At 67.7% G+C, this 41354-nt stretch carries 37 protein-coding genes and 1 pseudogene (1 of these 38 cut by a window edge); 19 read left to right on the top strand and 19 right to left on the bottom strand.

Going from position 1 to position 41354, the window contains the following annotated elements; all coding sequences use genetic code 11:
• Nucleotides 1-63: 63 nt before the first annotated feature.
• The 3 genes and pseudogenes from PYV00_RS20460 to PYV00_RS20450 form a co-directional block, all read right to left on the bottom strand.
• Nucleotides 64-1130: pseudogene (locus PYV00_RS20460) on the bottom strand (FAS1-like dehydratase domain-containing protein); the annotation flags it as partial.
• Nucleotides 1131-1185: 55 nt separating this feature from the next.
• Nucleotides 1186-1701, bottom strand: a complete 516-nt coding sequence (locus tag PYV00_RS20455) for a nitroreductase/quinone reductase family protein (protein ID WP_275230170.1) — start codon at nt 1699-1701, stop codon at nt 1186-1188.
• Nucleotides 1702-1752: 51 nt separating this feature from the next.
• Nucleotides 1753-2166 carry an EthD domain-containing protein gene (locus tag PYV00_RS20450; protein WP_275230169.1) on the bottom strand — a complete coding sequence of 138 codons (414 nt, stop codon included), beginning with the start codon at nt 2164-2166 and terminating at the stop codon, nt 1753-1755.
• 108 nt (nt 2167-2274) lie between these two features.
• On the opposite strand from PYV00_RS20450, the gene PYV00_RS20445 reads away from it, so the two are divergent.
• Complete coding sequence (locus PYV00_RS20445) at nt 2275-3162, top strand: LysR family transcriptional regulator (protein ID WP_275230168.1); 888 nt, start codon at nt 2275-2277, stop codon at nt 3160-3162.
• A gap of 34 nt (nt 3163-3196) precedes the next feature.
• On the opposite strand, the gene cydX is transcribed toward PYV00_RS20445, so the two are convergent.
• Genes cydX through PYV00_RS20430 form a run of 3 tightly spaced genes read right to left on the bottom strand, consistent with a single transcriptional unit; the run spans nt 3197 to nt 6076 of the window.
• Nucleotides 3197-3313 (bottom strand): cytochrome bd-I oxidase subunit CydX, encoded by a 117-nt coding sequence (gene cydX / locus PYV00_RS20440; RefSeq protein ID WP_275230167.1) that lies wholly within the window; start codon nt 3311-3313, stop codon nt 3197-3199.
• 11 nt (nt 3314-3324) lie between these two features.
• Nucleotides 3325-4473: a cytochrome d ubiquinol oxidase subunit II gene (gene cydB, locus PYV00_RS20435; protein ID WP_428981663.1), complete on the bottom strand. Its 1149-nt coding sequence runs from the start codon at nt 4471-4473 to the stop codon at nt 3325-3327.
• A gap of 22 nt (nt 4474-4495) precedes the next feature.
• Nucleotides 4496-6076, bottom strand: coding sequence for a cytochrome ubiquinol oxidase subunit I (locus PYV00_RS20430; protein WP_275230176.1), 1581 nt, complete (start codon nt 6074-6076; stop codon nt 4496-4498).
• Nucleotides 6077-6206: 130 nt separating this feature from the next.
• On the opposite strand from PYV00_RS20430, the gene PYV00_RS20425 reads away from it, so the two are divergent.
• Entirely contained in the window at nt 6207-7760 is a 1554-nt protein-coding gene (locus PYV00_RS20425) for an ATP-binding cassette domain-containing protein (RefSeq protein ID WP_275230165.1), read from the top strand.
• Entirely contained in the window at nt 7757-9349 is a 1593-nt protein-coding gene (locus tag PYV00_RS20420; protein WP_275230164.1) for an amino acid ABC transporter ATP-binding/permease protein, read from the top strand. The genes PYV00_RS20425 and PYV00_RS20420 overlap by 4 nt, the downstream gene beginning before the upstream one ends.
• A gap of 65 nt (nt 9350-9414) precedes the next feature.
• Here the strand turns inward: PYV00_RS20420 and PYV00_RS20415 are convergent, their stop codons facing one another.
• The 9 genes from PYV00_RS20415 to PYV00_RS20375 all read right to left on the bottom strand — a co-directional run bounded on the left by PYV00_RS20415 (nt 9415) and on the right by PYV00_RS20375 (nt 21097).
• A complete protein-coding gene (locus PYV00_RS20415) occupies nt 9415-10587 on the bottom strand; it encodes an alkaline phosphatase (protein ID WP_275230163.1) in 1173 nt (390 codons plus the stop codon).
• Nucleotides 10584-12068 carry a sensor histidine kinase gene (locus PYV00_RS20410; protein WP_275230162.1) on the bottom strand — a complete coding sequence of 495 codons (1485 nt, stop codon included), beginning with the start codon at nt 12066-12068 and terminating at the stop codon, nt 10584-10586. Before PYV00_RS20410 ends, PYV00_RS20415 begins: the two co-directional genes overlap by 4 nt.
• Nucleotides 12065-13024: a purple acid phosphatase family protein gene (locus PYV00_RS20405; RefSeq protein WP_275230161.1), complete on the bottom strand. Its 960-nt coding sequence runs from the start codon at nt 13022-13024 to the stop codon at nt 12065-12067. Before PYV00_RS20405 ends, PYV00_RS20410 begins: the two co-directional genes overlap by 4 nt.
• 215 nt (nt 13025-13239) lie before the next feature.
• Nucleotides 13240-13926 (bottom strand): response regulator transcription factor, encoded by a 687-nt coding sequence (locus PYV00_RS20400; protein ID WP_275230160.1) that lies wholly within the window; start codon nt 13924-13926, stop codon nt 13240-13242.
• A gap of 156 nt (nt 13927-14082) precedes the next feature.
• A complete protein-coding gene (locus PYV00_RS20395) occupies nt 14083-17058 on the bottom strand; it encodes a TonB-dependent receptor (protein ID WP_275230159.1) in 2976 nt (991 codons plus the stop codon).
• A 415-nt stretch (nt 17059-17473) separates the two neighbouring features.
• Nucleotides 17474-18304, bottom strand: coding sequence for a class I SAM-dependent methyltransferase (locus PYV00_RS20390; protein ID WP_275230158.1), 831 nt, complete (start codon nt 18302-18304; stop codon nt 17474-17476).
• A 20-nt stretch (nt 18305-18324) separates the two neighbouring features.
• Entirely contained in the window at nt 18325-19593 is a 1269-nt protein-coding gene (locus PYV00_RS20385; protein WP_275230157.1) for a TolC family protein, read from the bottom strand.
• 8 nt (nt 19594-19601) lie between these two features.
• Nucleotides 19602-19805 (bottom strand): YgaP family membrane protein, encoded by a 204-nt coding sequence (locus tag PYV00_RS20380; RefSeq protein ID WP_275230156.1) that lies wholly within the window; start codon nt 19803-19805, stop codon nt 19602-19604.
• A gap of 11 nt (nt 19806-19816) precedes the next feature.
• Entirely contained in the window at nt 19817-21097 is a 1281-nt protein-coding gene (locus tag PYV00_RS20375; RefSeq protein WP_275230155.1) for an NAD(P)/FAD-dependent oxidoreductase, read from the bottom strand.
• Nucleotides 21098-21180: 83 nt separating this feature from the next.
• Between PYV00_RS20375 and PYV00_RS20370 the strand changes: the two genes are divergently transcribed.
• The 4 genes from PYV00_RS20370 to trxC are packed head-to-tail and all read left to right on the top strand — an operon-like array spanning nt 21181 to nt 26285.
• A complete protein-coding gene (locus PYV00_RS20370; RefSeq protein ID WP_275230154.1) occupies nt 21181-21510 on the top strand; it encodes a rhodanese-like domain-containing protein in 330 nt (109 codons plus the stop codon).
• Between the two features lie 17 nt (nt 21511-21527).
• Nucleotides 21528-22562 carry an efflux RND transporter periplasmic adaptor subunit gene (locus PYV00_RS20365; RefSeq protein ID WP_275230153.1) on the top strand — a complete coding sequence of 345 codons (1035 nt, stop codon included), beginning with the start codon at nt 21528-21530 and terminating at the stop codon, nt 22560-22562.
• Entirely contained in the window at nt 22559-25792 is a 3234-nt protein-coding gene (locus PYV00_RS20360; RefSeq protein WP_275230152.1) for an efflux RND transporter permease subunit, read from the top strand. The genes PYV00_RS20365 and PYV00_RS20360 overlap by 4 nt, the downstream gene beginning before the upstream one ends.
• 52 nt (nt 25793-25844) lie before the next feature.
• Nucleotides 25845-26285: a thioredoxin TrxC gene (gene trxC / locus PYV00_RS20355; RefSeq protein ID WP_275230151.1), complete on the top strand. Its 441-nt coding sequence runs from the start codon at nt 25845-25847 to the stop codon at nt 26283-26285.
• Nucleotides 26286-26323: 38 nt separating this feature from the next.
• On the opposite strand, the gene PYV00_RS20350 is transcribed toward trxC, so the two are convergent.
• Nucleotides 26324-26704, bottom strand: a complete 381-nt coding sequence (locus tag PYV00_RS20350) for an ArsR/SmtB family transcription factor (RefSeq protein WP_275230150.1) — start codon at nt 26702-26704, stop codon at nt 26324-26326.
• Nucleotides 26697-27347, bottom strand: coding sequence for a peroxiredoxin (locus PYV00_RS20345; RefSeq protein WP_275230149.1), 651 nt, complete (start codon nt 27345-27347; stop codon nt 26697-26699). The genes PYV00_RS20350 and PYV00_RS20345 overlap by 8 nt, the downstream gene beginning before the upstream one ends.
• A gap of 140 nt (nt 27348-27487) precedes the next feature.
• Between PYV00_RS20345 and PYV00_RS20340 the strand changes: the two genes are divergently transcribed.
• Nucleotides 27488-28387: an MBL fold metallo-hydrolase gene (locus PYV00_RS20340; protein ID WP_275230175.1), complete on the top strand. Its 900-nt coding sequence runs from the start codon at nt 27488-27490 to the stop codon at nt 28385-28387.
• Between the two features lie 16 nt (nt 28388-28403).
• Here PYV00_RS20340 and PYV00_RS20335 read toward each other — a convergent pair whose 3' ends face one another.
• Nucleotides 28404-29270 carry a fumarylacetoacetate hydrolase family protein gene (locus PYV00_RS20335; RefSeq protein WP_275230148.1) on the bottom strand — a complete coding sequence of 289 codons (867 nt, stop codon included), beginning with the start codon at nt 29268-29270 and terminating at the stop codon, nt 28404-28406.
• 393 nt (nt 29271-29663) lie between these two features.
• On the opposite strand from PYV00_RS20335, the gene PYV00_RS20330 reads away from it, so the two are divergent.
• The 6 genes from PYV00_RS20330 (at nt 29664) to PYV00_RS20305 (ending at nt 34759) form a co-directional block, all read left to right on the top strand.
• Nucleotides 29664-30815 carry a sensor histidine kinase gene (locus PYV00_RS20330; protein WP_275230147.1) on the top strand — a complete coding sequence of 384 codons (1152 nt, stop codon included), beginning with the start codon at nt 29664-29666 and terminating at the stop codon, nt 30813-30815.
• Entirely contained in the window at nt 30808-31233 is a 426-nt protein-coding gene (locus PYV00_RS20325; RefSeq protein ID WP_275230146.1) for a response regulator, read from the top strand. The genes PYV00_RS20330 and PYV00_RS20325 overlap by 8 nt, the downstream gene beginning before the upstream one ends.
• Nucleotides 31234-31244: 11 nt before the next feature.
• The gene (locus PYV00_RS20320) at nt 31245-33311 is read left to right on the top strand and encodes a response regulator (RefSeq protein WP_275230145.1); all 2067 of its coding nucleotides are present in this window, start codon (nt 31245-31247) and stop codon (nt 33309-33311) included.
• Between the two features lie 154 nt (nt 33312-33465).
• Nucleotides 33466-33774: an Hpt domain-containing protein gene (locus PYV00_RS20315; RefSeq protein ID WP_275230144.1), complete on the top strand. Its 309-nt coding sequence runs from the start codon at nt 33466-33468 to the stop codon at nt 33772-33774.
• Nucleotides 33759-34163 carry a response regulator gene (locus PYV00_RS20310; protein WP_275230143.1) on the top strand — a complete coding sequence of 135 codons (405 nt, stop codon included), beginning with the start codon at nt 33759-33761 and terminating at the stop codon, nt 34161-34163. Before PYV00_RS20315 ends, PYV00_RS20310 begins: the two co-directional genes overlap by 16 nt.
• Nucleotides 34164-34306: 143 nt before the next feature.
• Nucleotides 34307-34759: a MaoC family dehydratase gene (locus tag PYV00_RS20305; RefSeq protein WP_275230142.1), complete on the top strand. Its 453-nt coding sequence runs from the start codon at nt 34307-34309 to the stop codon at nt 34757-34759.
• A gap of 12 nt (nt 34760-34771) precedes the next feature.
• On the opposite strand, the gene PYV00_RS20300 is transcribed toward PYV00_RS20305, so the two are convergent.
• Entirely contained in the window at nt 34772-35572 is an 801-nt protein-coding gene (locus PYV00_RS20300; RefSeq protein ID WP_275230141.1) for an IclR family transcriptional regulator, read from the bottom strand.
• Between the two features lie 118 nt (nt 35573-35690).
• On the opposite strand from PYV00_RS20300, the gene PYV00_RS20295 reads away from it, so the two are divergent.
• The 5 genes from PYV00_RS20295 to PYV00_RS20275 all read left to right on the top strand — a co-directional run.
• Nucleotides 35691-37283 carry an acyl-CoA synthetase gene (locus tag PYV00_RS20295; protein ID WP_275230140.1) on the top strand — a complete coding sequence of 531 codons (1593 nt, stop codon included), beginning with the start codon at nt 35691-35693 and terminating at the stop codon, nt 37281-37283.
• Between the two features lie 59 nt (nt 37284-37342).
• Entirely contained in the window at nt 37343-38488 is a 1146-nt protein-coding gene (locus PYV00_RS20290; RefSeq protein WP_275230139.1) for an FAS1-like dehydratase domain-containing protein, read from the top strand.
• A gap of 170 nt (nt 38489-38658) precedes the next feature.
• Complete coding sequence (locus tag PYV00_RS20285; RefSeq protein ID WP_275230138.1) at nt 38659-39873, top strand: CaiB/BaiF CoA transferase family protein; 1215 nt, start codon at nt 38659-38661, stop codon at nt 39871-39873.
• Nucleotides 39874-39935: 62 nt separating this feature from the next.
• Nucleotides 39936-40856, top strand: a complete 921-nt coding sequence (locus PYV00_RS20280) for an SDR family NAD(P)-dependent oxidoreductase (protein ID WP_275230137.1) — start codon at nt 39936-39938, stop codon at nt 40854-40856.
• Between the two features lie 467 nt (nt 40857-41323).
• Nucleotides 41324-41354 carry the start of a response regulator gene (locus PYV00_RS20275; protein WP_275230136.1) on the top strand. Its footprint extends 1490 nt past the window's final position, so the window shows 31 of its 1521 coding nt (coding positions 1-31); it begins with the start codon at nt 41324-41326; its stop codon lies off the right edge, out of view.

The following is a 41354-nucleotide window of genomic DNA, read 5'->3' as shown; positions in this document are numbered from 1 at the left end:
GCGCGGCCACCTATCGGCCATCAAAATTGACGCCGACCGGACTCCGTAATCGTCGCGCTACACTTCGGCATCCACCAGCTTGTCGACCACTTCGGCGGTCTGGATGGTGACGTCGCCCGAAAGCGCCGGCCCGCGATAGTTCGCGGTGGAATGGACGACCGCGCCGTGCTCGCCCGCCCAGCCCGAGAGGAAGTCCGTCACCCAGCTGCCCATCGAGGCGCCATAACCGTAAGCGCGCGGCATCCCGATGCGGCGCGCCCAGCGCGGGAACAGGTGCCCGCGCGAAGGGCCGAAATAGGCGCCGTCGGTCAGTTCCGGGTTGATCCTCATCATGTCCGGGTCGTTCTCGTAACCGGCCATCTCGCGCGTGAAGCCCAGCGCTTCCAGATCGTTCTTGCGCAAGTTCATCGTGCCCCAGGTGTTGACGATATAAGCGCGCCATTCGGTGGTGAAGCTGGCCACCGAATGGGGGCCGAACACGCGCTCGGGCAAGGCGTCGCCCACCGCCACGTCGTCCCACCAGCGTTCGCGGTGGCCCAGTTCGTGCAGCATCTGGATCCAGGTGAACTTGCGGTCTTCCAGCGCCTCGATCTCGTCGTCGGTCCAGACCGGCTCCTCGAACTCCTCGGTGTTGACCGTCTCGCCGCCGGCAGCCGCGCGATAGCGAATCGCGGTGGAACGCTGGCGGGCGATCAGTTCGCCCTTCTGGTTGTAGTAGTTGTTGTCGCCGCGCTGGAAGCAGGTGGGGCCAGCAAAGCCGGTGTTCTTGACCACATAGTCGAACACGGGATGCGCTCGTTCGAGATCACGTCGCCAGCCACCACGCGCGGGCCGAAGAACCACCATTCGTCGCCGCCGAACAGCAAGTGCGAATTGGGGATCAGGCCGACGCAGGCCGGGCCGGCGCCATGACCGTCATCGGTGGCGATCGGGAAGCTCTGCGGCGCGATCAGCCCGCCCCAGCGGCTGGCGGCGGCAAAGTCCGGGTCGTAATGCAGCAGGTTGGGATAGTGCATCGCGTGCACCCAGCGCCGGATGTCGTTGTTGCCGATCGGCTCGCGCAGCGGCGAGAAATCGAGCGGTTTGCCCAGGTACTGGTCGATGTCGGAAGTGTCGAGGGTGTCGGTCATGGCGAATGTCCAGTGCTGGTGCGGGGGCGATGGGGCGCGTTCAGGACGCGCGGGTTCAGTATTGCCGGGTTCCGGTCGCGTCGGATGCCTGGAAGACCGGGATGGCTTCCTGTGCGCGCATCATCACCAGCGGCAGCACGCGATCGGTCGATTCCTGGTAGCTGGCATAGAAGGGATGGCAATCGACCATGAAGGCCCACACCTTATCGCGCTCGGCGCCCGCAGGCTCGCGCCAGGTGCCGCGGAACGCCTGGGTGGCGACCTGGAATTCCACCGTCTCGCGTTCGCGCAAGTTGAGATACCAGTCCGGGTGATGGTCCGCGCCGCCCTTGGAGGCGCAGATCACCACTTCGCCGCCGATATCGGCATAGCACAGCGGCGTGATGAACACCCGGCCGCTGCGCCGGCCGATATACTTGACCAGGCAATGCGTCGCGAAGGCCCGCCCGCCCACGGCGGTGATGTCCATGATATGGCCCTTGGCGCCGCCCGAGTTCAGGTACATCTCGCGATGCTCGCCAACCCAGTCACGCCTGACGGCGCTGATCGCCGCCGCTGATTCGTTGCTCATCGGAAATCCCTCGTGGAGTTGCTCGGGGAGGAGTTGCTCGGGGCCGGCCGATCAATCGGCGTAGCGGACCTCGACATGGGTCGCCTCGCCGTTCGGCCCCATCGGCGAATCGTATTCGATCACCGAGCAGACCGGATTGGCGTGCGAGGCGAACAGGTTCTTCTCGTCCGCCATCGTCGCGGGCAGGCGTTCGGGATCGGCGATGATGCGCTGCGATCGCTCGAAATCCTCGCGGCTGTTCCACCAGATCTCCATGATGCAGTCATAGCCCGGATCATGCACCTCGCTCGTCACCGGGTTGGTTTCCGGCACCAGATAGCGGCGCACATAGCGCACCGCGTTGGGGATCGCAGGCGCGCGGCCGGTGCGCTTGGACAGCTGCGAATGCTGGTTCTCGTAATAATCGAGAAAAGCCTCGGCCGACATGTCCGGTCGCTTCTTGAAGAAGCAGATCTGCTTGAACATCGCGCGGCATCCTCTCTTTATCGGTTTCCGGGCTTATTGCGCCATGGCGGCCATGCGGTCTAATGCCGAGTTGGTTTAACTTCATGCAATTCGGTTATATCAGCGGCCATGGATCTTTCGCTCACCAAGCTGCGGCAACTGCTCACCGTCGCGCGCTGCGGCAGCTTCTCGCGCGCGGCGGTGGAACTCAACATCAGCCAGCCCGCGCTCAGCCGCAGCATCGCCGCGATCGAGCAGCGCTATGGCTTTCCCATCTTCAACCGGCTGGGCCACGGGATCGAGCCGACCTCGGCCGGCGCGCAAGTGATCGCCCAGGCGCAGCCGCTGCTTCAGAGCATGCATGTGTTCGACAACAACATGCGCCTGATGGGATCGGGCGAGGCCGGGCAACTGGCGCTGGGCATGACGCCTTTGCTCGCCAGCCAGCTCCTTGCCGCTTTCGCCGGCGATCTCTTCGGGCCGGCCAGCCAGGTGCAGCTACGCGTGCTGATCCGGCCCGGCGAGCACTTGCTGAGCGCGCTGAAGGACGATGCGATCGAGCTGTTCTTCTATCCCGAAAGCCACGTCACGGCGGCCGAGGAAGTGGATGTGGAGCCGGTGGGCCGGATCGTGCCGGCCTGCGTCGTCCGGGCCGGGCATCCGCTGGCCGCGCAGGTGCGCGTCACGCTGGCCGATCTGTCGCGCTTTCCCTGGGGCAGCTCGGTCGAGCCGCCGCACGAGCCCGAGCTGCCCGTTTCGGCGCGGCTGATCTGCGATAACTACCATGTCCTGCGCGAAGCGGTGCTGACCAGCGATCTGGTGTGCATCTGCTCGCGCGATTTCGTCGCGCCGCAACTGGCCGATGGCAGCTTGCGCGCGATCAGCGTAGAGGGAATGCCACTGCCGCCCGCGTCCATCCACATGGCGCGGCTGCGGGGCCGGATCCATTCGCCGCTGGCGCTGGTGGCGATCGGCTGGATCCGCCATGCGCTTGCGGCCGGGAAGCTGGCAAGCTGATCCGGCGAGGCCGGATCGGCACGGCGCCCCTCGCTCAATCCAGCACGGTCTTCCCGTTGGCCGGGTCCGAATGGAACTCGTGCCACACGCCGTTGATGATGCCGAAGCCGACCGCGAGGCCGACGCCGAGAATCCAGGTGAAATACCACATCGCGCGTCTCCTCAGTAAAAGTCGGGATTGAGGCGGACTTCCTCGCCCGTCACGCGCCCGAACATCACCTTGTAAGCCCAGGCGGTATAGATCAGCACGATCGGCAGCAGCACCACCGTGACCAGCAGCATGAGGAACAGCGTGCCCTGGCTGGACGAGGCGTTCCACGCGGTGAGGCTGGAGCCGGGGTCGATCGAGCTGGGCAGGATGAAGGGGAACATCGACAGGCCGACCGTGGCGATGATGCCCACGGTGGCCAGTGATGAGCCGGCGAAGACCAGCACGTCACGCCGCCCGCGAATGCCCAGGAAGGCGATGGCCGGCCCGATCAGGCCCAGCACCGGCGCCAGCAGCATCCACGGGTGGCGCCCATAGTTGTCCAGCCAAGCGCCAGGCGCGGCGACCGTTCCGGTGAGGTGCGGGTTCGACGGGCCCAAGGGATCGACCACGCCGGCGATGCGATAGCCGATGCCGCCCAGGGCCACGAACAGGCCGCCCGCCACGAACAGCACGATCGCCAGCAGGGCGGCGATCTGGCCCCACTTGCGCGCGCGGTCCAGCACCGGGCCGGGCTCCACCTTCAGGCTCAGCCAGCCCGCGCCGTGCAGCACCAGCATCGCCACCGAAAGCAGCCCGGTCAGCAGCGTGAAGGGGGTGAACAGGCCCAGCAAGCTGCCTTCGTAGAACGTGCGCAGATCGCTATCGAGGCGGAACGGCGCGCCGATCAAGACATTGCCCACCGCCACGCCGAACACCAGCGCCGGCACCAGCCCGCCGACGAACAGCGCCCAGTCCCAGCGCGCGCGCCACGCCGGATCGGGTTTCTTGGAACGGTACTTGAAGCCCACCGGCCGCAGGATCAGCGCCGCCAGCACGAGGAACATGGCGAGATAGAAGCCCGAAAAGCTGACCGCATAGACGAAAGGCCAGGCCGCGAAGATCGCGCCGCCGCCCAGGATGAACCACACCTGGTTGCCTTCCCAGGTGGCGCTGATGGCGTTGATCACCATGCGCCGCTCCTCGTCGGTGCGCGCGACGAAAGGCAGCAGCGCGGCGGTGCCGAGGTCGAACCCGTCGGTCAGCGCGAAGCCGATCAGCAGGACGCCGAGCAGCAGCCACCAGATGATGCGCAGGGTTTCGTAATCGAAGGGAACAGGCAGCATGATCCTTGTCCTTCCCGGGTCATTCGGCGGGGATTGCCATCGCGGCGGCGGGCGCGGCGGGCGTGTCGGGGGAGGGGCGCCACGGCGTGTAGGGTTCGGGCCCCTTGCGGATCGTCGCCAGCATCAGCCGCACCTCGATCACCGCCATCGCGCCGTAGATCATGGTGAAGCCGGCGATCGTCGTCCAGATCTGCGCCACGGTCAGGCTCGATGCGGCCAGGAACGTGGGCAGCACGCCATCGACCGCCCAGGGCTGGCGCCCCACTTCGGCGACGATCCAGCCCACTTCGGCCGCCAGCCAGGGCAGCGGGATGATCGCCACCGCCACGCGCAGGAACCAGCGCCGGTCGAACCGCCGGGCGGAAGAAAGGAAGAAGGCGAAGCCGAAGAAGGCGATGAAGAAGAAGCCCAGCCCCGCCATCACGCGAAACAGCCAGAACAGCGCGGGCACGTTGGGCACCGTGGTCCAGGCCGCGCGCTCGATCGTGGCGGCATCGGCGGTGCGCGGATCGGCGACGAAACGCTTGAGCAGCATGGCATAGCCCAGGTCGTCGCGGGAAAGCGCCCAGGCCTCGCGCGCGGCGATATCGTTGGGATCGGCCTTCAGCTTCTCGACCGCGTCGTATGCGACCAGGCCGTTGCGGATGCGCAGCTTGGCGTGCTCCACCAGCGGGACGATGCCGGTGACTTCGCCGGTCAGGCTGCGCGTGGCGATCAGGCCCAGCAGATAAGGCACCTTGATTTCCGCGCTGGTCTCCCGCCCCGAGTTGGACGGCAGCCCGAACAGCGCGAGGCCGGCGGGCGCGGGCTCGGTGTGCCACATGCCTTCCATCGCCGCGAGCTTCATCTGCTGCTGCTCGGTCAGGGTATAGCCGCTCTCGTCGCCCAGCACGACGACCGAGAGCGAGGAGGCAAGGCCGAAGGCGGCGGCGACGGTGAAGCTGCGCTTCGCCAGTTCGGTGAAGCGGCCGCGCAAGAGGTAGTACGAGGAGACGCCGAGCACGAAGACGCTGGCGGTGACATAGCCGGCGCTCACCGTATGGACGAACTTGGCCTGCGCCACCGGGTTGAACAGCACGTCCCAGAAGCTGGTCACTTCCATGCGCATCGTCTGCGGATTGAACGCCGCGCCCGCCGGATGCTGCATCCAGCCGTTGGCGATGAGGATCCACAGCGCCGAGAGGTTGGAGCCCAGCGCCACCATGAACGTGGTCAGCAAGTGCCCGCGTTTCGACAGGCGATCCCAGCCGAAGAACATCAGGCCCACGAACGTCGCTTCGAGGAAGAAGGCCATCAGCCCCTCGATCGCCAGCGGCGCGCCGAAGATGTCGCCGACATAGTGCGAATAGTACGACCAGTTGGTGCCGAACTCGAATTCCATGGTCAGGCCGGTGGCCACGCCCAGAACGAAGTTGATGCCGAACAGCTTGGCCCAGAACCGCGTGATGTCACGCCAGATCGGGCGATCGGTCATCACATAGACGCTTTCCATGATGACCAGCAGGAACGACAGGCCAAGCGTCAGCGGCACGAACAGGAAGTGATACAGCGCGGTCAGCGCAAACTGGAGCCGCGAAAGCTCCACCACGGCCATGTCGATCATCAATCACCTCCGGCGGGGGCAGTGCCCGACCATTCGACTCTTGCGTCGGGCCCGGTGAATTTCTAGCCCGCGCGCTACGCCTGTGCGAAACGGGTGTCAAGGACGACGATTACATGGTTTCCGAAAATTGAAATATAAGGCGGTCGGCCTGTTCTGGCTGCTCGATGTCGCGGGCGCGGCGCTGTTCGCCTGGGGCCTGGCCCTGGGCGTGGGCGGGCTGGTCTCGAGCGGGCGCGCCGGCGGGCTGGCGCTGGCCGCGCTGGTGGCGGGCGCGCTGTGCCGGGGCAGCGGGGTGGTGCTGGTGCATCGCCATGCCATCGCCGCCGCGCAGGCCGTGGCCGATGGCTGGCGCGCGCGCCTGCTGCGCCAGTTCCTCGGCGGTCGGATCGCGCGCCCGCTCACCGCTGGCGAGAGCGCGACTTACGCGATCGACCACGTCCGCGCGATCGAGGAGCATGGCGCGCGGTTCCAGCCGGCGCGGCTGCACGCCGCGCTGGGCCCGATCGCGGTGATCGGCCTTGTCGCGCCGGCAAGCTGGGTCTCGGCGCTGATCCTGCTGGCGACTTTCGTGCCGTTCCTGCTCGGCATGATCCTGGCCGGCAGCGCCGCGCGCCATGCCTCGGAACGACAGCTTGCGGCGCTTTCCGCGCTGTCCGGCCTGTTCGTCGATCGCATCCGTCACTTGCCGTTGATCCGCCACTTCGCCGCCGAGGAACGCGTCTCGCGGCAAGTGGCCGGTGCGACGCGCGAAGTCGCCGCGCGCACGGTGGCGGTGCTGCGCGCGGCATTCGTGTCCAACGCCGTGCTCGAATTCTTCGCGGCGATCGCGGTGGCGCTGGTCGCGGTCTATTGCGGCTTTTCGCTGCTGGGGCTGCTGCCCTTCGCTCCGCCCGAGACGCTGACGCTGGCGCCCGCCTTCTTTGCGCTGGCCATGGCGCCCGAATTCTACCTGCCGATGCGCCGGCTGGCCGCCGCCTATCACGAAAAGCAGATGGGGGAGGCGGCGCTGGGCGCCATTGCCGCAGTCCTGCCGCCGGAGGACGATGCGGCGGCCCCTGCCACGGCTGCGCGCTTCACCGGACTGGCGGTGCGCGATCTCGCGCTGGCATGGCCGGGGCTGGCGATCGGCCCGCTCACTTTCGCGATGTCAGAAAGCGATTTTGTCGTGCTGACCGGGCCCACCGGCAGTGGCAAGACCAGCACGCTGGCCGCCATCGCCGGGCAGATCGCGCTGGCGGGCGGCAGCGTGCGCGATGCGGCCGGCGGCCGGATCGCGCCCGAGTCGATCGCCTGGGCGGCCCAGCGCTGTCTGCTGCTGCCGGGCACGCTGGCGCACAACATCGCTATTGCCGCGCCAAAGGCCGCGCCGGAGGCGATTGCCGACGTGGCGCGCCGCGTCGGGCTCGGCCCGATGCTGGAACGGCGCGGCGGGCTGGACCTTGCCATCGACCATCGCGGTTCGGGCCTTTCGGGCGGTGAACGGCGGCGCATTGGCCTTGCCCGCGCCATCCTTTCGGGCCGGCCGCTGCTGCTGTGCGACGAGCCGACCGCCGATCTCGACGCCGTCAGCGCGGCCGGGATCGTGGCGCTGCTGCGCGATCTGGCGCGCGAGCGTTGCCTGCTGGTCGCCACGCACGATCCCCAGGTCATCGCCGCCGCCCGGCTGGAGATCGCGCTGTGACCGCGCCGCTCGACCTGCTGCGGCCCGGTGCCGCGATTCGCCGGCTGCTGCGGCTGGCGGCGCTCTCGGCCAGCACCGCCGCGCTCTCGGCGATCCTGCTGCTGGGCATCTCGGGCTGGTTCCTCACCGCCGCCGCGGCGGCCGGCACGGCCGGCGTGCTCGCGGTGCAGGCGTTCAACTACCTGATCCCCAGCGCGGCGATCCGGCTGCTGGCGATCCTGCGCACCGTTACGCGCTATGGCGAGCGCATCCTGTCGCACCGCGCCGCGCTCATGGCCATGGCCGATCTGCGCGGGCGGCTGTTCGCGCGGCTGGCGGCGCAGGACACGCGCGTGGCGCCCAACCTTTCGGCGGGCGATGCCAGCGGCCGGCTGATCGGCGATATCGACGCGCTGGAAGACCTCATCGTCCGCCAGCCGACGCGCCCGGCCAGCCTGATCGCCGCCCTGACCGGCGTGGGCCTGGCCGCGCTGGCCGGCTGGCTTGCCGCGCTGCTGCTGGCGGTGATGCTGGCCGCGCTGCCGTTCCTGCTGCGGGCACTGGCCGCGCGGCTGACGCGCGCGCCCGCGCATGAGGCGGCCGAGGCGCTGGGCGAACTGCGCCGCCGCTATATCGATTTCGCCGCCGCGCGTGCCGAGATCGCCGCTTATGGCCTGATCGACACGGTGCTCGCGGATCTGGCCGGGCCTGCCGCCCGGCTCGATCGCGCCCGCGCGCGCCTGTTCCGGGGCGAAGGGGCGATCGCCGGCTTCCTCGCCTGCTACGGCGCGCTGGCCGCCGCGGTGGTCATGGCGAGCGCGCGGGGCGAGCCGCCTTTCGTGGCGCTGGCGCTGCTCGCCGCGTCCTCGGCGGTCGAGGCGCTGGCGGCGATCTCACGCACCGCGTTCCGGCAGGCGAGTGTCGAGGAAGGCTTGCGCCGGCTCGCGGTGCTGCTCGACCTGCCGGGCGACCTGCGGACCGCGCCCGTGGTGGTGCCCGGTTCGGTGGCCTTGCGGTTCGGCCCGGTGGAGCTGGCGCCCGGCGGCCGCATCGCGCTGACCGGCGCTTCGGGATCGGGCAAGACCATGGTGCTCGAAGCGCTGGCCGGGCTGCGCGCGGGCGACTTGCCGATCGCGGTGGGCGGCACGCCGCTGGCGGGCTGCGACGCCGATGCCTTGCGCACGCGCTTCGCGCTGGCGCCGCAGGACGCGCCGATGCTCGCGGGCTCGATCGCCGACAACTTGCGGCTGGCGCGTCCGGGCGTGGATGAAGCGGCGATGTGGCACGCGCTGGAGACCGCCGCGCTGGCCGAGCGCGTCCGGCGCGCGCCGGCGGGGCTGGACACCGTGCTTGGCGAGGAAGGCGGCATCCTTTCGGGCGGCGAGCGCAAGCGCTTGTCGCTGGCCCGCGCGCTGCTGGCCGGGCGGCCCTGGCTGCTGCTCGACGAGCCGACCGAAGGGCTCGACGCCGCGACCGAGCGCGGCCTGGTCGCGAACCTGCGCGATTGGCTTGACCGGACCGGCACCGGGCTGGTGCTGGTCTCGCACCGCCCGCATCCCATGGTCCTGGCGCGCGAGAGGCTCGACGTGGCCGAACTGGTCCGGCTTTAGCGAGGTATACGACCGGCGGGAGGCTGTGACCACCCACCGGTCGCGGTCTTGGTTTTGGCCCTCGCCTAGTTGTCGCGCTGCCAGCCCAGCGCGGCCATCATGATGTCGAACAGGTGGGTGTTGGCGAAGAACCCGCGCACTTGCCCGGCACCGGGGCCCGATGCCGCGGCGATCACTTCCTCGCCGGTGTGGTTGTCCTCGACGCTGATCACCGCGTTGCTCGCGGTCGTCACGCCGGGCTTTGCCGTTTCGGCGGCGAACTGGTCGGCCAGCGGAGTGCCGCGCGTGCCCCCGCCCATGCGCAGCGCGAAGCTGTGATCGGCGGTGAACAGGATCAGCGTGTCCTTGCCGGCGATGGCGCTGACGCGGCGGATCATGTCGTCCATTTCCACCACATGGCGCAGCCCCTTGCGCGGATCGGGGGTGTGCATGTCCCATTCGACCATCAGGAAATAGCCCTTGGGGTTGCGGGCAAGCTGGCCGATGGCCGCTTCCACCGCCGGCATGGGCGCGAAATCCTCGTCGCGCAGCACGGCCGCGCGGCCGGCCTCGCGCACCAGCGCCGGATCGTCGCCAAAGCGATAGCCCGCGCGGGTGAAGGCCTGCTCGGCTGTGGTCTGCAGCTTGGCGAAAGACGCGGCGGCATCGGCGCGGCCCTTGCCGATCAGGATATCGACACCGTCGCCGAAGCGCGGGGCCAGCATCTGGCGGAAGATCTCATCGGTTTCCTTGCGCGAGGCGACATGGGCGTAGCACGCGGCCGGGGTGGCATCCCAGATCTTCATGTTGGTGATGACGCCGGTGGAAAGCCCGCGCTGCTCGGCATATTCGAGCAGGGTCTTGACTGGCGCGGTCGCGCCGCCATCGCCCGAAGGCACGACCGAGACCATCGCGTTGTTGGTCTTGTGGCCAGTCATGATCGCGGTCATCCCCGCGGCCGAATCGGTGACCCAGCGATTGAGCGCCGAGGTATCGGACAGCCCGACGTCGGGCAGCGACTGGATATACAGCGACTGGGGCCGGTCATTCGCGAGGATGCCGGCGGCACTGATCGTCGGCAGGCCGCCGGCATCGCCCAGGAACAGGATCACGTTGCGCGCCTGCGGCTCTTTCGCGCCGGCGCCCCCGGCGGCCAGCAGGATGCCGGCGACGATGCCGGCGAGCGCCAGCCCCTTGCGCGGGCGTTGGTGGCGGCGCGACGCGGCCGGGAAGGGCGGATTGCGGCGGAACATGCTCATGGGGTGGCTCCTTGGGCTTGGGAAGATGCGGTGAGTTGACGGGACAGGACCAGCCTGGCGCGCAGGCCGGGGCGATTGTCCTCAAGCTCGAACCGGCCGTCGTGCAGCGATGCGACCGCGCTCACCAGCGTGAGGCCCAGCCCGCTGCCCGGCGTGCTGCGCGCGCCATCGAGCCGGCCGAACTTGCGGATCGCCTCGGTCCGGCGCTCGGCGGGAATCCCGGCGGCCCGGTCGGCGACGCACAAGTGCGCCTGCGTCTCGGTCGCCGATGCCTCCAGCGCGATCTCGCCGCCCTGGGCGCCGTACTTGAGGGCATTGTCGATAAGGTTGGCCAGCGCCCGCGCGACCAGCGCGCGATTGCCATAAAAATCGAGATCGGGCGGGCACGAGACGGTGATCGTCACGCCGCTGGCGGCGGCAAGCGGCTGGTAGATCTCGTGCAGGTCGCGCAGCATGGCGCCCAGGTCGAAGCGTTCGAAAGTGCCGCGCCCGATGCCCGCTTCGGCGCGGCTGATCTCCAGCGCGCTTTCCAGCATGTGCAGCACGCGCGCCACTTCCTGCGCGATGGCTTCGAAACGGGGCTGCTGGTCGCGGCCGGGCGCTTCGGCAAGCCCTTGCGTGACCTGGATGTGGATGCGCGTGAGCGGTGAGCGCAAGTCATGCGCCAGCGCATCGGTGAGCACGCGATGCTCCTCGACCAGCGCCTCGATCCGGTCGAGCATGGCGTTGAGCGAGACCTTCAGGCGGTCCACCGGATCACCGCTGCCGTCGGTTTCGGCGCGGCGGCGCAAGTCTCCGGCGCCGACGTGCTGGCCGATGCTGGCGATCGCGGCGACCATCCGGTTCATCTCGTGCACGATCGTCAGGCTGCCGAGCAGCCCGATCGGAATGGCCAGCGCGAAGGCGGCGAGCAGCGCGAGCAGCAGCGCCGCGCGCATGTCCGCGCGATTGTCGAGCAGGCCGCCGAGCAGCAGGCGATAGCCGGGGCCGAACAGCGCGGTCCGCACCAGGAACTCGTCGGGATGCGCGGTGCCATCGCGCTGCAGCGTCACGGGAGTCCAGTCCTGCGGCGCGGCAAGATCGCCAGGCCAGGCCGAGAGGTTTCCGGCGAGCTTGCGGCCTTGCGCGTCCACCAGCAGGATCGCCGTCTGGTCGCGATGCGCCCGTTCCGCGCGGCTTGCCACCGAGGTGGTCAATTCCGCGATGCCGCCGGACTTGTAGTGATTTTCCAGATTGCTCTGGCGATATTCGAGCGGCCGGGCGAAATCGGCCAGCAGCACGCGGTCGATCTGGAAATAGAGGTAAAGCAGGATCGGGACGACGCAGGCCAGGCTGAGCACCAGATGGAGCAGCAGGAAGCGCCCGCTCGTGGAACGCCAGGGCAGGAGCGGGGCGCGCCGCCGCCGGGGCGCAGGCACGCCGTTCGGCGGGGAAGCCGCGCTGGCCATCGCCGCCGCCGCCTGCCCGCCCGGCCGCCTCACGCCGCGCGCGTGACGGTTGCCGCGTAGAGGCGCGCGCCGGCCCAGTCATGGAATGCCAGGTCCAGCGCGTCCGGCGTCACCCGGTAAAGCGACAGGCCCGAACAGGCCACCGCGAAGCGGGTGCCATCGACGTTGCCGACCGGGCGCACGGTCGATCCGCAGCCGGTGGCGATGAAATGGATGCCCTCGCGCTCGATGTGCTGCATGTCGTGATCGTGGCCGCAGACATAGGCCTGGACGCCGTGGCGCTTGAGGATCGGCAGGAGATTGCGCACCAGATCCTCGCTGTCGCCGTGCTGGCCGCCGGAGAAGATCGGGTGATGCCCGAACACCAGCTTCCAGCCCGCGCGCGATCTGCCCAGCGCCGCGTCGAGCCAGGCGTATTGCGTCTGCGGGTCCTGATCGTGGACATGGTGCTTCGCGTCCGGCGTGGGCGCCTTGCGATAGCTGGCGACAAGCGGCGTGGTGTCGATCAGGAAGAAGTCCGCGTGCGGCGCGCCGAACGTGGCGCCTTCGACGGCATAATAGCGCGCCGGCATCATCCAGCGCCGGCTGTGGCGGGAATAGTCGATCTGCGCCTGCGGATTGCCGCGATAATCGTGATTGCCCAGCACCGCGTACCAGCGGTTCTGCAACGCGGGCGCGGTGTAGACATCCTCGAACGATTCCCGCCAGTGCGTGTCCGTCACCGAATCGACGCCCGTGCCGTAGAAGTTGTCACCCAGCGCCAGCGTGAAAGCGCAGCCCTGCTCCTCGGCGACGCGCCCCATCTGCGCCGCCACGGTGCGCTGGTGCGGCTCGCCGCGCCGGCCCCAGTCGCCGATGGCGAGGAAGGCGAGCCCTTCGCCGCGCCCGGCCTGCGCGGCGGCGAAGGCGGGCGCGGCGGGAAGCTCGCCCAGCGCCGCCGTGGCCGCCATGGTGCCGATGAGCCCTCTGCGGGTAAGGCCGGTGTTCATGCGTGTGTCCTCCCAGTATTTTTCCTCACGCGTCGCGTGATGCAGGCAAGGAAAGCGGAATTTCTTTCGATGGATTGATATCAATATCGCGCGCGATGAGCGGCACGTCAGAGAATATTATTCATATATTTCAGATGTATATTACATATATTGGTCATGCCGACGGTTTGCCGACCTATAGGAATTTTTAATGTTCCGTGCCGGTGGCGCGGGTTTCATTCGCGTGGCCCCAGCCGATAGCCGGCGCCGCGCACCGTGTGCAGCAAGGGCACCAGGCCGGGCCGGTCGATCTCCTTGCGCAAGTTGCTGACGTAGACGTCGATCACGTTGGTTCCCGGATCGAAGTCGTAGTTCCACACTTGCTGGAAGATCATCGAGCGCGTGACGACTTGCCCCTGGTTGCGCATGAGGAATTCGAGAAGCTGGATCGCGCGCGGTTGCAGCAGCAGCACTTGTCCCGCGCGTTCGGCCCGCGACGCCAGCAGGTCGAGCGTCAGGTCCGCGCAGGCCAGGCGCGTGACGATGCCCGGAGCCGCGACGCGCCGCCGGTGCAGCACTTCCAGGCGGGCCAGCAGCTCGGTCATGGCGAAAGGCTTGACCAGATAGTCGTCAGAGCCCGCGCGAAGGCCCCGCACCCGCTCGTCGGTGGAACCGATCGCCGAAAGGATGATGACGGGCGTGTCGCAGCCCTGCGCGCGCAGGATTTCCAGCAGGCTGAGCCCGTCGAGCGCCGGCAGCATCCGGTCGAGGACGATGCCGTCAAGGCCCGGCCGTTGCGCCAGCTGCAGCCCCCGCCGGCCTTCGGCCGCCCATTCGACCTGATAGCCGGCATCCTCCAGGCCAGACCGCAGGAAGCCGGCGGTCGCCGTATCGTCTTCCACGACGAGGATGCGTCTGGTCATGGTTCGTGGCGCCGCGCTGCCGGCATGGACTGCGTTCCTGACGCGGGCCTTAGCAATCCCGTGTGACACCTGCACCGCCATTCCATCGCGAAGCGGGACAGCGCGATCCGGGCGGACCGGCACTGCCCCGTTACCCGTTCGAACCTTCCGGCCCGATCAGAAGTTCAGCTTCACGCCGGCCAGATAGCGCCGTCCGAAGACCTCGTGCTCGATCTGGTGCTGGAAATCGCCCTGGTAGCGGATGCCCGGCTCATTGGTCAGGTTGTTCGCATCGAGGTAAAGCTGGACGTTCTCGTTGATCGCATAGCGCAGCGAGAAATCGAGCCGGGCGACATTGGCCCAGTAGGTATCGCCCAGGATGTCACCCGATCCGATCGAGTCGAGATAGGCCTTCTGCCACTGGTAGCTCAGCCGCGCCGAGAAGCCGTAGCGCTCGTAGTAGCCCGAGACGTTGTAGATCAGCGGCGAGGCGCCCGGCAGGTCGGTGGTGCGCCCGTCGGGCGTGGTGGCCTTGGAATCGTTGAGCGTGAGGTTGGCCTGCAGGCCGAAGCCTTGCGCCCAGTCGGGCAGGCCCATCGAGCGGGCCAGACCCTCGAGCGGCTGCGAGAAGGCGAATTCCAGCCCCTTGATGTGGCCGCCGCCGCCGTTGGCGATCGTCGCATAGTGATAGTCGGCGCGGTTGATCCCGTTCGAGTTCAGGATATCCGAGCCGAAGGTCGGCAGCTCGACATCGTAGAGGATGTCCTGCAGGTCCTTGTAATAGGCGCCGACCGACAGGAAGCCGCGCGAAGGCATGTACCATTCGAAATAGAGGTCCACGCCCTTGGCGCGTTCGGGCTTGGCGTTGGGATTGCCGCCGGACACGATCTGCTCGTCATCGTCATAGGAGAAATTCGGCCGCAGCTGGTCGTAATCGGGGCGAGCGGCGCCGGTGTTGGCCGAAAGGCGCAGCTTCATGTCGCGGTTGACGTCCCAGTTCAGGTGGATGCTGGGATAGACCGAGGTGAAGCTGTTCGAGACCTGCGTGGGCAGGTAGCCGTCGTTGGTCATCGACAGGGCCGAGCCGGTGTTCTTCACCCGTTCGACGCGCGCGCCGTAGACGATGTTGCCCCAGTTGAAATAGGTCGTGCCCATGAGATAGCCGGCGAGCACTTCCTCGGTCACGCGATAGTCGTTCTCCTCGGACGCGCCGGCCTGGATGCGCGCGGCGCCAGCCTTGGCATAGCTGTCGAACAGCGCTTCGCCCAGTTCGCTCGAGAAGTACCGGAAGCCATAGCCCAGCGGCAGCTTGCCCTTGTAGGGCGTGTCGATGCTGATCTGCGCCTGCGTGGGGTTCGTCAGCCCGGCCGCCGCCAAGGTTTCGGGCGTGACTTCCAGCACGGTGCGGTTCGAGGTCTTGGTGCGCTTGTCATATTCGCCGCCAAGCTGGATGACCGTTTCGGCGCCGAACAGCGCGGCGTTGTGCTCGATGTCCAGCTTGCCGGTATAGGCATTGGTCCGGTCAAGCTGGCGGTTGCGGGTCATGTTCAGGAAGTTCAGCTCGGTCGGCTGGATATAGGGCCGTTCCGGGCCGGTGGAATATGTGCCGTCGGCATTGCGGATCGTCTGGAACAGGTGGACCCGGGCGAGGTTCGGATCGGTGAAGTCATAGACCAGCGTGGGGCGCTGGGTGAAGCTGGTCGGGCTGACCCACGAGGACTGGAACGGCGGCTTGCTGCGCGCATCGGCGCGCGTGTAGTTCAGCCGCCACTTCACTTTCCAGGTATCCAGATCGTGCTCGCCGGCCAGGGTATTGGTGAAGATGCTCTGGCGCGAGGAGTTGCTGTTGAGCGTGCTTTCGATCTCGGCGCCGTGCAGCGTGCCTTGCAGCGGCGTGTTGCCGGTGCGGATATCGGCATAGCCGGTGGTGGTGCCCACGGTGCTGCTCGAGGTCTTCTTCGCATCCTGATCGAGATCGAAGACCCAGGCATTGCGCAGCTCATCATCGCGGAACTGGCTGTAGATCGAGCTGAGGAAGATCTGGTTGGCGCTGTCAGGGCGCCATTCGAGGCGGCCGGAGAACGAGGTGTTGCTGCGCGTCAGGCGATAGAGCTTGTTCTGCGTCTTGGCGGCCCAGATACGCTCCTTGCCGCCGGGTTCCTGGTCTTCGGGCGAGACTTCCCAACTGTTCTCGAAGTTGTCCGTCACCATGTCGCGCTCATAGCGCGAGGCGCCGATCAGGATGCCCAGCGTGTCGTTGGCGAAGCGGTCGGACAGGAAGCCGCCGACGTTGTACTGCTTGCCCTGGCCCAGGTCGTTGTAGCCATAGCCGCCGTCGAGCGCGCCCTTGAAGCCGTGATAGTCGAACGGGCTGCGCGTGACGATGTTGATGTTGCCCGCCACGGTTTCGCCCGGCATGTCGGCCGTCACCGCCTTGCGGATGACGGTCTGGCTGGCGATCGAGGAGGGGATGGTATCGAAGCGGGTCTCGCGCCCTTCCGGGCTGATCACGTTGACCCCGTCGAAAGCCAGCGTCGTCCAGCTTGCCGGCGAGCCGCGCAAGCTGATGTAGCGTTCCTGCCCCTGGTCGCGCCCGATGCTCACGCCCGGCAGGCGGCTGACGGCGGCGGCGATGTTCTGGTCGGGGAAGCGGCCGACGCTGTCGGCGGCGATCACATCGACAAGCGAGGTCGAGGCGCGCTTGAGCTGGATCGCGGCTTCCTCGGATTCGGCGATCGGGCGGCTGCCGCTCACGACGATCTCGCCCGAGCCGTCCGTGGCCGTGGGCTTGAGCGCCAGCGTGATGTCCACCGTGGCGCCCCCGCCGACATCCACGGACTGCCGGCCCGTCTCATAACCGAAGTAGGTGATGCTCAGCTGCTGCGTGCCGGCGGGCACGCGCTGCAGGATGAAACGCCCGTCGCTGTCGGTGACGCCGACGATGTCCGATCCTTCGACGCGCACTTCCGCGCCGCGCAGGAAGTTCCCGGAGGCATTGACCACGGTGCCGGTGATGCGGCCTTCGCCTTGCGGCTGGGCGGCCGACTGCGCCAGCGCGGGCGCGCCGGCCAGGGCCGCGCTCGACACGGCCAGCGCGGCGAAGCCGACATGCAGCGACAGGCGGGTTTTTGAATATTTTGTCGAGACAAACATGATGAATACCCCCATTGCGCGACGAGTAACGCCGCGTTCTTCTCAAAATCCGTAGATTTATTGCGCGTGTCCGGGTGCACGACCTTCCGATAGAAAGCGTCGTGTGCCCAATTATTTACTGCTGGATGTCAGCGATAATCCCTGAATTATCGGATGAGCCCGAATTGTTTGATCGGCGCACTAGGGGCGCGTATTTACGCCTCTGTGACACTGGGCCACATTAGGGAAATTTAAGGTTTGCCGATCGGTCCCGGAGGACGCGCGCCATGGCGCGACGGCCGGGAGTTCCGGCGCGGCGGCGGATTCCGGCTGGGCGCAAGGCCGCTCTGGAGCGTTTGCGCAAGGCACACGGCTCAGACTTTGGAGACCCGCCTTTACCGGGCCGTCGACCGCGAATGGCCGGCTTGAAACGGCGCTAGTTCACGGTGCCCGTGAAGATGTTCACGCTCGCGCCCATGCGCACCACGCCGTCCTCAAGGTGCTCGGCAAAGCGCGCGGTCAGCCGCTCGCGGGCCTGGGTCCGGGCTGCGGGCGGGGCATCGTCGAGCAGTTCGCCCACCGACATCGTGCCGAGCGCGAATTCGCAGGCCGCCGCCGCGTCGAGCCCGCCGCCCAGCGCGAGCTTGCCGCTCCAGGGCGTGACCGTGATCGCGGCGAAGCCCGCCCGTTCCAGCAGCGCGACCAGCCGGCCGGCATCGCCATAGCGCAGCGGGCCGGGCGCATCGGCGGGCGGCGGCGCCAGCGCGATCACCTCGCCGATCGTCTGGCGCACGCTGCTCATCCATGGATTGGCCTGCGGCGTGCCCCAGGCGGCGAAGGCGAAGCGTCCGCCGGGCGCCAGCCAGCGGCGCAAGTTGGCGAAAGCGGCGGGCGGATCGGGGAAGAACATGATGCCGAAGCGCGAGGAGAGCCGGTCGAACGGCGCGTCCGGCCGCCAGGTCTCGGCATCGGCCTGGCGGAACGAGACCGTCGCCGTGCCCGCCCGCGCGCTGGCGGCGGCGACGAGATCGGCCGAGATGTCGATGCCGGTGACGCGGCAGCCAGCCGGCGCCGCATCGGCGATGGCGCGCGTGGTCGCGCCGCCGCCGCAGCCGATGTCGGCGACCGAGGAGGCGCCTTCCAGCGCCAGCGCGGCGATCAGCGGGGCATCGACCGGCAGCAGCATGGTTTCCATCGCGTCGAGCTGGTCGCGCCACTTGCGGCCACGCGCCTCGGCCCAGTCGGCGGCGGAAGGATTCTCGGTCATCGGGCTGCCTTTCGGGCGACTCAGGGGGCTTCTTCCATGCCCGTGATCGCGCGCAGCGTATAGGCGGCGACAAGCAGCCGGCCATTCGCCTCGATCCGCGCGGTCTGCGCGGCAATGGCCTCGCGCTCGGCATCGAGCAGGGCAAGCTGCGGCTTGGCGCCCGCCTTCACTTCGAAGCGGGTGCCGCGCAGCGCGTCCTCGGTCGCGGACACGCGCGCGCGGGCGGCCGCGAGCATCGCGCGGGCGGACGTCACGCCCGCGAAAGCCTGTACGGCCTGGTTTTCCACCATCTGCGCCGCCGCCAGTGCGTCCGCGTCGGCCGCGCGGGCCTGCGCTTCGGCCCCGTTCACCTTGGCGCTCACCCGGCCGCCGCTGAAGAAGGTCCAGCGCGCGCGCAGGCCCACGCTGGCGCTGTCGGCCTTGTAGCCGGGGAAGAACTGGTCGCGTACGCTGGCCGCCTCGGCAAAGGCGCCCACCGTGGGCAGGCCCTCGGCCCGCGCGGCCGCGATGCCGGCGCGCGCCACGTCGGCGGCCTTGCGCGCCTGTTCCACTTGCGGGTTGTGCCGGGTGGCAAGATCGACCGCCTCGTCCGGGGTGGCGGGCACGGGCGGGGCGGGCGGCAAGTCGCCCGAGGGCTGCACCGGCCCGCCGCTCAGCGTGGCGAGCTGTGCCATGGCCGAGGCGAGCGCGCCGCGCGCGCCGGCCAGGCCGGCATCGGCCTCGGCCTTGCGCGCTTCGGCCTGGGCCACTTCGGTGGAAGTGCCGGCGCCGGCCCTGAACGTCAGGTGCGCCTGGCGGACGGCTTCGGCCAGCGCCTCCACCAGCTTGTCATAGCTGCGCAGCTGTTCCTGCGCGGCCAGCGCCTGGGTATAGGCGCGCACCACTTGCAGCCTGAGGTCCAGCGCGGCCGATTGCGTGGCGAGCGCGGCCAGCGCGCGGCCGCCTTTCGCCTGCGCCACCGCCGCGCCTACCCGGCCGCCGGTATAGAGCGGCAGTTCCACGGTCGCTTGCGCCGAGCGTGGCGCGACATCGTCGGCACTGAGGCCGAAGAAGCCTTGCGGGTCGATATAGCCGGTGGCGATCTGGCCTTGCGCGGTGGCCAGCGGCATTCGCTCGGCCCGCGCCTGATCGAGCGCGGCGGCGGCGGCATCCTCGCGCGCGCGCGCGGCGGTGAGCACGGGCGAATGCGCGAATGTCGCGGCGACGACCTGGTCGAGCGATTGCGCGCTGGCCGAGGCAAGCGGCAGGGCGGCGCCGGCAAGCGCCAGAAAGGCGGTCAGGCGGCGCATCGTCCCGCTCAGCGGAAAGCGCAGCCCGCGCGCACGCCCAGCGCGCGAAACACCATCGCGGCCGGGCAGAACCCGGTCACGCTGGCCTGCAGCATGTTGAGCCCGGCAAAGATGGTGAGGGCGATCCACCAGGGGTTCACCGTTACCGAAAGGATCGCGCTTGCCAACACCACGATTCCCGCGAATGCCAGCACGGCCCGGTCAAGATTCATCGGCTCTCTCCTCAGTCAAAGCGCAGCTTCTTGATGCCCAGCACATGCAAGGCCAACTTTTCGTAGAACGGTTCGCTTTCACCCTTGCGGATCTTGCGCAGGAAATACTTCTCGAAACCGATCTTGGCCAGGTGCACCCACTTGCCTTCCGAAGACCAGTTGGTGTTGCGCGGCGGGATCTGCGGCTTGGCGACGAAAGCGACGCCGCCATCGCCGAAATCGGCCAGGCAGATCGCGTTCCACGTCGCCTCGTGCGTCGGTTCGGCGCCGGCGAAGATTTCTTTCAGGTTCTGGGCGATGGCCGTGACCATGCTTTCGATCATGAAGCCGGTCTTGGGCACGCCCACCGGCACGGGCGTGGGTCCGGTCGGCGGGATGGCAATGCACACGCCCAGGCCGAAGACATTGCGGTACTTCGGATTGCGCTGGTGTTTGTCGACCAGCACGAAGCCGCGCGGGTTCACCAGCCCTTCGATGCCGCGCAGGGCCGCCACGCCGCGAAACGGCGGCATCAGCATGGCCCAGCCGAAATCGAGATCGTGCAGCTTTTTGGTCGAGCCGTCCTCGTTTACTTCCTCGACATGCATCATGCCGGGCTCGACGCTGGCGACCTTGGCATTGGTGATCCACTTGATATGCCGGTTGCGCATCTCGCTTTCGAGCAGGCCCTTCGTATCGCCCACCCCGTCAAGCCCGAGGTGGCCGATATAGGGTTCGGGCGTGACGAAAGTCATCGGCACCTTGTCGCGGATCTCACGACGCTTGAGTTCGGTGTCGAGGATCATCGCCATTTCATAGGCCGGGCCATAGCACGAGGCGCCTTGCGCCGCGCCGACCACGATCGGGCGGGGATTGGCGCACAGTTCCTCGAACTTGTCGCGCGCGGCGGCGGCGTGGGCGGTCTCGCAGATCGAGACGGTATGGTGCGCGGGTCCGAAACCGGCGATCTCGTCAAAGGCAAGGTCCGGGCCCGTGGCGATCACGAGATAGTCATAATCGATATATGAATTATCGTTCAGCACGATGCGATTGGCATCGGGATCGACCTGGCGCGCACCGGCGCCGGTGAAGGCGATCCCGCGCTTCTCCATCACCGAAGGCAAGTGGACGCGTATCGCCTCGGGCTCGCGCCAGCCGACCACGACCCAGGGATTGGACGGAACGAACCAGTAATCGTCGCCTTTGCTGATGACCGTGACGCGCGCCTTGCCTTTCAGCGCCTCGCGGATCTCGTAAGCGGCGATCGTGCCGCCAAGGCCAGCCCCCAGCACCACGACATGCGATTCGTCCATGGCCTCACCCTCCTCCTCGATTTCGGCTTGACCGCTATTACATATACACGATATTTGCAAATCAATAATCGAAAGAGGGACCGATGTTTGGATTCGGCAAGCGCAAGCGCATCAAGGAAGTAACTCCCGGGGAACTGGCCGGCCTGCTCCGTGCAGGCACGGTGGAAGTGATCGACGTGCGCGAGCCGGGCGAGTTCGCCGCCGGGCACATTCCGGGCGCGCGCAATGTGCCGCTGTCGTCCTTTGATGTGGCGCGGCTGGCGTGCGCGGAAGGCAAGACCGTGATCCTCAATTGCGCGCTGGGCGGGCGCTCCGCCCAGGCGCTTGACATCTGCGCGGGCGAAGCGAGCGATACGCATCTGGCGGGCGGGTTCACGGCATGGGTCCGTGCCGGCCTGCCGGTCGAACGCTGAACGGGGAAGGATAGCGCATGAGCAGGCCCGGCTGGATCGTCCTCCTGATGGGAGCGGCCGCGCTGGCCGCGTGCGGGGGCGATGCCGACAAGGCGCGGGAAGCGCGCCCGGCGGCGGGGCCGGCGCTGGTCGTGCGCCCGGTCTCCGCGCCCCGCTGGACCAGCGTGAGCGCCGAGGTTGCGACTGTCGATCAGGCGCAAGTGCTCGCCCGCATCCCCGGCATCCTGACTGCGCTGTCGGTGAAGGCGGGCGATACGGTGGAAAAGGGGCAGGCGATCGGCCGGATCGTCGACAGCCAGCTCGGCTACCAGAGCGGAGCCTATGGCGCGCAGGCCGCCGCCGCGCAGGCCCAGGCCGCGCAGGCGCAGGCCGAACTGGCGCGGGCGCGCTATCTTTATCAGAACGGCGTCTATGCCAAGGCGCGGCTGGAACAGGCGCAGGCCATGGCTTCGGCGGCGCAAGCGCAAGTCAGCGCGGCGCGCCAGCAGCAGCAGGCGGTGAACGCGGTGGCCGGGCAAGGCGCGGTAATCGCGCCGGCCAGCGGCCGCGTGCTGGCCGCCGATATTCCGGCCGGATCGCCGGTGGCGCCCGGCATGGTGATCGCCACGATCACCTCGGGCCCGGTGATCGTGCGGCTGGACATGCCCGAATCGCTGGCGGACAAGGTCCATCCCGGCGCCGCCGTGGTGGCGCAGGGCGTCGATGGCACGCCGGGCGAATCGCGCGGCACCGTCATGCGCGTCTATCCGGCGGTCAATGCCGGGCAAGTGCGCGCCGACGTGATGATGTCCGGGATCGACAGCCGCCTGATCGGCCGGCGCGTCGCCGCCAGGGTGGAAAGCGGCACGCGCACCGCGTTGCTGGTGCCGCAGGGGTACGTCTCGACGCGCTATGGCATCGATTATGTCACGCTGCGCGGGCGGGACGGGGCGCTCTCCGCCGTGCCGGTTCAGACCGCGCCCGCGGACCTGGCCGATCGGGTGGAGATCCTTTCCGGCGTCGCGGCGGGGGATAGGCTGGTGCCGCCGGCGTCCGCCGGAGCGGGGAAATGACGCTTGGCATCTCGGGCCGGCTGACCCGCGCGACGATCGCCTCGCCGCTGACGCCGCTGTTCCTGCTGGCGGCGATCCTGGTCGGCGTGATCGCGACGATGACCATCCCTCGCGAGGAAGAGCCGCAGATCAGCGTGCCGATGGTCGATATCCAGGTGGCCGCGCCCGGCCTTTCGGCCGGCGACGCGGTGGAGCTTGTCGCCAAGCCGCTGGAAACCATCGTCAAGAGCATCGACGGGGTCGAGCACGTCTATACCCAGGCCGAGGACAACGGCGTGATGGTGACGGCGCGCTTCTTGGTGGGTTCCGATCCCGAGGACGCGGCCACGCGCGTCAACGAGAAGATCGGCGCCAACATGGACCGCATCCCCGTGGGCATCCCGCCGCCGTTGGTGACGGTGCGCGGGATCAGCGACGTGCCGATCGTGGTGCTGACGCTGAGCCCCAGGCCCGGCGCGCCGGGGCAATGGAGCGACCAGTCGCTGCACGAACTGGCATCGCGCCTGCGTACCGAGATCGCCAAGGTGGATGACGTGGGGCTGACGTTCCTGGTCGGCGGCCAGCGGCAGGCGATCCGCATCGCGCCCGATCCGGCCAGGCTGGCGACGTATCAGGTGCCGCTGGGCAGCGTGATCGAGGCCGCCAGCCAGGCGAACCGGGCGTTCCCGGCCGGCACCGTGCGCGAGAACGGCATGGCCGCCACGGTCGTCGCCGGCCGCACGCTGGAAAGCGCGGAGGAAGTGGGGCGGCTGGTGGTGCGATCGGCCACGGGCGCGCCGGTCTATCTCTCGGATGTCGCCAGCGTCACCGAGGCGCCGACGCAGGATCAGGCGCGCGCCTGGCGCTGGGCGCGCGGCACGGGCGGCGCGTGGGACATGGCGCCCGCCGTCAGCCTGGCCATCGCCAAGCGCGCCGGGGCCAATGCGGTGAACGTCTCGGACGCGGTGGTCGAACGCGTCCACGCGCTCGAAGGCTCGCTGATCCCCGCTGGCGTTTCGGTGAACATCACGCGCAATTACGGCGAGACGGCGAACGAGAAAGCCAACGAGCTGCTGTTCCACCTCGCGCTCGCCACCGTCTCGATCATCGTCCTGATCGGCTTTGCCATCGGCTGGCGCGAGGCGGGCGTGACCGCGATCGTTATTCCCACGACGATCCTGCTGACCATGTTCGCATCCAACGTCATGGGCTTCACCATCAACCGGGTCAGCCTGTTCGCGCTGATCTTCTCGATCGGTATCCTGGTGGACGATGCCATCGTCATGATCGAGAACATCGCGCGCCACTGGGCGATGGCCGATGTCGTCGAAGGGCGGCGCACGCGCGCCGAAGCGGCGATCGAGGCGGTGGCCGAAGTGGGCAATCCCACCATCGTCGCGACGCTGACGGTGGTGGTGGCGCTGCTGCCGATGCTGTTCGTTTCCGGGCTGATGGGGCCCTACATGGCGCCGATCCCGATCAATGCCTCGGCCGCTATGGTGTTCTCGTTCTTCGTCGCGGTGATCATCGCGCCCTGGCTGATGATCCGCTTCGCGCGCAAGTCGCTGGCGCAAGGGCATGAGGCCGAGCACGGCGGCAGGCTGGGCGCGCTTTATGGGCGCGTGGCGCTGAAGGTGATCCGCACCCGGCAAGGCGCGCGCAATTTCCTGATCGGCGTGGGCGTGGCCACGCTGGTCGCCTGCTCGATGTTCTACTTCAAGGCGGTGACGGTGAAGCTGCTGCCGTTCGACAACAAGTCCGAAGTCCAGCTCGTGGTCGACATGCCCGAGGGCACCAGCCTGGAGACGACCTCGCGCGTGCTGGAGCAGGCCGCCGCCGTCACCCGCAAGGTGCCCGAGGTGGAGGCGATGGAAGCTTATGCCGGCACCTCCGCGCCGTTCAATTTCAACGGCCTCGTGCGCCATTACTTCCTGCGCGCCCGGCCCTGGATGGGCGACCTGATGGTGACGCTCCAGCCCAAGGGCGATCGCTCGCGCTCCAGCCACGAGATCGCGGTCGCTCTGCGCGAGGCGCTGAAAGTGGTGCCGCTGCCCGAAGGCGGCGCGATCAAGGTGGTCGAGACCCCGCCCGGCCCGCCCGTGCTGGCGACGCTGCTGGCCGAGATCTATGGCCCCGATGAAGCCAGCCGCCGCGCCACCGCCGCGCAAGTGGAGAAGATCTTCCGGTCGGTGCCCTATATCGTCGATGTCGATAACAGCCATGGCAGCTCCGTGCCCGAGTTGCGGCTGGTGCCCGATCGGGACCGGCTGGACCACTATGGCCTGTCCGAACGGCAAGTGTTCGATTCGATCGGCGCGCTGCTGGGCGACCAGACGGTCGGCTATGCGCCGCAAGGGCAGGGGCGTGATCCGCTGCCGATCCAGATCGCGCTCGACCAGTCGCAGCGCAGCTGGAGCCAGGCGTTGAGCGCGACGCCGGTCGCGGTGGCGCAAGCCGCGGGCGGGCCGCGCCTGATCCCCCTGGGCGAAGTGGTCGACGCGCGCATGGCCGAAGGCGGGCAGACCGTGTTCCGGCGCGACGGGCGCGGCGCGGTGATGGTCAGCGCCGAACTGGCCGGCCGCTATGAAGCGCCGATCTACGGGATGCTCGCGGTCGACAAGGCGATCGACGCATTCGACTGGGCCAGGGCCGGGCTGGCCAGGCCCGCGATCTCGCTCCACGGCCAGCCCGCCGACGAAGCCCGGCCGACGCTGCTGTGGGACGGCGAATGGGAAATCACCTGGGTGACGTTCCGCGACATGGGCGGCGCGTTCATGGTCGCGCTGCTGGGCATCTATGTGCTGGTCGTCGGGCAGTTCCGCAACTTCAAGCTGCCGCTGGTGATCCTGACGCCGATCCCGCTGACGCTGGTGGGCATCGTCATCGGCCACATGCTGTTCGGCGCGCCGTTCACCGCCACCTCGATGATCGGCTTCATCGCGCTCGCCGGCATCATCGTGCGCAATTCGATCCTGCTGGTCGATTTCATCCGCCACTCGCGCAGCCCGGACAAGAGCCTGCGCGATACGCTGCTCGAAGCCGGGATGATCCGCTTCAAGCCGATCGTGCTGACGGCGGCGGCCGCCATGATCGGCGCGGCGGTGATCCTGACCGATCCGATCTTCCAGGGGCTGGCGATCTCGTTGCTGTTCGGCCTGGCCAGCTCGACGCTGCTGACGGTGCTCGTCATCCCGGCGATCTACGTGGTGCTGCGCGACGATGGTCGACCGGCGGCGCGGGACGCGGATTGAACCGGCGCGGCGCGATGCCGACATTGGCGGCGATAGACAAGGAACGTCCGTGATGGCCGAGGAAATGATCGTGTGCCCCGCCTGCCGCGCGCTCAATCGCGTGCCCGCCAGCCGATTGGGCGACGCGCCCAGGTGCGGCAAGTGCGGCCAGCCGCTGTTCGCCGGCAGGCCGGTGGCCGCCGATGCCGCATTGTTCGACAAGCTGGTGAGCAAAGGCAGCTTGCCGGTGCTGGTCGATTTCTGGGCGCCGTGGTGCGGCCCGTGCCGGGCGATGGCGCCCGCGTTCGAAGCAGCGGCGCGCGCGCTTGAACCGCATGTGCGGCTGGCCAAGGTCGATACCGAGGTGGAGCAGGCGCTGGGTGCGCGTTTTTCGATCCGCTCGATCCCCACGCTGGCGCTGTTTCGCGATGGCCGCGAAGTGGCGCGGCAAGCCGGCGCGATGAACGAGCGCGCGATTATCGATTGGACGCGCCGGGCCTTGGGCGCGGGCTGAGCGCTCAACTTCCACAGCGGGCCTATTCTACAATGGGCCTACCGCTCCACGCGGGCGAAGACGGCGGCCCCGCCGCCGCTGCGGATGCTGGCTGACCGGGCATCGGGGCGCCGGTCCGGCGCGGTTCCCGCCAGCGCGTCAAGCAGGTCGCTGGCGGCAAGCATCCGCTGCCGGTCGACGCGATAGAAGATCTGCTTGCCGTCGCGCCGCGTTGTCACCAGTTCGGCCTTGCGCAGCACGCCAAGCTGCTGCGACAGGCCGGGCTGGGCGATGCCGGTGATCTCCTCGATCTCGCCCACGGCGCGTTCGGTGTCCTTGATCGCGCAAAGGATCTGCAAGCGCACGGCATGGGCCAGCGCGCGCAGCAGTTCGGCGCTGCCCTCGAAGTCGCGTTCGGGTTCGCCGTCCATGTCAGCCATTGTCCTTCATGGTCGAAAAGAACCAGGCGCTGGGCGAATCGGGTCGCAGCGCGTCGGCAAGGGTTTCGCGCGGCGCGCGCAGCAGGTCCTGGCCCGGCTCCCAGTCGGCCGGGGCGAGCGCGGTGCCGTGCTGCACGCGTTGCAGCGCGGCCAGCGTGCGGAGCATTTCGGGAACCGAGCGGCCGACGGTCGAGGGATAGCAGGTGGTGGCCCGCAGCACGCCGTCCGGGTCGATGAAATAGGTCGCGCGGATTGACGAGGCGTCCTGCGCCTCGCAGCCGATCATGCCATAGGCCCGGGCGATTTCCATCGTCGGGTCTTCGATGATCGGGAATTCCACGCGCACGCCGGCCATGTCGTGGATCACCCGCAGCCAGGCGAGATGCGAATAGAGGCTGTCGACCGAAACCCCCATCAGCGCGCAGCCCAGCGCGTCGAACTTGCTCGCCGCGCGGGCCAGGGCGATGAATTCGCTGGTGCACACCGGGGTGAAATCGGCCGGGTGCGAGAACAGGATCAGCCAGCGCCCGCGAAAATCGGCAAGATCAATCGGCCCCTGCGTGGTGCGCGCGGAAAAACGCGGCACTTGTTCGCCGATGCGCAAGGGCGGGGTCTCGATCACCTGCTCCACGAAGTTCCTCATATGGTCCCGTTCGCCAAGCTTCTGACACGCGGAGGCTCTTGACGCAATACGTTTACATAATTATTTACTATCGTAAAGTGTTTTGTGAGGAGGACTCGATGCCCGAACGCTCCCGTAGCGACGAAGCGCTCGTACGGGCGATGGCCGTGGTCGAGCGGGCCTTGCTGGGAAAAGGCGCCGCGCCCGGCATCCGCAGCTTCTTCGACGAAGCGACCTTCACGGCCACCCACGTGGTGCACGATCCTGCCACGCGGCGCGCGGTGATCATCGATCCGGTGCTCGATTTCGATCCCGCCTCGGGCCGGACCAGCCACGCATCCGCCGATGCGGTGATCGCTTATGTGGAACAGACGGGGCTTGCGGTCGAATGGCTGCTGGAAACGCACGTCCATGCCGATCACTTGTCGGCCGCGTCATACTTGCGCGAGCGGTTCGGCGCGCGGGTCGCGATCGGCGCGCAGATCCGCCGCGTGCAGGATGTCTTCGGCGGGCTGTTCAACGAAGGGGCCGGTTTCCGGCGCGATGGCTCACAGTTCGATCATGTGTTCGAGGACGGCGAAACTTTCACGATTGGCGAAATCGAAGTGGCGGTCCTCCATGTGCCAGGGCATACGCCGGCCGATCTGGCCTATGTCATGGGCGATGCGGTATTTGCCGGGGATACCATCTTCATGCCCGATTTCGGCACCGCGCGGGCCGACTTCCCGGGCGGCGACGCGCGTCAGCTTTATCGTTCGATCCAGCGCCTGCTGTCGCTTCCCGGCAAGGCGCGGCTGTTCCTGTGCCACGACTACAAGGCGCCCGGCCGGGACGCATTCGCCTGGGAAACGACCATCGCCCGGCAGCGCGAAGCCAATATCCACGTCCACGACGGCGTCAGCGAAGACGCGTTCGTGACGATGCGGGTCGCACGCGATCGCACGCTCGACATGCCCCGGCTGATCCTGCCCTCGATCCAGGTGAACATGCGCGCCGGCCATCTGCCCGAACCCGAAGCGAACGGCATCCGCTACCTCAAGCTTCCCCTCAACGTACTGTGAGCTTTCGCGCCGGCCGTCAGGCGAAGACCGGCGCCTCGCTGCGCGCATGGGGGGATAGCGAGACGCGCGTCTCCATTCGGCCGATGCCCGGAATCTCCAGCGTCATGACATCACCCGCCACCACCGGCGCGACGTCGGCGGCGCCCGAAAGCACCACGTCGCCCGGATAAAGCGTCATCACCGTTGAGGCGAAGGCGATCATCCGCGCGGGATTGGCGGTAAGATCGGCGAAGGCGCGCTCGCCGCGCAGTTCGTCATTGACCCAGAAGCGATAGGACAACGTGGAAGGATCGGCGATCTCGTCGGCCGTCACCAGCCAGGGGCCCAGCATACCGTAAGTGTCGAACGACTTGCAGAAGGCATAGTCCTCGCGCTGCTGCTTCAGCGTCATGTCGAAGGCGCCGCAATAGCCGGCGACATGGTCGAGCGCCTCCGCCTCGCTGACGTTGCGGCATTCGCGGCCGATCACGCAGGCCAGTTCCGGCTCGTGCAGGGTGTCGCGATCGGGCCAGCTTATCTCCACGCCTTCGCCGGGGCCGGACAGCGCGCTCGTCACCTTGAACATGAAGCCCAACATGCCGAACGGCGCGCCATGGTGCTTCCAGTTGCCGGCGCCGCACACGAACTTGCCCGGATTGGCCACGGGCGAGAGCAGGCGCACGGCATCGAGCGGGATCGCCGGCGCCTCGCGCGCGAGTTCCGCCATCGGCGCGCGCAAGTCGGCCAGGCTGGTGATGAACTGGTCGCCGGGCGGCAGCGGCCAGCGCAGGCTGGGCAGCACCTCCGTCACCAGGGTCACGTCATGGATGCCATCGTCCCGCACCACGCCCAGGCGCGGGGTGGCGGTGCTGTCGCTTTCCAGCACAAACCGGCAAATTCGCATCGTTCGTCTCTCCCCAGGTTTTCGCTTATGGCTGCGATCGGGCGCTTGCCCGCGTCCGGCCGACCCTATCGGGCTTGCGGCGCGGCGGCCATGCTCCGGCGTCCAGACAGCCCATCGGAAGTCCAGGGGGCATGGGGTGTCTGGAAATGCGCGGAAGAGCCCATTTCGTTGCCAAACGCGCATTTCCCGACAACCTCTTACGGGATTACCCCGTCGGTGAAACTGCGTCCGTCCGGGTTTACGCGATATCTGCCTATCTCCGTTAAGAAAGTCGTCGATCGGTGAAGCGGGTGCGTTTTGCCGCATCGGGGAGAAGACGGCATGGCTTCGAGACTGTTCCCGCAATTCCGCGCCGCCCCTCGCGCGCCGCGCCGCGCCATGGGGGGGCGATAGATGTTCAGCGGCCCCGTCAGCGGCGAAGCCGAGGAACGGGCGGCCCCTGCCGCCGTTTCGGACCGCGCCCGGCTTGAACATGCCGGCGCCGCCTTTCACGCCATCTTCGACAGCGCGCCGCACGGGATGCTGCTGGTGGAGGCATCGGGGCGCATCTTCGCCGCGAACCCGCGCGTCAGCGAGATGTTCGGGTTCGAGCCTGGCGAGCTTGTCGGCGAATCGATCGAGGCGCTGCTGCCGCACCGCTACCGCGCCGGCCATCGCACCTTGCGCGATGGCTATGCCGCCGCGCCCGTGGGCCGGGCGATGGGCCAGGGCCGCGACCTCACCGGGCTGCGCAAGGACGGTGTCGAGTTCCCGCTGGAAATCGGCCTCAATTCGATCGAGACCAGCGGCGGGCGCATGACTTGCGCGGCGATCATCGACATCACCGAGCGCAAGCGCGGCGAGATCCGCCTGCGCGAAGCGAACATGCAGCTTCAGGAATTCACTTACGTCGCCTCGCACGATCTGCGCTCGCCCATCCGCGGGATCGCCAACCTGATCGAATTCATCCGCGAGGATTGCGGCGATGACGTGCCGCTGGCCGTGCTGCGCAATCTTGACCGGATGGACGAGCGCATCGGCAAGGTGGAAAAGCTGATCAACGATCTGCTCGCCTATGCGCGCGCGGGCCGCAGCATCGGCAAGCTGGAGACGATCTCGCTGCCCCGCATCGTCGCGGAGATCATCGAGCTGGAAAATCCGCCGGCCGGGCTGGTCGTGACCACCGATCTGGCCGAGGACACGTTCGATGGCGCGCGCACGCCGCTTACCACCGTGATCCGCAACCTGCTTTCCAACGCGATCAAGCATCACGATCGCAAGGACGGCCATATCGCCATCCGCGCCCATTTCGAAGGCAGCGAATGCATCATCGAGGTGGAAGACGATGGCCCCGGCATTCCCCAGCCCGCGCAGGAACGCGTGTTCCGCCTGTTCCAGACGCTCACCGCCTCGCAGCGCTCGGGCGCGGGGATCGGGCTCGCGGTGGTCCAGCGGCTGGTCGATCGCCACGGCGGTGCCATTTCGATCTTCAGCCGCGACGGGGAGCGCGGCACGCGCTTCCGCGTCTCCTGGCCGCGCTATGTAAGGACGGATCTCGATGACTGACGACAAGGTGGATGTGCTCGTTATCGACGATGACGATATCACGGCCGAAATGGTCGAACGGGCGCTGATGAAAGTGCCCGGCGAATTTCGCGTCATCGCCGCGCGCGATGGCGTGGCCGGGCTGGAAAAGCTGCTGGGCCGGGCGGACGCCAGCGTTGATCGGCCCAATATCATCCTGCTCGATCTCAACATGCCGCGCATGAACGGCTTCGAATTCCTGGAAGCGGTGCGCGGCAGCCCGGAATTGCGCGACAGCGTGATCTTCGTGCTCACCACCTCGGATGTCGAGACCGACCGTTCGTCCGCCTATTCCTGGCATGTCGCCGGCTACATGGTGAAATCCAGCATCGGTCCGAAGTTCGCCGGGCTCGCAAGGCTTCTGGGCGAATACAGTTCGGCGGTGGACTTGCCGGTCTAGTGGGGCTGGCCATGGAACACGAATGCCCGCGATTCCTGCTGGTCGATGACGACGATGTCGATCGCGAGACGACCGTCCGGCTGCTCGGCAAGTCAGGCTGCGAATACGAAATGGTCGAAGCCCGTTCGCTGGACGAGGCGCGCGCGGCGCTGGGCGCGGGCGCGTTCGACTGCATCCTGCTCGATTACCAGCTCGATGGCGCGCTGGGGCTGGAACTCATGCCCGATATCGTCGGGCATCGGCCGGAGATCTGCCCGGTCATCCTGATCACGCTGCACGAGGCCGAAAGCCTGATCGTGGAGGCGATCCGCAGCGGCGTGGCCGACTATGTCACCAAGTCGAACCTCGACGGCCTGAGGTTGCAGCGCGTGATCGAAGGCGCGATGGCCCGCGCCGCCATCGAGGAGCGCCAGCGCAGCGCCGAGCTGCGGTTCCGCACGCTGGCCGACACGATGCAGCGCGATTACGAACAGTCGCTGCTCGAAGCGGCCGAGCGCGCCGAAGCCGCCGCGCGTGCCAAGAGCCTGTTCGTCGCCAACATGAGCCATGAGATCCGCACGCCGCTCAACACCGTGATCGGCCTGTCCTATCTGCTCGAACGCACGGCGCTCGATCCCGGCCAGGCCGATCTCGTCGGCAAGATCAAGGTGGCGAGCAAGACGCTGCTCTCGATCATCAACAACGTGCTCGATGCCTCCAAGCTCGGCGCGTCGGAAATGGCGATCGAGCGGATTCCCTTTTCGCTGCACAGCGTCGTGCATGACTTGCGCGATCTGGTCGAAGTGCAGATCGCCGAGCGGCCGGTGCGCTTCGTCAGTCAGGTCGCCGGGGAATTGCCCGCGCGGATCATGGGCGATCCCTCGCGGCTGCACCAGATCCTGCTCAACCTGCTGACCAATGCGTTCAAGTTCACCGAAGCCGGCGAGGTCCGCCTCTCGGTCGCGCTGCGCGTGGCGGGCAAGGACCGGCGCGTGCGCTTCGAAGTGGCCGATACCGGCATCGGCATCGCGCCCGACACGCTCGAACACCTGTTCGAGCCTTTCGTGCAGGCCGATTCCTCGACCACGCGGCGCTATGGCGGCACCGGGCTGGGCCTGTCGATCTCGCGCGAGCTTGTCATGCTGATGGGCGGCACGATCGGCGCCAGCAGCGAGCCGGGGCAGGGCAGCACGTTCTGGATCGAGCTGCCGTTCGAACCCTATCGCGAGGCGCGCCGCTCCCAGGCGCCCCAGGCCGAGCCCTTGCCGGCCGAGCGCGGGCTCGATGGCCTGCGCGTGCTGCTGGTTGACGATTGCGACATCAATCTCGAAGTCGCCGCGCATATCCTGAAGATCCAGGGCGCCGAAGTGGAGACCGCGACCAACGGGCAGGAGGCGGTGGAATTCGTCCTCCAGGGATCGCGTCCGGTCGATCTTGTCCTGATGGACCTGCAGATGCCGGTGCTGGACGGCTATGACGCCTTCCGCCGGATCGAGGCGGCGCTGGGCCGGGACCGTCCGGTCGTGCTGGCGCTGACCGCCGGCGCTTCCAACGGCCGCGATCCGGGCATCGAGCTGGGCGGCATGGACGGGCTGATCCCCAAGCCGTTCGATGTCGGCCACCTTGTCGCCACGGTCCGCCAGCATGTCGAGGCGCAGCCGCGCGACGGGGCCGGACCGGAGCGGCGGGCGCCGGCCGCTGCGCCGTCCGCAAGCGATGCCTGGCCGGCTTTCGCCTGCATCGACGTGGCCGACGTGCGGGCGCGGATTGGCGATGACCAGGGGCATTTCCGCCGCGTGCTGCGCCGCCTGCTTGAAGAATACCACGATATCGCCCGGCTGGCCGAGGAACCGCGCGTGGACGTGCGGCGGCGGCGCCTGCACCAGCTCAAGGGCAGCGCCGGCATGATTGGCGCGCGCCGGCTGCAGGCGGCGGTCGCGGCGGCCGAGGCGACGTGCGACCTGCGCTCGGGCCGCCTCGAAGTGGAGGCGATGGCCGGCGTCTGCCAGGAATTCAACGCGCTACGCGTCGATACCGCCGGCTTCCTCAGCACCGATGGCTGGCGCGCCGGCCGGGAGCCCGCGGCGATCCACGGATAAACCCCCAGTGACCCGCTAACGCGAATTTGAGCGCATTTTTGCGATAAGGGATTCGAAGAGGGGCGGAACCGGGGGCCGGAGAATTCAGGTCCGCTATCAGGCGAATTGTTTTGGCGCGAACACAGGAGCGTTGGACAAGATGCCCGAGCATACCATGCAAACCGCGGTTCGATCTCCCGAACTGCAGGCGAAGTACGAAGCACGAAAGCGCGATTGCCTGCGCTCCCTGGGGGAGTTCGGACGGCAGAACTGCCGGGACGAGGCGCGCGTCGCCGCGCTGGTGACATCGCTGCACAAGCTGGCGGGCGTCGCCGGGCTGTTCGGCGATCCCCGGCTGGGCACGATCGCGGCGGAATCCGAGGCGGCCCTGCGCAATTGCGCGCCCGAGCGGCGCGAGGCGCTGATCGGTTCGATCCGCGAAATCATGTTTCATGAAGGGAGAGTGGCATGGCCCGTATCCTGATCGCCGACGATGATGACCTGATGGGCTGCATGTTGCAGAACGCGCTGATGGACGCGGGCCATGCGGTGGGGCTGCTGGGCAACGGCTATGACGCCTTGCGCACGATCCTGACGATGCGGCCGCATCTGGTCATCCTCGATTGCGACATGCCCGAAATGCACGGCGTGGCGGTGCTCAAGCATATCCGGTGCGACCAAGCGCTGTGGAACCTGCCGGTGCTGATGCTCACCGGCTGCCGCAGCCAGTCGGACGAGGACATCGCGCTTTACGCCGGGGCCAACGCCTATCTGCGCAAGCCTTGCGATCCGGCCTATGTCGTGTTCCGGGTGGAGGAAGCGCTGGAAGCGCTGCGGACTTCCGACGAGCAGGTCTGGCGCGCGGCGAACTAGGGTCAGGGCCCATTCCTCGCGTGATCGGCCCCAAGGGCGGCAGCCGCCGGATTGCCCGCGTGACGCGGCGCTGACCACCACCCGGCTTGCCGCGTCCGCTTCGGCGGGGTAACGGCGGCGCGACGCACGGGAGGAGACGCAAGGTGGCAGGCCGCTATTTCGACGAATGGACGCTGGGCGACAGGATCACCCACCAGCCCAGCCGCACCGTGACCGAGACCGACAACCTGCTGTTCTCGGCGATGACGCACAACATGCAGCCGCTGCACCTCGATGCCGAGGCCGCCAGGGCCAGCGAGTTCGGCCAGATCCTGGTGAACTCCACCTTCACCTTCTCGCTCGCGGTCGGGCTCTCGATCGCCGATACCACCGTGGGCACGCTTGTCGCCAACCTGGGCTTCGACAAGGTGGTGACGCCCAGGCCGACCTTCATCGGCGATACGCTCACTTGCACCAGCGAAGTGGTGGAGCTGCGCGAATCGAAATCGCGGCCGACCCAGGGCATCGTCGTGTTCAAGCACGAATTGACCAACCAGCGCGGCGAAGTGGCGCTCTCGATGCTGCGCACCGTGTTGATGAAGAAGAAACCAGCCTGAGACGATCTCGTCCTAACCCGACAACTGCTCGCTCAGGCTGCGCGCCGCCGCCAGCAGCGCTTCCTTGAGGCGAGGCAGCCCCTCGCCGCGTACCGCGCTGCCGATGCCGATGGCGACGAGCGCGTGGCTGGGGCGGCCCGGCGCTTTCCACACCGGCGCGGCGACCACGGTGACGCCCGAGATGTAGTGCCCGCGATCGACCGCGACGCCGGTGGCGCGCGCTTCGGCGACTTGCGCGCGCCATTCCTCCCAGCTTGGCGCGTCTTCCCAGCGCAGCTTGTCGAAGCGCGGCCTGAGCTGCGCCTCCGGCCATTCGCCGAACGCGGCGATGCAGCGCCCGGTGGCCGAGACCAGCGCGGGGAAACGGCTGCCGACCTGGGTGGAAAGCTGGAAGTTCTGGCTCGATTGCGACATCGCCGTGACGATGATGTGATCAAGGCCGTATAGCTGCACGCCCAGCGTCGTCAGGCCGAACTCCTGGCTCAGCCGGTCGAGCACCGGCTGGGCCAGATCGTGGAACTGATCGCGCCGCAGCCAGGCCCGCGCCAGCGTGAGCACCCCGGCGTCGAGCGAATAGCGCTTGGTATCGGCATCGAAGGCGACCAGTTCCTCCTCCACCAGCGCGCGCAGCACGTAAAGGCAGGTGCTGGGCACCAGCCCCAGCTCGCGCGCGATGGTCTGCACCCCCAGCGGCGTGCCGCGCTTGCCCAGCAGGCGCAGGATCGCGGCGGCGCGCGAGATGGCGGGCGCCTTGCTGGCTTTCACCGTGGCGGCAAGGCCGGCTTCGGCGGTGGGATCGTCGATCTCTATCATTCGATATATTGAATATCATTCAACATTTGCAATAGCAAGGCGATTATGCCAAAGCGCCGCCATCACAAGCGGAAGAGGAGGCGCGACTCGCGTAAGCGACGCGCCGGAAGGAAGGCGAATGCCGAAACTGACCGACCTGACGAGCTATGCGGACGCCCAGGCGCACGCCAGTTCCGCCGCGCTGTGGGACTTGTTCGATGGCGACCGCGAGCACCTGAACATCGCGCACGAGTGCATCACGCGCCATGCCGACGGCTCGGGCCGTCCGGCGGTGCGCATCGCCCATGCCGACGGCCCGGATGGGCCGGGCGCCGACGAGATCCTGAGCTTCGATACGATCGCCGCCGGCGCGGCGCAGTTCGCGCACTGGCTCGATGCCGAGGGCGTGCAGCCGGGCGAACGCATCGCCTTCATGCTCGAACCCTCGCTGCCGTTCTACGTCTGCCTGTTCGGCGCGATGCAGACCGGGGCGATCTCGGTGCCGCTGTTCACCCTGTTCGGGCCCGACGCGCTGCGCCTGCGCGTGGGCGACTGCACGCCCGCGATCCTTATCACCAATGCCGAGAAGGCCGATCTCGCCCGTTCGGTGGCGAACGCCGACGGCACGCCGCGCGTCGTCGTCGCCGACGAGAGCCTGCTGGCCGAAATCGCCAAGTATCCCAGCACCTACACGCCGAAGACCAAAGCCGGCGACATGGCGGTGTTCCAGTACACCAGCGGCACCACCCGCGAGCTTCCCGAAGCGGTCAAGCACACGCATAAGACGCTGGTGACGCTGATGTTCGCCGCGCTCTACGGCACCGGCATCCGCCCGGGCGACGAGTTCTTCTGCCCCTCCTCGCCCGCCTGGGGCCACGGCCTGTGGCACGGCACGCTGGCGCCGCTGGCGATGGGCGTCACCACCGGCACGTTCGCCGGCCGGTTCGATCCGGTGCGGCTGATGAAGGCGCTCGACGATTTCGGCATCACCAACATGTCGGCCGCCGCGACTCACTACCGGATGATGAAGAACAGCGGCAGGGGCGGTGATTTCACCTTCCATTTCAACAAGCTGTCCTTCACCGGCGAACCGATCGACCCGGCCACGCTGGAATGGATCGACGAATACTTCAAGGTTCCGGCCTGCTCGATGTACGGCACCACCGAGATCGGCGTGGTGCTGGTGAACTATCCCGGCGCGAAGGATTTCCACGTCAAGCCCGGCTCGCTGGGCAAGGCGGTTCCAGGCCAGAAGCTGGAAGTCCACCGCCCCGACGGCAGCTTGTGCGACCCCGGCGAGATCGGCGAGCTGATGCTGTGGCGCGGCGGCGGCTGGATGACCACCAAGGACCGCGCGAAGATCGACGGGGACGGCTATTTCTATCACTGCGGCCGGGCCGACGACGTGATCATCTCGGCCGGCTGGACGATGTCGGCGGTCGAGATCGAGAACACCATGCTGCGCCATGACAACGTGCTGGAATGCGGCGTGATCGGCGTGCCTGACGATAAGCGCGGCCAGGTGGTGAAAGCCTTCGTCGTCGCCAACCGCGCGCCCAGCGACGAATTCGTCAAGGAATTGCAGGACTTCACCCGCGAAAAGCTGGCGCAGCACGAATTCCCGCGCATCGTCGAGTTCGTTGACGAACTGCCCAAGAACCCCGCCGGCAAGGTCCACCGCAAGATGCTGCGCGACCGCGAGGCGGCCAAGGCCGCCGAACTGGCCAACTGACCCTTTTCCGGCCGCGTCGTCACCCGACGGGGCCGCGCCACGATCCCAGGAGAGAAAACATGGCAACCACCGCAGAACCCATCAGCAAGTTCCCCAAGATCACCGAGGAAGGCCTCGACGATCTCCGCCAGCGCATCGGCGTGAAGATCGAGAACACCATCGAGCCGTGGAACTATGAAGCCACGCGCGATGCGATCCGCCACTATGCCCACGGCATTGGCGACGACAATCCGCTGTGGTGCGATCCCGAATACGCGGCCCAGACCAGGTACGGCACGATCGTGGCGCTGCCTTCGTTCCTGTTCACCACCAGCCGCATCGTCTCGGGCTATTGCGGCGGCCTTTCGGGCGTCCACGCGATGTGGGCCGGCGCCGACTGGACCTGGCACAAGCCGGTGCTGCGCAACGACACGATCCGCGCCGAAGCCTATCTGAAGGATCTGGTCGAGCACCAGACCAAGTTCGCCGGCCGCTCGTTCCAGCAGATCTACCACGTCGATTTCTACAACCAGTCGGGCGATCACGTCGCCGGCGCCGATTCGTGGGTGTTCCGCACCGATCGCGACGAAGCGCGCGAGCGTGGCACCAAGTACACCGAGGCGCGCGGCCGCGTGGAGCCGTTCACCCAGGAACAGCTCGACGAATTCTACGACATCTATGACCGCGAGGAAATTCGCGGCGCCACCCCGCGCTATTGGGAAGATGTGAACGTCGGCGACAAGCTGCCGCCGATCATGAAGGGCCCGATGACCGTCACCGGCTTCATCTGCTATGCGCAGGGCTGGGGCGGCCTTTACATCCGCGCCAACAAGCTGGCCTACAAGATGCAGAAGGCGCACCCGGGCCTGGGCATCCGCAACCGCTTCAACGTGCCCGATTGCCCCGAGCGCGTGCACTGGGACGAAGCCTTCGCGCTGGAAGTCGGCGCGCCAGGCGCTTACGATTACGGCCCGGAGCGCTGCTCGTGGCTGACCCACCACATGACCAACTGGATCGGCGATGACGGCTTCCTCACCCAGTCGAACTGCCAGATCCGTCGGCACAACCCGGACGGCGACGCCATCGTCATCACGGGCGAAGTAACGCGCAAGTTCGAGGAAGGCGGCAAGAAGTTCGTCGAGGTCGAGCAGAAGGCGACCACGCATCGCGGCGAGCTTTCCGCTTTCGGCACCGCCGTCGCCGAACTGCCCAGCAAGGCGGGCTAATGCCGGCCGCCGCTCTCCGTCCGGCATGGCCGGGCGGGGAGGCGGCCCCCGTGGCGATGGGAAAGGCGGCGTGCGCGGCCTTGCCCATCCATCGGTCCGCGAAGGGACCGCCACCTCCCCATCGCCGCGGCGACAGGGAGGATTTTTTGTCCTAGTGCCGGGTGAGGATGATGACTCAAAGCGCTTGCGTGAACTGGCCGGGCCCGCTGGCGGGCGTGCGGGTGATCGATTTCACCCGCGTGCTGGCCGGCCCCGCCGCCAGCCTGGCGCTGGCGGACCTGGGCGCCGAGGTGTTCAAGATCGAGCCGCCGGGCACGGGTGACGAGACGCGCACCTTCCCGCCGATGCGCGATGGCGAAAGCCATTATTACCTCGCGGTCAATCGCGGCAAGAAATCGATCGTGGTCGATCTCAAGACGCCCGAGGGGCTCGAACTGGTCAAGGATCTGGCGGCCCGCTGCGATATCCTGGTCGAGAACTACCGGCCCGGCGTGATGGACCGGCTGGGCCTGGGCTATGAGACGATGCGCGCGATCAACCCGCGCCTGATCTATTGCTCGATATCGGGCTATGGCCAGACCGGGCCGCTGAAGGACCGGCCCAGCTTCGATATCGTGCTCCAGGCGATGTCGGGCGCGCTGTCGATGAACGGCGAGCCCGGCGGGCTGCCGACCAAGCTGGGCATTCCGCTCGGCGATCTGGTGGGCGGGATCAACGGCCCGATCGGCATCCTCGCCGCGCTTTATGAGCGTGAGCGTACCGGCCTGGGCCGGCATATCGACGTCAGCCTGATGGACGGGCTGCTCGGGATGCTGGGCTATATCGCCCAGCTTGCCTTCTTCACCGGCCATGATCCGGCCCGGCCCGGATCGCAGCATCCCAATCTGGTGCCTTACGGCATTTTCCCGGCGAGCGACGGCTCGATCGTCGTCGCCTGCCTGACGCCGGGGTTCTGGGGGCGGATCTGCGCCTCGATCGGGCGGCCCGAGCTGACCGGGGATGCGCGCTACGACACGCTGGAAAAGCGTCGTGACGCGCGCGCGGAAGTCAACGCCATCGTTTCGGACTTCACCAGCCGGCACACGGTGGACGAACTGTTGGCGATCTTCACCGCGCACGAAGTGCCGCACGCGCCGATCCTGGGCGTGACCGAGGCGTTGACCCAGCCGCAGGCCGTCGCGCGCGAGATGGTGGTGGAGACCCGGCACCAGACGCTCGGCACGATCCCGATCGTCAATCGACCGATCCGCTTCACCGATGCGCCGCAGCCGGTGCCCGAGGCACCGCCCGTGCTGGGCCAGCACAGCGAGGCGATCCTGTCCGAAGTGCTGGGGCTATCGCCCGAGCGGATCGCGGCCTTGCGCGCGGCGAAAATCATCGCCTGAACTTGCACCGCGATGCGCTTGCCGCCATGGCGGGAGCCACAGCACTGGAGGAGAGGACAGCCGTGGGCGAATTGCGTTTCGACAACCGTGTCGCCGTGATCACTGGCGGCGGGCGTGGGCTGGGCCGGGCCCATGCGCTGCTGCTGGCGAGCCGGGGCTGCCGGATCGTGATCAACGATCCGGGTGTCAGCATGGCCGGCGATGCGACCGGCGAAGGCCCCGCCGAGGCGCTGGCCGGTGAAATCCGCGCGCTGGGCGGCGAGGCGGTGGCGAACACCGATTCGGTCGCGACGCCCGAAGGCGGCAAGGCCATCATCGGGTCCGCGCTCGAAGCCTTCGGGCGGATCGACATCCTGATCCATTCGGCCGGCAACGTGCGGCGCGGGTCGCTGTGCGAGCTGGGCTATGAGGATTTCTGCTCGGTCCTCGATGTGCACCTGAAAGGCGCCTACCACGTCGTGCGCGAGGCGTTCCCGCTGATGATGGCGCAGGAATACGGGCGCATCGTCCTGACCAGCTCGATCAACGGGCTTTACGGCAAGTCGGACAATGTCACCTATGCGATGTGCAAGGCCGGCTTCATGGGGCTTTCGAACACCGCCGCGATCGAGGGCCAGCACGCCAACGTCAAGTCCAACCTGATCGTGCCGGCCGCCGTCACCCGCATGTCCGAAGGCATCGATACCAGCAAGTTCCCGCCGATGGAGCCCGAAATGGTCGCACCGATGGTCGGCTGGCTGTGCCACGAAAGCTGCTCGGCCAGCGGCGAGATGTATGTCGCGATGGGCGGGCGCATGGCGCGCGCCTGGATCGCCGAGAGCGAAGGCGTCTTCCGGCCGGAATGGACGCCCGAACAGGTCGCCGACCAGATCGCCGCGATCCGGGGCGGCGGCGAAACCCTGGCCTTTCCGCCCGTGCCCGATGGCCAGCTTGAGCACCTGATGTTCGGCTTCAAGATGATCCGCGAGGCGCAAGGGGTTTGAGGGTTTTGTTGGGGAATGCGCCTATCGGTGCGGCCACGAAATGCGCTTTTCAGCGCATTTCCCATTAAACTCTCAAAACCGGCCGGGCCCGCTTTCGCGCGTCCCGCAAGTATTCAACCCGCGATTGCCAAATGCCTTGGCGAAAGCCATGATGGTGCTCGTTTCGGCGGGGGCATAACCGTGCGGGTCTATTGCGCGCGGGCGGCGATTGTCTTTGCCGGATCGCGAATAGGGATAATTACCGGGGTATCTGCCTGACGCGATATCGGCCTGTCCGAACGCGGGCGGGCAAAGTACCATCCCTTTTCGGATGCGTTTCAGGGCACGGGAAGATGCCCGAGGCACTATAAGGGCTCGGCGCGCTGTCGCGCGGGGCTCGATTTGGGGAAGGACGGCGATGTGGACAGCTCGGTTCACGCGATGATCGCGCCTTATGGCGCGCGCCGGCAGGCGCGGGCGCGGCGGGCATGACGGCGCTGCTCGCCAGCGCGTCGCTCG

Source organism: Novosphingobium album (ex Liu et al. 2023) (assembly GCF_029076845.1).
GTDB lineage: Bacteria > Pseudomonadota > Alphaproteobacteria > Sphingomonadales > Sphingomonadaceae > Novosphingobium.
The sequence above is the reverse complement of the archived record's forward strand: the minus strand, read 5'-3'. Positions and strand labels throughout refer to the sequence as shown.

Bases quoted from the DNA above. Each gene is read 5' to 3' on its own strand.
- PYV00_RS20455 (WP_275230170.1), bottom strand. From the start codon at position 1,701: ATGAGCAACGAATCAGCGGCGGCGATCAGCGCCGTCAGGCGTGACTGG.
- PYV00_RS20450 (WP_275230169.1), bottom strand. From the start codon at position 2,166: ATGTTCAAGCAGATCTGCTTCTTCAAGAAGCGACCGGACATGTCGGCC.
- PYV00_RS20445 (WP_275230168.1), top strand. From the start codon at position 2,275: ATGGATCTTTCGCTCACCAAGCTGCGGCAACTGCTCACCGTCGCGCGC.
- cydX (WP_275230167.1), bottom strand. From the start codon at position 3,313: ATGTGGTATTTCACCTGGATTCTCGGCGTCGGCCTCGCGGTCGGCTTC.
- PYV00_RS20415 (WP_275230163.1), bottom strand. From the start codon at position 10,587: ATGAGCATGTTCCGCCGCAATCCGCCCTTCCCGGCCGCGTCGCGCCGC.
- PYV00_RS20405 (WP_275230161.1), bottom strand. From the start codon at position 13,024: ATGAACACCGGCCTTACCCGCAGAGGGCTCATCGGCACCATGGCGGCC.
- PYV00_RS20400 (WP_275230160.1), bottom strand. From the start codon at position 13,926: ATGACCAGACGCATCCTCGTCGTGGAAGACGATACGGCGACCGCCGGC.
- PYV00_RS20395 (WP_275230159.1), bottom strand. From the start codon at position 17,058: ATGTTTGTCTCGACAAAATATTCAAAAACCCGCCTGTCGCTGCATGTC.
- PYV00_RS20390 (WP_275230158.1), bottom strand. From the start codon at position 18,304: ATGACCGAGAATCCTTCCGCCGCCGACTGGGCCGAGGCGCGTGGCCGC.
- PYV00_RS20385 (WP_275230157.1), bottom strand. From the start codon at position 19,593: ATGCGCCGCCTGACCGCCTTTCTGGCGCTTGCCGGCGCCGCCCTGCCG.
- PYV00_RS20380 (WP_275230156.1), bottom strand. From the start codon at position 19,805: ATGAATCTTGACCGGGCCGTGCTGGCATTCGCGGGAATCGTGGTGTTG.
- PYV00_RS20375 (WP_275230155.1), bottom strand. From the start codon at position 21,097: ATGGACGAATCGCATGTCGTGGTGCTGGGGGCTGGCCTTGGCGGCACG.
- PYV00_RS20370 (WP_275230154.1), top strand. From the start codon at position 21,181: ATGTTTGGATTCGGCAAGCGCAAGCGCATCAAGGAAGTAACTCCCGGG.
- PYV00_RS20365 (WP_275230153.1), top strand. From the start codon at position 21,528: ATGAGCAGGCCCGGCTGGATCGTCCTCCTGATGGGAGCGGCCGCGCTG.
- PYV00_RS20360 (WP_275230152.1), top strand. From the start codon at position 22,559: ATGACGCTTGGCATCTCGGGCCGGCTGACCCGCGCGACGATCGCCTCG.
- trxC (WP_275230151.1), top strand. From the start codon at position 25,845: ATGGCCGAGGAAATGATCGTGTGCCCCGCCTGCCGCGCGCTCAATCGC.
- PYV00_RS20350 (WP_275230150.1), bottom strand. From the start codon at position 26,704: ATGGCTGACATGGACGGCGAACCCGAACGCGACTTCGAGGGCAGCGCC.
- PYV00_RS20345 (WP_275230149.1), bottom strand. From the start codon at position 27,347: ATGAGGAACTTCGTGGAGCAGGTGATCGAGACCCCGCCCTTGCGCATC.
- PYV00_RS20340 (WP_275230175.1), top strand. From the start codon at position 27,488: ATGGCCGTGGTCGAGCGGGCCTTGCTGGGAAAAGGCGCCGCGCCCGGC.
- PYV00_RS20335 (WP_275230148.1), bottom strand. From the start codon at position 29,270: ATGCGAATTTGCCGGTTTGTGCTGGAAAGCGACAGCACCGCCACCCCG.
- PYV00_RS20330 (WP_275230147.1), top strand. From the start codon at position 29,664: ATGTTCAGCGGCCCCGTCAGCGGCGAAGCCGAGGAACGGGCGGCCCCT.
- PYV00_RS20325 (WP_275230146.1), top strand. From the start codon at position 30,808: ATGACTGACGACAAGGTGGATGTGCTCGTTATCGACGATGACGATATC.
- PYV00_RS20320 (WP_275230145.1), top strand. From the start codon at position 31,245: ATGGAACACGAATGCCCGCGATTCCTGCTGGTCGATGACGACGATGTC.
- PYV00_RS20315 (WP_275230144.1), top strand. From the start codon at position 33,466: ATGCAAACCGCGGTTCGATCTCCCGAACTGCAGGCGAAGTACGAAGCA.
- PYV00_RS20310 (WP_275230143.1), top strand. From the start codon at position 33,759: ATGGCCCGTATCCTGATCGCCGACGATGATGACCTGATGGGCTGCATG.
- PYV00_RS20300 (WP_275230141.1), bottom strand. From the start codon at position 35,572: ATGATAGAGATCGACGATCCCACCGCCGAAGCCGGCCTTGCCGCCACG.
- PYV00_RS20295 (WP_275230140.1), top strand. From the start codon at position 35,691: ATGCCGAAACTGACCGACCTGACGAGCTATGCGGACGCCCAGGCGCAC.
- PYV00_RS20290 (WP_275230139.1), top strand. From the start codon at position 37,343: ATGGCAACCACCGCAGAACCCATCAGCAAGTTCCCCAAGATCACCGAG.
- PYV00_RS20285 (WP_275230138.1), top strand. From the start codon at position 38,659: ATGACTCAAAGCGCTTGCGTGAACTGGCCGGGCCCGCTGGCGGGCGTG.